Genomic DNA, 41,606 nt, shown 5'->3' with positions numbered 1-41,606 from the left:
CCCGCTCCCACAGGAACCGTGCAGTTCTCAGGCTGTGCACTCTCCCTGTGGGAGCGGGTTCACCCGCGAAAGGGCCGGTACAGGCTTAGGAAGGATTCACAGGCAGCGTAAAGCGAATCCGGCACCCGCCCAGCTCCGACACCAGCGCCTGCAACTCCCCTCCATGGGCCTGCACCACCGAGCTGCAGATTGCCAAACCCATCCCCATGCCGCCGATCTTGGTGGTATGAAACGCATCGAACACCCGCTCACGCTCATCCGCAGCTATCCCCGGCCCGTTGTCGTCCACGCAGACCTCCACATCATCCCCGACCACCGCCAACGCAATCCGCAGCACCCCATCGCTGCGATACCCCGCCAGCGCCTCCAGGCCATTGGTAATCAGGTTGAACACCAACTGCTGCAACTGCACCGGGTCGGCCATCACGCTCACCCCTGCCTGCAACCGCGTCTGCACGTCCACCGTGCCCTTGGCGGCATCGGCCGAGGTCAGGCGCACCACTTCGCGGATCAGTTCGTCCAGCTTCACCGCCTTGAGTTGCATTGGCGACTGCTTGGCCAGTGAGCGCAGCGCACGCACGATGTTGGCGGCCCGTTCGCTGTCGTTGCGGATGTCTTCCAGGCCAGCAATCGCCTCTTCCAGGTCGGGCTTGGCTCGCTTCAGCCAGCGCAGGCTGGCAGCGGCGTTGGAAGCTATGCCCAGCAGCGGCTGGCTGATCTCATGGGCGATGGACGCGGACAGCTCGTTCATCACCTGCAGGTGCGCTGTGCGCGCCAACTCCGCGCGGGAGCGGCGCAACTCGGCTTCCATCTGGGCGCGAGTCTGGTTGTCTTCGGCCAGGCGTGTGTAGAACTTGGCGGTTTGCAGCGACACTGCCGCCTGCGAGGCGAGGATTTCCAGCATGGCCAGGCGCTGGCTGCCGAACAGGTTCGGTACCAGGCGGTTTTCCAGGTACACCAGGCCGATCAGCACGCCCTGGATCACCAGCGGCAGGCATAGCACCGAACGGGCTTTGCGCGCCTGCAACTGCTGGCGGAAGGCCTCGGGGCAATCGCTCTGGGCATCGTTGAGCACCAGGGGCTTCTTGGTGCGCATGGTGGCGTTGATGATCGACAGCGGTGCCTGGGTCATGAACTTCTGGCAGTCGTCCATGCTCACGTGCAGCCCGGCGTCGTCAATGTAGGCGAGGGCCGCCATCTGAAATTCGGCACCGCTGACGATCAGCAGCGCACCGTGATCGGCGCCGGAGTGCTGCGTCAGTTGGCCCATCAGGGTTTCGATCAGGCCTTCGAGCAGCACTTCCTCGGAGAGCGCCCGTGCTGCCTCGATGCCGGCTTCCAGGTCGAGCTTGGCCTGGTTGGTGGCGCGGTGGCTTTCCTGGATCGGCTGAGTGCGCAGGAATGGATGCAAAGCCTCCAGTTGGTGCACCTTGCCGGTCGCACCCCAGATATGGAAACAGTCGCGGGCGATGCGCAGGTGCAGGTTGGCGCCAGAGATCAGGCCGCTGGGGATACATACCTCGGCCAGCTGTTCGTGGGCCAGCGCCTGCTCGTGGATGAAACCGGCGGCGGTGGCGGCGATCTGTGCCTGGTCGAAGCAGCGGATGGCGGCCAGGCCGTCGCCTTCGAGCTTGGCGATCACGCCTTCGATCAGCAACAGCTTGTTGCGGAAGGTGGCCGGGTTGAAGCCGGCCCAGCGGCCGAAGCGCTCGCGCAGGGCCCGTAGCTCGCGCAGTTTGTCGGCAGGGCTGCCAATGGCCTCGGGGCTGCCCAGGGCCAGGCCGCGGAACAGGTGATAATCAGCCAGGTTGATGTGCGCTGGTACCGCCCAGGTGTTGTCGCCGGCCAGTGCAAGGTTGCGCATGGCCTGCGGGATATCGCCCAGGTAGAAGTCGCCCATGCCGGCCATCAGGTACTGGAAGAATCGCGTGGTAGGCGATTTCGAGGCTGTGGCCGAGGCCGGGGAGGGCGTGCCGCTCAATTTGGCGATGAACGCTTGCTGGGCCTGCAGGATCTGCTCGATGTCGCGGTAACCGTGGCGACGCACGGTGGCCAGGCCTTGCGCCAGTTCCTCCACCACGTCCGGCAGGTAGCGGCCCATGAACAGCGAATCGGAAACCAGGTGGTTGCAGGCATAGCAGCTCATCGCCAAGTCACCGCTCACGCGCCCTGAGTCAACCGCATCCAGCGCGGTGCGGCGGGCGAACTCCATGGGCGAGGTCCAGGCGCTGACCTGGTCCAGGGCCAGCAGCGCGCTGGTCAAGTCAGCGTCGAAACCGTGCCGCTCTATCAGTTTGAGCGCAGCCAGGCAGCAAGCATGGCCATCATGGTAGGCGCCGAAGCGCTCGGCAATCATCACCCCGTACCAGGCCATGCCATAGGTGCTGCCCGGCGCGACGCCGTGCAGCAGTGACAGCTCCATGAGCTTGGCCAGGTGCAGGAAGCAGATGTCGTCCTTCACGAAAAACGATGACGACAGGGTGGCCAGCAGGCTGATGGCAACTGTCACTTCCTCCGAATCGGTGCGCTGCAGCGACTCCAGGCAGTGCCGGCCTTTCTGTTCGACCAAGGCCTGTACATGGGCATGACTGGCCTCGACCTGTTGCCAGTCGACACCTCGCACCGTGCTCATACCCAGCAGGTCCAGGCCGGATATGGCGCTGTCGATGGCCGCCTGATAGTCGCCGCGCAAGGTGCACAGCAGCGCCTGCAGGCGGCATACCCGCGCCTGGTCCAACGCCGAGCGAGCGCGCTGGCGGCATTCAGTGATGCGGGCCTCGGCCGCGATCATTCGCGACAGTTGCATGTCGCATTCGGTGGCCATGCAGGCGATGGCAAAGCCATGCGTGGCGCGGCTTTCCAGCGTTGCGCAGTGGTGCAGCAACTGCTCGGCCGTGTGCAGGTAGTCAGCTGTCTGTTCGAAAGCGCCGTTGTCGCGTGCGCGTGCTGCGGCTTCGCGTAAAAGCTGCAGGAACGCTTCGCAGTCATCCGCTGCAAACCCGCATGGGCTGGCGCGTTGAAGCTGGTTGGCAAGCTCGAACAGTGCCTCGTGCAGGCGCCCCGGCCAGGCCTTGCGCATGGCCAAGGCGATATGTGCATGCAACTTGGCACGCTCGCGCGCGGGCGTGAGAGCGTACGCGGCTTCCATCACCCGCTCGTGGGCGAAGCCCAGGCCGTTCTGGCCCGATTGCAGGAAACCCGCGCCAATCAAGGCTTTCAACGGTTCGCCGGGCACTTGAGAGAGCACCTGCTGAAGCAGGCGTTCATCGCAGCGGCTGCCCGCCGCGCTAGCCACCCGCAGCAGGTTGCGCTGCGGCTCTGGCAGGCGCGCCAGGCGGTGGATCATCAGGTCGGCGACATTGTCGGAATAGCGGTGGCGGGCCACGGCCTTCAGGCACCATGACCAGCGCATGGCCTGGGTATCGAAGGTGAACAGCTGGTCCTCGACCAGGGCCCGGAGAATCTGATTGATGAAGAACGGGTTGCCCGCCGTCTTTTCGTGCACCAGTTCGGCTACCGGCAATGCGTCCTCGACGCCGACGTGGTAGCGCTCGCCGATCAGCTCGGCCACCGCGCCCACCGGCAGGGGCCGCAGGTTCAGTGTGGTGCTGCGCACCGCTGCGGGCAGGGCAAGGGGGGGACTGCTGACTGGGGCATCATTGCGCCGGGCAAAGATCAGCAACAGATTGCCGGGCGCGTGAGCCAGCAGTTGCGCCAGCAGTTGCTGGCTGGCGTCGTCGACCCACTGCAGGTCATCGAAGAACAGCACCAGCGGCTGGCCGGGGCGGCTGAACACCTGCAGGAACTCGACGATCGCCCGCAGCTCCTTCTGCAGCGCCAGGCGCGTGGGCTTGGCCGGCAACTCGGGCAGGGGGCCGAGGACCAGTTGCAAGTCTGGCGCCAGCTTGCCCAGCAGCCGGCCGTGGCCTTTGATGCGGCGCAGCATCTCGCGGCGCAGGGTGTCGAGGTCCTGGCTGTTCTTGGCCAGCAACTGGGTGGTCAGCGCGCCGAGAATCTCGACCCAGGGCGCGTAGGGCACGGCCTGGGCAACGCCATTGCATTTGCCGGTGGCCCAGTAACCCTGGGCGTTGGCCTTGAGTGCTGCCTCGACCAGGCTCGACTTGCCCATGCCGGTAGCCCCAGTGATGAACAGGGCTTGTGGCTTGCTGTCTCGGCGCAGGGCCTTGAGCAGCAGGGCGATGGCCTTCTGCTCGGCGCAGCGGCCATACAGGCGTGCGCGGTCGGGCGTGACCGGGTCGGCACAGCCTGGCTCGAAGGCCTCCATGGATTTGCTGGCGGCCCATTGCCGTTGGCAATGGGCCAGGTCAACCGCCAGGGCGCGGGCACTCTGGTAGCGGGCATCCGGCTCTTTGGCCAAGGCCTTGGCCAGGATCCGGCTGAGAGGTTGCGGCACATTGCTGTCCACTTCGCAGGCCGCTCGTGGCTGCACGCCCGCATGCAGCTGGCGCCAGTGCTGGGTGTCGCGTCCGGCTAGCGGCAGTTCGCCCAGCAGTAGCTGGTAGAGGATCGCACCCAGCGCATAGATGTCGGTGCGTCGGTCGCTGCTGCTGCCGTGCGGGCAGACCTGTTCTGGCGCCAGGTACGCCCAGTTGCCGAGCGCGGTGCCCTGTTCGCTGATCAGCTGCGCCGGGTCGGCGTGAAAGCAGCCCAGCCGCACTCGTTGGTTGGTGTGCAGGCACACATGTTCTGGCTGCAGCGCGCCGTGTAGCACATTGCGTTCGTGGGCCTGGGCCAAGGCAGTGGCCGCGTTTACCGCAATCTCGAGAAACGGCGTCAGGGCTGCTGGGCCTTCTGCGATAAGGTCGGCGATGGAGCGGCCGGCCGGGTACACCAGTAGCGGGCCTTCGGCCGAACGCACGAACGCCGAGGGGATCACCGCCCACTCCGGGTCGAGTTGCAGGCGGTAGTCACGTTCCAGGCGCTGGCAGGCGGCGGGGGCCTCGCGCGGGGCGCGTACGGCGATCCAGGCCTGGCGGGTGGCAGGGTCGCGCAGGCGGAAGTAGCTGAGCTCACCTTCCTGGCCCAGCGCGCTGATGTCGCACCGGTTCAGCCAGCCCTCGTCGATGGACTGGTCGTAATCGATGGGCCTGTTGGCAAGGCGTTCATCGAGCATAAGGCACCCCTGCTAGCAACATCCTGACGCGCGAGTATACGCAGCGGGCCCAGCATGGATGCGGCCTGCAGCCTGCTTGGCAGGAACGGGCACGCTGTTGTCCGTTATCGTCCCCTGGGGGCTGGCGGGCTTTTGTATAGTCCTCAGGCCAACCTATCCCTCGGGATAATTGTCTGAAGGCGTACGCTGGCCTAGGCTGCCCGGGGCTGGGAGACGCCCATGCCCGCGCGAGGAAGCCATGATCCGAATAGGTAATGCCCAGGTGTCGCTGGAGCGGCGCGAAGCCTTTGTTGATGGCAAGCCGATCCTGTTGGGCGGGCGTGCCTTCGAGGTGCTGGCGACGCTGATCAAGGCCAAGGGCCGGGTGGTCGGCAAGGACGAGCTGTTCAGTCAGGTGTGGGCCGGCACGGTGGTCGAGGACAACAACCTGCAGGTGCAGGTGTCCTTGCTGCGCAAGGCCTTCGGCGACCGTGGCCTGATCCAGACCGTGCCGCGCCGGGGCTATCGCCTGGCTGCCGAGATCAGCCTCGAGGTGCCTGGCGAGGCGTTGGGCAAATCACCGTTGTGCGCCGTGGCCGACACTGTCGAGTTGTTCGATGAGCACTTGAACGTGCCGGTGCTGGTGGTGGATGACGACCCGTCGGTGCGCACGGCCTTGGGCCGTCTGCTGCGCTCGCAGGACATTCCGCATCATTTGTTCGCCAGTGCCGAGGCGTTGTTCGAGGCCCGCCTGGAAACCCCCTGTGCCTGCCTGTTGCTGGATATGCATCTGCCCGATACCAGTGGCCTGGAGGTACAAGACGCGCTGCGCCGGCTGGCGCTGCCCTGGCCGATCGTATTCATGACCGGCTTCGGCACCATCCCGATGACCGTCCAGGCCATGCGTGCCGGGGCCGTGGAGTTCCTGACCAAACCGTTCGACGAAGACCAGTTGCTGACACTGCTGCAAGCGGTGCGCACGCGTGCCGTGGCGGAAGGGCGCAGATGGCACCATGCGCGGCAGGTCGAGGAAAAGTACCAGCGCCTGACCCAACGCGAACGGCAGGTGTTCTCGCTGGTGGTTGGCGGCCTGTCGCACAAGCAGATCGCCAAGCAGATCGGCACCAGCGAAGTGACGACCAAGGTGCACAAGAAGAACATCATGAACAAGATGCAGTCCCGCTCGCTGCTGGAGCTGGTGGCCATGCACAACGTCATCGGGGCGCGGCGTGAGGGTCTGGGCGGCGCATGAGCAGAGCGGTGTGCATCGTCGACGACGATGCGTCGGTGCGCAAAAGCCTGGCCAACCTGCTGCGTTCGGCAGGCTTCGAGACCTTGTCGTTTGCTGCAGGGGACCTGTTCCTGGCCTCGGCACTGGCGCGACAGGCGGGGTGCGTGCTGCTCGACCTGAGGATGCCCGGGATGAGCGGGCTGGCGGTGCAGCGCGAACTGGCCCGGCTGGGGTGGCGTTTGCCGGTGATTTGCATGTCGGCGCATTTGGATGAAGGAACGGTGCGGGCGGCGATGGCGCTTGGGGCGCTGGTCTGCCTGGGCAAGCCATTTTCCGAAGAGGTGCTGCTGAAGGTGGTTGAGGATGCTTTGGTGGGCAGCCAGTGAGGTATTCCTGTCCCGGCCCCTTCGCGGGCTTGCCCGCTCCTACAGGGACTGCACAGGCTTTGGGCCGATGTATTCGGTGTGAGAGCTGGCTTGCCGGCGATAGGCTGCAAAGCAGCCCCGGCAATCTAACTGCTCCCCGGCCGGTACTGCAGGGACTCGGCCAGATGCGCCCGGCCAATTGCCTGGCTACCTTCCAGATCCGCCAACGTCCGCGCCACCTTCAGCAACCGGTGTGCTGCGCGCAACGATAGGGTCAGCCGTTCACATGCCCCCTCCAGCCAGGCCTGGTCCGCCGCTGCCAACCCACAGTGGCGGCGCAACCCCTCAAGGTCGAGAAAAGCATTCGCACACCCTTGCCGCCGCTGTTGCAGTTCACGTGCCTCGGCTACCTTGGCTGCCACATCGGCACTGGTCTCGCCGCAGGGCTGGTTGTTCAGCGTGGTGCTCTCCCGGGCAACCGTCAGGTGCAGGTCTATACGGTCCAGCAATGGCCCGGACAGCTTGTTGCGATACCGCGCGATCTGCTCGGTACTGCAGCGGCAGCGGCCAGTGGGGTCGCCCAGGTAGCCGCAGGGGCAGGGGTTCATTGCCGCCACCAGCTGGAAACGTGCGGGGAAACGCACCTTGTCGCGGGCCCGGGCAATCACGATCTCGCCCGACTCCAGAGGCTCGCGCAACACTTCCAGCACGCGCCGCTCGAACTCCGGTAGTTCATCCAGAAACAACACGCCATGGTGGGCCAAGGTGATTTCGCCCGGTTGTGGCCGGCTGCTGCCGCCGACCAGTGCCGGGCCGGAGGCGGAGTGGTGTGGATGGCGAAAAGGCCGCTGCGGCCAGCTACTCAGAGGCGTGTGGCCGCTGACCGACTGGATCGCCGCCACTTCCAGTGCCTCGTGCTCGTCCAGCGGTGGCAGCAGCCCCGGCAGGCGGCTGGCGAGCAAGGTCTTGCCGGTACCGGGAGGCCCGGTGAACAACAGGTTGTGCGCCCCGGCCGCCGCCAGCAACAGGGCGCGCTTGGCCGCCAGTTGGCCCTGCACCTCGCTCAGGTCCGGATACGGGCGTTGCTGCAGGATCAGGCCGTTGGCGGCATACGGCGGCAACGGCACCTGGCCGTTCAGGTGGGCGACCAGTTCCAGCAGGTGCCCCACCGCATACACCACCAGCCCGCCTGCCAGGCTGGCTTCTTCGGCATTCTCCCGTGGCACCACCAGCGCCCGGCCTGCTTCGCGTGCCGCCAGTGCCGCGGGCAGCACGCCCTGCACCGGGCGCAATTTGCCAGACAGCGCCAGTTCGCCCAGGCATTCGACCTCGGCAAGGGTAGCTGCGGGCACCTGGCCATCGGCGGCGAGGATGCCCAGAGCAATGGCCAAGTCATAGCGCCCGCCATCCTTGGGTAGGTCGGCGGGGGCGAGGTTCTGGGTGATGCGCCGCTGCGGGTAGTTCAAACCGGAGTTGACGATGGCGCTGCGCACTCGGTCCTTGCTCTCTTTGACCGTGGTTTCCGGCAGGCCGACCAGAGTGAGATGGGGCAAACCGTTGGCCAGGTGGGTTTCGACGCTGACCGCCGGTGCCTGCACGCCCACCTGGGCGCGGCTGTGGACGAGGGCTAGGGACATGGACGCTCCGTTGTCGCTGAACAGGGCCGCTTCCTGCGGCTTTGCAAGCATAGCGACGGCGGCCCGGGTCGGCGCAAGAAGTGTGCGTCCTAGTTTTTCAGGCAGGGGTTGCCCATTGCATTCTTACCCCGTTGGGTTCGTGCCTGCTGCACGCCCGAAGAACTCAGGCGCGGACATAAACCCAGGCGGTCAGGCCCGAAGCGAGGGTGACGGCCACGCGCTTGTAGTCGGCGACTTCATAGCGGTCCGCTGCCGCCAGCTCTTCTTCGCTGATCTGGAAGACCATGCCGGCCACGCTGTCGTCGGCCTGGTTGCTGGGGGTAACGATAGGGTGATGGGACTTGCCGCTGGCTGCCAGCACGGCCGGGTCGGTGATCTCGACCCAGTCCTGGCGGTAGCCCAGCATGCGGTCGGCCTGCCCGCTCAGTTCGCGGCCGAAGTTGGCCAGTTGCACGGCCTTGTCCTGCAGGGTGCCGTAGGAAAACAACAATACCGAGTAAGCGCTGGAGGGATGCATTCACTCATCCTGTTGGGTCGGATCAAGCCGGGCTTCCAGCTCGGCTACTTGTTTTTCCAATGCCTCGAGGCGTGCGCGGGTGCGCGCCAGCACAACCATCTGGCTATCGAATTCTTCGCGGCTGACCAGGTCCAGCTTGCTGAAGGCACCTTGCATCAGCAGCTTGAACTGGCTTTCCAGTTCGGCACGGGGCTGGGCTGTATCGCTGCTGAACAGGCGCGAGGCCTGGTCGCTCAGGGCATCTAGAAGGGCTTTGGGCGCGAGCATGGGGCTGTCCACTGATACTGGGAAATTGCCGGCAGTGTAGCACGGGCGAACCTGGCTCTTGATTGCTCAAGGCCGCGCCCAAAATAGTCATTCGCCCTCGCAACGCAGTTGCACGTTTTTCGAGCAATGCGCCACATCGGAGCGCACCGAAATTGTGCATGTTTCCCATGCTGGCGACTGGCCAATCCCGACTGATTCACATAACTCACTGTTTTCTGGCGCTTTGACGGAACTGGCAAGGTTTCTGCAAAGACCAGTGCGAGCCATGCACTGATGCAGTTCCTTGTGACCAGGCAGTGCGCACGCGGAGCCGGATGCCGACGACGCGTTACAAAGCCAACCGCTGCGCTTAGACTTGAGACGGGTTTGTTTTCCTGGGGCAAGTCCACCAAATCGGGAGAGAGTTTCATGAAGCTAGTCACAGCCATCATCAAGCCGTTCAAGCTGGACGACGTGCGCGAGTCGCTGTCGGAAATCGGCGTGCAGGGCATCACCGTCACCGAAGTCAAAGGCTTCGGTCGGCAGAAGGGCCACACCGAGCTGTATCGCGGTGCTGAATACGTGGTCGATTTCCTGCCCAAGGTGAAGATCGATGTCGCCATCGATGACAAGGACCTTGATCGGGTAATCGAAGCCATCACCAAGGCAGCCAACACCGGCAAGATCGGTGACGGCAAGATTTTCGTGGTGAATCTGGAGCAGGCGATCCGTATCCGTACCGGCGAAACCGATACCGACGCGATCTAAGCAGCAACAAAGCCTCACCAAACCCAACGCCCCAGGAGAAAACAACATGACTCTGCGTAAGATCGCAGGGCTAGGAGCCCTATTGTCCCTCGTAATGCCCGGGCTTGCCCTGGCCGAGGAAGCTGCCCCAGCGCTGAACTCCGGCGACACCGCCTGGATGCTGACCGCAACGGCGCTGGTGCTGTTCATGACCATTCCCGGCCTGGCCCTGTTCTATGGCGGCATGGTGCGTTCCAAGAACGTACTGTCAGTGATGATGCAGTGCTTTGCGATCACTGGCCTGATGAGCATTCTCTGGGTCGTCTACGGCTACAGCATGGCCTTCGATACCACTGGTATGGAAAAGGGCGTGCTCAACTTCAATTCTTTCGTTGGCGGGTTCTCCAAGGCGTTCCTCACCGGTGTCACGCCCTCGAACCTGACCTCGGCTGCCGCGCTGTTCCCTGAAGCGGTATTCATCACCTTCCAGATGACATTCGCCATCATCACCCCGGCGTTGATCGTCGGTGCCTTCGCCGAGCGCATGAAGTTCTCCGCGATGCTGGTGTTCATGGGCATCTGGTTCACCCTGGTCTACGCACCGATCGCGCACATGGTCTGGAGCGGTGACGGTGCACTGATGTGGGACTGGGGCGTGCTGGACTTCGCCGGCGGCACCGTGGTGCACATCAACGCCGGTATCGCTGGCCTGGTCTGCTGCCTGGTGCTGGGCAAGCGCAAGGGCTACCCGACCACCCCGATGGCCCCGCACAACCTGGGCTACACCCTGATGGGCGCGGCCATGCTGTGGATCGGCTGGTTCGGCTTCAACGCAGGCTCTGCCGCTGCCGCCAACGGCACCGCCGGCATGGCCATGCTGGTGACCCAGATCGCCACCGCCGCCGCGGCCCTGGGCTGGATGTTCGCCGAGTGGATCGGCCACGGTAAACCGAGCGCCCTGGGCATCGCTTCGGGTGTGGTCGCCGGCCTGGTCGCCATCACCCCGGCTGCCGGTACCGTAGGGCCCATGGGCGCCCTGGTGATCGGCCTGGTTTCGGGTGTGGTCTGCTACTTCTGCGCCACCAGCCTCAAGCGCAAGCTGGGCTATGACGACTCGCTGGATGCGTTCGGCGTACACGGCATCGGCGGTATCATCGGCGCCATCCTCACCGGTGTGTTCGCAGCCCCGGCGCTGGGCGGCTTCGGTACCGTCACCGACATCGGCATGCAGGTCTGGATCCAGGCCAAGGGCGTGATCTTCACCGTGGTCTACACCGCCATCGTCACCTACGTGATCCTCAAGGTGCTGGATTTGGTGATGGGCCTGCGGGTCAGCGAAGAAGAAGAGTCGGTCGGCCTCGACCTGGCTCAGCACAACGAGCGCGGCTACAACCTGTAACTGCGACGCGGTAAAAACTTGCCCGGCTTGCCGGGCATTTTTTTGCCAGATTTTTAGCATTTCCCGCACGGCAAACGGTTTATTCGACACGTTCGCGACGTAGGCGGAAATCTTACAAAACGCAGAGCATTCATGGTGCTTTGCTTTTTCTGCTGGCGCGCTAGAATGCGCGCCGAAGGGTGTTTGACGAGTAGTCCACACGCTTCGCCAGCCTTTGCTAGGCTTGCCAATAGCGTGTGGCCAGCAGGGGCTAAAGGATTTGTCAGGTCCTGCCAGGAGCAGGGCCTGCTGGGTGCCGCCTCCCATCAGGAGCGCCGACCCTAGGGCAGTGGCCTAACCCACGGCCAGTTGAATTTTCACTGGTGGCTGCCGGTCTACGGCTGCACTGGTCTATAACTAACCTGCTTTTCGCAAGTCATGAGGTAGAACATGAGCGACGACGATCTGGAAAATGATGACCTCGAAGTAGGCGACGAAGACGAGGGCGATGAAGGCCTCGAAGCGGCAGCTGATGACGGCGCCGAAGACGCTGGCGATGACGACAGCAGCCCGGCACCCGCTGCCAAGGGCAAATCCAAGGCCGCAGTCTCGGTAGACGAAATGCCGAGCATGGAAGCCAAGCAGAAGGAGCGTGACGCCCTGGCCAAGGCCATGGAAGAGTTCCTCGCTCGCGGCGGCAAGGTTCAGGAAGTCGAGGCCAACGTGGTCGCCGACCCGCCCAAGAAGCCGGACAACAAGTACGGCAGCCGCCCTATCTGAGTGGCTGATCTAAAAAAGCCCGCCGTCGCTGCGGGCTTTTTTGTGTCTGCGGGTTATGGGTTGCCTGTGCCGGCCTCTTCGCGGGTGAACCCGCTTCCACAGGGACGGCGCAGGACCTGAGGGCAGTGGTGAACCTGTGGGAGCGGGTTTACCCGCGAATGGGCCGGCCCCTGTCAGCGCCAGCGTGCGAGGATGTCGGGCAACTGCGACAGGCGCTGGATCTCGGCATCCGGCGCCTGCTCGCCTACCCAAGGCTTGCCCTGCGGGTTGAACCACACCGCGCGCAGCCCGGCACGCTGGGCGCCGGCGATGTCATCGCCCGGGTGGTCACCGATGTGCACCGCCGCGCTGGCCTCTACGTCGCCGCGGCGCAGGGCTTCGAGGAACGGCGCCGGGTCCGGCTTGCCGATGCCGAGGTCCTCGGCACACAGGGCAAAGCGGAAATAGTCCGCCAGCCCCAGCCGGCTCACGTCGGCATTGCCGTTGGTGACCACGCCCAAGGTGTAGTGATGGCGCAGGATCTCCAGCACCGGCTGAACCTCCGGGAAAATCTCCACCTGGTGGCGGGCATGCAGGAATACTTCGAAACCTTCGTTGGCCAGCTCCTGCGCATGCTTTTCGCTGTAGCCGACTTCTTCCAGGGCATGGAACAGCACGCGTCGGCGCAGGGCGCTGATGCGGTGCTTCAGGCCGGGTTCGGCTTGCACCAGGCGCTCGCGGATGGCGAACAGGTGCTCCACCGGCACGCCGCCAAGGATTGGGGCGTTGGCTTCGAGCCAGTCGCGCAACACGACTTCCGCGCTGGCAATTACCGGCGCGGTATCCCACAGGGTGTCGTCGAGGTCGAAGGTGATCAGCTTGATGCTCATGAGTCTGTGCCTTTGCTGCGTTTGGCCCGAGGGTGGGCGCTGTCGTACACCGCGGCCAGATGCTGGAAGTCCAGGTGGGTATAGATCTGCGTGGTGCCGATGTCGGCGTGGCCGAGCATCTCCTGCACCGCGCGCAGGTCCTGGGACGACTCCAGCACGTGGCTGGCGAAGGAGTGGCGAAGCATGTGTGGGTGCAGGTGCTGGCCCAGCTCGCGCTCACCAGCCGCCTTCACCCGTTGCTGGACGGCGCGTGTGCTGATGCGGTTGCCCTGACGGGTGATGAACACTGCACGGTCGCGTGGGTTGCCGATGCCGCGCAGGCGGTACCAGGCCTGCAAGGCTTCGCGGGCCTTGCGGCCGACCGGCAGCACGCGGGCCTTGCCGCCCTTGCCCAGCACCTGCACCAGGCCGGCGGCGAGGTCGAGGTGATCGAGGTCGAGGTTGGTCAGTTCGGACAGGCGCAGGCCCGACGAATAGAACAGTTCAAGGATAGCCTGGTCGCGACGGGCGATGAAGTCATCGTCGACACCGCCATCGAGCAGTTGCAGGGCGCGGTCGGTGTCCAGCACCTTTGGCAGCCGGCGTTCGCCCTTGGGCGCGCTCAGACCGCTGGCCGGGTCGTGCTGACACAGGCCTTCACGGTTGAGGTAGCGGTACAGGCCACGCACCGCCGACAGCAGCCGGGCCAGGCTGCGCGAGGACTGGCCGTGATGGTGCTGGCGGGCGATCAGCTGGCGCAGCTGCTGAATTTGCAGCGCCTGCCAACCGGCAATGCCGTGCTCCTTGCAGTATGCAACCACCTTGTCCAGGTCGCGACGGTAGCCCAGCAGGGTGTGCTCGGACACCTGGCGCTCGTTGCGCAGGTGTGCGCAATAAGCCTCCAGCTGGTGTTCCATCAGCGTACCGGGCGCAGAGTCTGGGTAACGCGTGGGACAACGCGGCCAAGTACCTCGGCAATGTAGCCAAGGAACAGGGTACCGACGCTGCTCTTGTAGTGTTGCGGGTCGCGGCTGCCGATCGCCAGCACCCCGTGCAGGCCCTGGTATTCCAGGGCAGCCACGGCGCTGGAGCCTACCTCCCGGCGCTGTTCTTCACCGAACAGGAAGGCCAGCTCGTGCTCGCGCAAGTTGCCGCTGACCGTCTTGCCGCCGCCCAGCAGGGCCCCGATGGCCTGCTGCGCTTCGGCGTTGCTCACCCAGCGCCCGACCGGCGCGACATTTTCGCCGAACAGGATCAGGCTGACGAAGGGCACCTGGAATTCCTGGCGCAGGCTGTCTTCGACTGCCATCACCACTTCTTCCAGGCTGCCGGCGTCGAGCAGGTCGAGGATCAGCCGGCGGGTCTTGTCGAACAGCCGGTCGTTGTCGCGGGCCACGTCCATCAGTTGCGACAGGCGGTGGCGCATCTCGATGTTGCGGTCGCGCAGCAGCTTGAGCTGGCGCTCCACCAGCGACACGCTGTCGCCCCGCTGGTGCGGGATGCGCTGTTCGATCAGCAGCTCGTCGTGTTCGGCGAAGAAGGTGGGATGGGCGCGCAGGTAGGCGACCACCGCTTCGGCATCGAGCTCGGCGGACTGCTTGGGTACAACCTGGGGCTGATCGGTCATGGCGGTTACTCGCTTAGAGACGAACCTGTCCTTCGTAGACGCGTACGGCCGGGCCGGTCATCAGCACGGGCTTGCCGGGGCCGGACCATTCGATGTGCAGGCGGCCTCCAGGCAGGTCGAGGGACACTGGGGAGTCCATCCAGCCCTGGCTGATCGCCGCCACGGCGGCGGCGCAGGCACCGGTGCCGCAGGCCTGGGTTTCGCCCGCACCACGCTCCCATACACGCAGGTTGGCGCGGTGGCGGTCGATGACCTGGAGGAAGCCGGCATTTACCCGCTGCGGGAAGCGTGGGTGGTTCTCGATCTTCGGGCCCAGCTGGTGCACAGGGGCGGTACGCACGTCGTCGACACGCAGTACGGCATGCGGGTTACCCATGGACAGGGCGGCAATCGAATGCACCTGGCCGTCGACTTCCAGTGGGTAGCTCAGCGCCTGCTCGTCGGCGACGAAGGGGATTTCGGCAGGGTTGAAGCGCGGCGGGCCCATGTCGACACTGACCTGGCCGTCGTTCTGCACGTCCAGTTCGATGATGCCGCTCTTGGTTTCCACGCGGATCCGCTTTTTTGCGGTCAGGCGCTTGTCCAGCACGAAGCGGGCGAAGCAGCGCGCACCGTTGCCGCACTGCTCGACCTCGGAACCGTCGGCATTGAAGATGCGGTAGCGGAAATCCACTTCCGGGTTGTTCGGCGCCTCGACGATCAGCAACTGGTCGAAGCCGATGCCGGTGTGGCGGTCACCCCATTGCTTGGCGTGCTTGGGCTGAATGTGCGCGTGCTGGCTGACCAGGTCGAGGACCATGAAGTCGTTGCCCAGCCCATGCATCTTGGTAAAACGCAGCAGCATGGGCTTACTCCGGCAGCAGGCTTTCGCCAGCGTACAATTCGGCGATGGTCTCGCGGCGGCGTACTTCGAAGGCCTGGTCGCCGTCGACCAGGATTTCAGCGCAACGGCCACGGGTGTTGTAGTTGGAGCTCATGACAAAACCATAGGCGCCCGCGGACTGTACGGCCAGCAGGTCACCTTCTGCCAGGTTCAGCACGCGGTCCTTGCCGAGGAAGTCGCCAGTCTCGCAGATCGGGCCGACCAGGTCGTAGGCACGGCCTTCGCCTGTGCGTGGCTTGACCGGGCTGACGCCCATCCAGGCCTGGTACAGGGCCGGGCGGATCAGGTCGTTCATCGCCGCATCGATGATGGCGAAGTCCTTGTGCTCGGTGTGCTTGAGGTATTCCACGCGGGTAAGCAGGACGCCGGCGTTGGCCACGATGTAGCGGCCCGGCTCGAACACCAGGGCGAGGTCGCGGTCGCCGACGCGCTCGCGGATGGCCTTGATGTACTCGGCCACCAGCGGTGGCTCCTCATCGCGGTAACGCACGCCGACACCGCCACCCAGGTCCAGGTGGCGCAGGTGGATGCCACACTCGGCCAGGCGGTCGACCAACACCAGCAGGCGGTCGAGGGCATCGAGGAAAGGCTCGACGGTGGTCAGTTGCGAACCGATGTGGCAGTCGACACCGACCACTTCCAGGTTCGGCAGCTGCGCGGCGCGCACGTAGATGGCCTCGGCATCGGCGATGGCGATGCCGAACTTGTTCTCTTTCAGGCCGGTGGAGATGTACGGGTGAGTGCCAGCGTCGACATCTGGGTTGACCCGCAGCGAGACCGGGGCAACCTTGCCCATCTCGGCGGCCACCACTTGCAGGCGCTCCAGTTCGTCGGTGGATTCGACGTTGAAGCAGTGCACACCGACTTCCAGGGCACGGCGCATGTCGTCGCGGGTCTTGCCGACGCCGGAGAACACCACGCGGTCGGCACGGCCGCCTGCGGCCAGCACGCGCTCCAGCTCACCGCCAGAGACGATGTCGAAGCCTGAGCCCAGGCGCGCCAGCACGTTCAGCACGCCGAGGTTGGAGTTGGCCTTGACCGCGAAGCACACCAGGTGCTCGGTGCCTTGCAGGGCGTCGGCGTAGCTACGGTACTGGGCCTCGATGTGGGCGCGCGAGTACACGTAGGTCGGGGTGCCGTAGCGTTCGGCGATGGCCGCCAGGCCCACGCCTTCCGCGAACAGCTCGCCGTCGCGGTAGTTGAAAGCGTTCATCTGGTTTCCTTACTGCGCTGGCGACTGCTCGGGCTCGAGCTCGGGCTCTGGCTGCTGCTCTTGTACCGGGGCCGGCTTGGCTTTTGGCTGGTGCTGGTGCGACTTGTGCGCTTTGCCGTTATCGCCGTCTTCTGGCAGATACAGCGGGCCTTTCTGGCCGCAGGCCGAAACGAGACAGGCAACAGCGACCAGCGCCGCGAGGGAGGAAATCAGGCGCTTCATGGGTGAAATCCTTAGAAATATGCAGTATTGCGCCCGAGTATACCGAGCGACCGGCGGCTTGCCTATGCAAGGGCCGGCCCGCCGGGCGGGCTATTCTTACCGCGTGCAAGGGCCCTTTCGCGGCTTGTAGGAGCAGCCTTGTGCTGCAGAGGCCGTTACTGCTGAAGAATATCCGTTGCCTTACTGGCCTCTTCGCAGCACAAGGCTGCTCCTACCGGGTACTGCATTCGCCTCAGGCCGTGCGCAATCCTTGTAGGAGCGGCTTTAGCCGCGAAGGGGCAAGTGAAGGTAGCGGCTAAACCTTTGCATTCGGCGGCAAGCGCCCGTATCTTGCCGGGCTTGCCTGTAACGCAGCCAATTTCGAGGTTCCTGCAATGAGTTTGAGTGAAGCGCGTTTCCATGATCTGGTCGACGCGACCCAACAGGCCCTGGAGGACCTGTTCGACGAGAGCGGCCTGGACCTGGACATGGAGAACTCCGCCGGCGTCCTCACCGTCAAGTTCGAAGGCGGCGCCCAGTTGATCTTCAGCCGCCAGGAGCCGCTGCGCCAGCTGTGGCTGGCCGACCGCTCCGGCGGTTTCCACTTCGACTACGACGAAGACAGCGGCAAGTGGGTGTGCGAAAAGAGCGAGGAATTGCTGGGCGAAATGCTCGAGCGCATCGTCTGGGAACGGGCCGGCGAGAAGCTGGACTTCGACGAGATCTGACATGAGCAGTACGCCGGCCCGTCCGCCCAAACCGCTCTACAGCAACGTCAGCCCCGCAGTGCCATCGCCCTGCATCAGCATTTGCCGGCTGGACGAACAGCGTGTCTGCACGGGTTGCCACCGGCATGTCGAGCACATCCGCGAATGGCGTTCGGCCGATGACGAACGGCGTCGGCAGATTTGCCGCGAGGCTCAGGTCCTGCGCGACCAGGCTAAGGCACACTGATCGAAGGGGCTTGAGTATTTACCCGGCTGTGGTAACGTCGGGTTCTGCGTCGGTGACGCCAAAGCCATCACAAACCCCGCCCTTGGGCGGGGTTTTGCTTTATCTGCATGATGAAAATCGCCTGTTCAAAGGAGTCTGACTGGATCATGAGTACCAAGCCTTCCCTCATCCTCACCCGATTGGACGTACAACGTCTGGAGCGTCTGATCGACAGCCTCGACGAGAGTACGCCGGGTGTGCTCGCCCTGCAGGACGAGCTTGACCGCGCCGAGCAGGTGGTCGGTCACGAGGAAGTTCCGGCTGGCGTGGTGACCATGAACTCGCGCGTGCACTGCCGTGAAGAAGCCAGCGGCAAGGACTACCACCTGACCCTGGTGTATCCGAAGGATGCCGGGCAGGAAGGCAACGTCTCGATCCTGGCGCCGATTGGTTGCGCCTTGCTGGGGTTGTCGGTGGGCGAGCAGATCGACTGGCCGGCCCCGGGGGGCAAGACCCTCAAGCTGAAGCTGCTGGAAGTGGAATATCAACCGGAAGCGGCGGGCGATTTCGATCTGTAAGGGCCAGGGGCCGCTTTGCGGCCCATTCGCAGCACAAGGCTGCTCCTACAAGAGAGCTCATTTCAACCTGTAGGAGCAGCCTTGTGCTGCGAATTCAGGATCCCACCGCCAAGACTTGCTCCAACCCCTCGTTCAAGGCCTGCTCCAGCTCCCGCTTGTAGCGCAGGTACAGCTGCGTCGACCCCAGCTGGTCATCCAGCAACTCGGACAAATCCAGGTCAGTGATGTAGCAGCGGTACTGCCCTGAGCCACGTCGCTGCCCGATGATCTGCCGGGCCACCACCGCATACAGCTGTTCACCATGCTCCAGTTCGGAAAACTCCTGCTGGTCGCAATACAGCGTCACGTGCGCCGCGCCCGCCACCCCGGCTTGGATGATCGCCTGCACTTCATAGTAGGGCTGGTCGCTACCCTCGACGGGAGCCTGGCGCGGCTCGATGCTGCGCGCCTTGCCTGGCCCGGAGGGCAACAGTTGCGCGTAGTGGATGTCCAGTGAGGCCGCTCGCTGGGTCTCCAGCGGCAGCCGGGCATCACGGCGCATCACCACCGAGCGCAGAAAACGCTGCAGCGGCAACAGCAGGTGGGCTTCATTGTGCAGCGGCAGGCGTTGCTGCCACAGGGCGTTGTATTCATCCAGCACGTAAAGCTCGGCCCAGCCCCCCTGCAGGCGGTAGAACACCTGGATGCAGGCCGGCCGGCCCTGCTCCAGCACCAGGTGCAGGTCGTGGTCCTGCAGGGCGTTGGCATCCAGGTACAGCGGGCTGTAAGCGCTACGCTCTTCGCCCAGATGCTCCAGTAGTGCCTCGTGCTCGGCCAGGGTGGTGAGGTTGACATGCCCGGCCAGCAGCTCCAGCACATGGGTGTGCTGGGCCACCTGCAGCAGGTAGCGGTGGTTCAGGCCCTGATCCAGCAGCAGCTGCACTGTGTCGAAGATTTCCTCAACGCGTTGGCCGATGGCCTGGGCGCGGCTCTGGCAGAAGCAGCGCACCCGCACCCTCGGTCTGTGGCCGCGCAGCACGGGGCTGTTGAGGAAGTCGCGCAGGCAGCGCACCAGCGCGTGCTCGCCGTCATAGCGCTGGACCAGTACCTCGTTCCAGCTGTTGAGCGTGACTTGGTCCAGAGTCAGGACAAGGTTTTCGCGCACGCCTGCATAGCTCAGCGAGTCGGTACGCTCGGTGGTCATCAGAATGTTCAGGTCGCGGTGGTGGCGCAGCGGGTCGATGGCTACGTTGACCAGCAGTAGCACCTCTTCGGCAACGCTGGGTTGCAGCAGGCGCACCTCGCTGACGGTCGGCAAGGGCAGGGGAATGCTCTGCTGCAGGCAGCCGACCAGGTTGAACAGCTCGAATTCGCTGAGGTCGCTGACGCCTGGGTGTAGCGCCAGGCGCGTGCTGCTGTCGATCACCCCGTTGCGGTGGGCCCAGGTCAGCAGTTCGAGCAGCTCGCGGCAACGCTTGAGCGGGCTGAAGTGGTCCACCTCATGGGGGCTCAGGTTGCCGGTGTATAGCTCCCAGTGGTAGCTGCCGGGCTCCCTGCGGTTAGGCGCCTGGACCAGGGTCAGGGTGTCCTCGGCCAGGTCTGGGGCGATGCCGGGGTTGATCACTTCGACCTTGCCGGCGCGGCGCTCGAAGGCCGCATAAAGGCGTCGGCCCAGCACATTCAGATCGCGCTGGTCGGCGCGGCTGCTGGCGTTCTGGGTGCGGGCGAATTCGCTGAGGAAGCGATAGCTGTGGTTCAGTTCGGCCACCAGTTCACGGCGCTCGACGGCAACCTGCTGCACTTTCCATTGGTTGCGACTGTCCAGCAGGGCCAACTGGCGCTCGTCCCAGCCCCACTCGTCGGCCAGGCGCTGCAACAGCCGGCGCTGCCAGCCATTGGCCCGGGCCGGGTCGCTGAGTTTCTTGTTCACCTTCAGGTACAGGCTGCGCCGCACCAGCTCCAGGCGCGTGTGTTCGCCACGCTGCAGCAGGTAATGCTCGATGCGCCGGTACACCATCACGTAGGGGTCCAGCTCGTCGAGGTCGAGCTGGTTGGCGAACACTGCTTGCTTGTAGTCCAGGCTCAGGCAGCGTACGGCGGGGTGTTCGCTGGCATAGGCCTCGGTCAACAGCAGCTTGAGCAGCGACTTGTAGGGCGAGTCGATGCCTTTGAACAGTTGCCACAAGCCAGCGCCGACGAACTCGCCGGGCGGAATGTGCGCCAGGTTGCCGAGGTCGAGGGCGTCCTGGCTGCGAATGAAACGTTTGGACAGCAGTGTCTGGGTATAGGCGTGGTAATCGTGCTCCTGGTAGACCGGCACCAGCCACCACAGTGGTGTGCGCCCGGCCAGCCAGATAGTAGTGCGGTAGAACTCGTCCAGCAGCAGGTAGTGCTGGGTGGTACCGCAATCGTCGGAACCGAGCTGGCCCTCGCGTTGGCCCTGGGCGAAACCTTGCGTGTCGATCAGGAAGAAGTGTGCCTCGGCACCCAGGCTTTCCGCCCATGCCTCCAGCAACTGGCATTTGCGGCGCAGTTCACCCAGCAGCTCGTCGGCCAGGCCGGGCGCATGGCACACCCACAGGTCCATGTCGCTTTGCTCGGCTTGCGCCAGCGAGCCCAGGCTGCCCATCAGGAACAGGCCGTGGATGGGCTGTGGCGGGTTGCCATGGCGGGCCTTGTAGGTGAAGGAGCGGGCAAGGCGCTGGGCCTCGACTACCAGGTCGGCGCTTGGCTCGTAGCCCGATACGCCTGCGGGGGTGCTGCCGGAGACATATCCCGGCAGTAACGGATGGTTCACATGAAACAGCAGCGGCAGCAGCGTCAGCACCTGTTGCTGGCGCGTCGACAGGCCCTCCAGGGCCCGCTGCAGCCGGCCCTGGTTGAGCCGCAGGAAGCGCGCACGCAATGTCGCCAGGACCTTGCGGTCGATGCCTTCGTCCAGGTCGGGGCGGATTTCGTGGGGGTGGTTCATTGCGCACTCGGGCAGGCCAGCGGAGCTGTGGCGAGTGTAGCCTGAGTAGCGGGGTCGGATAAGCGGCAATTGAAATATTGACGCCATTTTTCCAGCGGGCTTGGGTGGCGCTGCAGCTTTCGTTGCGCTTGAGGCATGATGGCGGCCTCAAGCTGATTGCGAGGTTTTCCGATGCGTGTGTGGATCGATGCCGACGCCTGCCCCAAGGCGGCCAAGGATCTGATCGTCAAGTTCGCCCTCAAGCGCAAGTTCGAGGTAGTGATGGTGGCGGGCCAGGCTGTGGCCAAGCCGGCGTTCGCGATCGTGCGCCTGATCGTGGTGCCCAGCGGCATGGACGCGGCCGACGATTACCTGGTGGAGCACGCCGTGCCTGGCGAGCTGGTGATCTGCAGTGATGTGCCGTTGGCCGATCGCCTGGTGAAAAAGGGCGTGGCGGCACTGGACCCGCGCGGGCGAGAGTTCGACGAGCGCAACATGGGGGATCGGCTGGCGGCACGCAACCTGTTCACCGAGCTGCGCGAGCAGGGCCAGGTGGGGGGAGGGCAGGCGCCTTATGGCGAGCGCGAGAAACAGGCATTTGCCAATGCGCTGGACCGGATCATTGCCCGGTTGTCCAAACCCTGAAGCGACCCGGCTGGCGGTATGGACACGACGTGTGGGAGCGGCCTTGTGTCGCGAAAGGGCCGCGAAGCGGCCCCAGGATTTCAGCTTCGCCGCATAAATTGCCGGGGCCGCGCTGCGGCCCCAGGATTTCAGCTTCGCCGCATAAATTGCCGGGGCCGCGCTGCGGCCCTTTCGCGACACAAGGCCGCTCCCACGGGGCCCGCGTCAGATTCTGAATCTTGCACCCGTTACTCGTGCGTCAGCTCCAGCACCCGATCCACCAGCTTGTAGATCCCGCCAGCCGCTTCACTGATCGACTTGGCCTCCATGTACGCCGGGGTGGTCACCAGCTTGCGCTGGGTGTCCTCGACAATATCGTGGACATCGCACTCTTCATGAGTGCCACCCATCTTCGTCACGGCCGCCGCAGTGCCAGCTTCGGTACCGATGGTGCAGACCACGCCAGGGCCATAGATCTTCGCTGCCAGCGCCGGCGAGATGCAGATCAGGCCAACCGGCTTGCAGGCATCGGCAAAGGCTTCGGCCAGGGCCAGCACATCTGGGTGGACGCTGCAGTTGGCGCCTTCCACGGCAAAGTTGGACAGGTTCTTCGCCGCCCCGAAACCGCCTGGCACGATCAATGCGTCGAAGTCTTCGGCCTTGGCTTCGCGGATGTCCTTGACCTCACCGCGGGCAATGCGCGCCGACTCCACCAGTACATTGCGCGATTCGGGCATTTCCTCGCCAGTCAGGTGGTTGATCACGTGCATCTGCGCAATGTTCGGCGCGAAGCACTGCACCTGCGCACCACGCTGGTCGAGGCGCAGCAGGGTGATCACGCTTTCGTGGATTTCGGCGCCGTCATAAACGCCGCAGCCGGAAAGAATCACCGCTACTTTTTTTGTCATGCTTTTTACTCCAGTGTCGAGGCGCTAAATGTCCTCTAGTTTGGCAGATGTAGCCATAGGGATTCCTGCAAGCGCGGCCTAATCTTGGCGAACAACGCCTGAGGTCGTACCCATGGACCTGATCCTGCTGGCCGTGCCGTTCTTCTTCGTGCTGATCGCCGTCGAACTGCTGGCCGACCGTGTGCGCGGCCAGCGCAACTTCACCCTGGCCGACTCGATCAACAGCCTCAGCACCGGTGCGCTGTCGACCAGTACCGGGTTGCTGACCAAAGGGGTGGGGCTGGTGACCTATGCCCTGGTGTTCGAGCACATGGCGTTGCTGCGCCTGCCGCCGCAGGCCTGGTGGGTGTGGCTGCTGGCTTTTGTGTTGTACGACTTCTGCTACTACTGGCTGCATCGTCTGGGCCACGAGCGCAACGTGCTGTGGGCTGCGCACTCGGTGCATCACCAGAGCGAGGAATACAACCTCACCACGGCGCTGCGGCAGACCAGCAGCGGGTTCATCTTCTCGTGGCTGTTCTACCTGCCGCTGGCGATGCTCGGTGTGCCGCCGCTGGTTTTCATCACGGTGGCGTCGCTCAACCTGCTGTACCAGTTCTGGGTGCATACCCGGCATATTCCCAAGCTGGGCTGGCTCGAGTGGGTGTTGATCACGCCATCCAACCATCGCGTCCACCATGCGCAAAATCCTGCTTACTTGGATCGCAATTACGGCGGCGTGTTCATTCTCTGGGATCGTCTGTTCGGCACCTTCAAAGAGGAAGACCCGGCCGAGCCGGTGGTGTTCGGGGTGACCACGCCGCTGGCCAGCTGGAACCCGCTGTGGGCAAACCTGCAGTTCTATGCTCAGCTCTGGCACGACGCCCGACGTGCCGACAGCCCGTGGGACAAACTGCGAATCTGGTTCATGCCCACCGGCTGGCGGCCGGCCGATGTGGCCGCACACTACCCGCAGGCCAAGCAGGACCTGGCGTTGTTTCGCAAGTTCGCGGTTGCCCTGGGCCGTGCGCAGCAGGCCTATGTGGCGGCGCAATTCGTGGGTTACGTGGCGCTGGGCAGCTATCTGATGGAGGTGGCCGATCGCGTGCCAACTGCCGCCCTGGTGCTCGGCTGGGCGCTGATGGCGTTTGGCTTGTTCGTGCTTGGCGCGCTGCTGGAGAACCGACCATGGGCCGTGCGCCTGGAGCTGTTACGGCTGCTGGCGAATGCGCCGGCGCTGTACCTGGCAGGCGCACTGGGCCTAGCGGTGGTCGTGCCGCTGGCCTGGTTGCTGCTCGTTGTTTACAGCTTGCTCAGCCTCTGGGGGCTGGGCCTTGCCCGCCGCCTTGCGCTCCGCGCGCAACGTGCGGAAGCGCCGACGCAGCCACAGCAGGCCGCCCAACGCCAACAGGCCACCGAGCACCCATAGCTCGTAGCGCTTCACGTTGCCCAGCAGGCCTTCGAGAATGGCGCCGAAGTGATACGCGGCCGCGCCCAGTGCCACTGCCCAGATGGCCGCGCCAAGACCATTCAGCAGCAGATAGCGGCGTGGCGGGTAGCCGGACAGGCCAATGGCCACCGGCATGACCGTGCGCAGGCCATAGACGAAGCGGAAACTCAGTACCCAGATGTCGGGGTGGCGACGGATGTGGTCCAGCGCCCGGTCACCCATCGCCTGCCAGCGCGGTTTGCGTGCCAGTATCCTGCGCCCGTGGCGTCGGCCCATGAAGTACCACAGCTGGTCGCCGGCATAGCTGCCGAAAAAAGCCACCAGGCACACCAGGTTGATGTCCATGTAACCGCGGAACGCAAGGAATCCCGCAAGCACCAGGATGGTCTCGCCTTCGAAGAAGGTGCCTAGAAAAAGGGCGAAGTAGCCGAAATCCTGCAGGAATTGTTGAAGCATTTTCTGAGGTGCTGGCGAAATGAACGCGAAGCCTACCCCTTCGCGCGCGTTCGTGAAAGTGTCCAAATGTGTCTCGACATGAACAATTCCTGCTCGGAGAATGCCAGAAGCCATGCGCCATGGCTTGCCCTGACATGTAACACAGGCGTCATAATGGGCGCTTATCTTGCCGCTCAATAGATGATAGGGCGTTAACGTCCTCAGGAACGCCAGATGAATAATGAAGTGCTAACCCCTGTCGCGATCAAGGATGCTCAGGAACTCCCCGAAGAGATGGTGCAGACCCCGCCAGACCTGCCGCCGGCGCCCCTGCCTGCCGTGGAACCGGTGGCAGAGACTGCGGCTCCGGCACCCGCGCCGGCCCCGGCGATCATCATCCCGGGCCTGGACGACAGCAGCCTGTACATTCATCGCGAACTCTCCCAGTTGCAGTTCAATATCCGCGTGCTGGAGCAGGCGCTGGACGAGAGCTACCCGCTGCTAGAGCGCCTCAAGTTCCTGTTGATCTTCTCCAGCAACCTCGACGAGTTCTTCGAGATCCGAGTCGCCGGCCTGAAGAAGCAGATCAACTTTGCTCGTGAACAGGCCGGTGCCGATGGCCTGCAGCCGCACCAGGCGCTGGCGCGTATCAGCGACCTGGTGCACAGTGAAGTGGAGCGCCAGTACGCAATCCTCAACGATGTGCTGCTGCCCGAGCTGGAGAAGCACCATATCCGCTTCATCCGCCGGCGTCACTGGACCCCCAAGCTCAAGACCTGGGTGCGCCGCTACTTCCGCGACGAAATCGCCCCGATCATCACCCCGATCGGCCTCGACCCTACTCACCCGTTCCCGCTGCTGGTGAACAAGAGCCTCAACTTCATCGTCGAGCTCGAGGGTGTCGACGCCTTCGGTCGCGATTCGGGCCTGGCGATCATTCCGGCCCCGCGCCTGCTGCCGCGGGTCATCCGCGTGCCGGAAGAGGTGGGTGGCCCTGGCGCCAACTATGTGTTCCTGTCGTCAATGATCCACGCGCACGCCGACGACCTGTTCCAGGGCATGAAGGTGAAGGGCTGCTACCAGTTCCGCCTGACCCGTAACGCCGACCTGGCGCTGGACTCCGAAGAGGTCGATGACCTGGCCCGCGCCCTGCGCGGCGAGCTGTTCTCGCGCCGCTACGGTGACGCAGTGCGCCTGGAGGTCGCCGACACCTGCCCGAAACACTTGTCGGACTACCTGCTCAAGCAGTTCAGCCTCAGCGAAAGCGAGCTGTACCAGGTCAACGGCCCGGTCAACCTTACCCGCCTGTTCAGCATCACCGGCCTGGACAGCCACCCTGAGCTGCAGTACACGCCGTTCACCCCGGCGATCCCCAAGCTGCTGCAGAACGCCGACAATATCTTCAGCGTGATCGGCAAGCAGGACATCCTGCTGATGCACCCGTTCGAGTCCTTCACCCCGGTGATCGACCTGCTGCGGCAGGCCGCCAAGGACCCGCACGTGCTTGCCGTGCGCCAGACCCTGTACCGTTCCGGGGCCAACTCGGAAATCGTCGACGCGCTGGTGGACGCAGCGCGTAACGGCAAGGAGGTCACCGCGGTGATCGAGTTGCGGGCGCGCTTCGACGAAGAGTCCAACCTGCAGATGGCCAGCCGCCTGCAAGCGGCCGGTGCGGTGGTGATCTACGGCGTGGTCGGCTTCAAGACCCACGCTAAGATGATGCTGATCCTGCGCCGCGAGCAGGGCGAGATCGTGCGTTATGCGCACCTGGGCACTGGTAACTACCACGCAGGCAACGCCCGCCTGTACACCGACTACAGCCTGCTGACCTCCGACGACGCCCTCACCGAGGACGTCGGCAAGCTGTTCAGCCAGCTGATCGGCATGGGCAAGACCCTGCGCATGAAGAAGCTGCTGCACGCGCCGTTCACCCTGAAGAAGGGCATGCTCGACATGATCGCGCGGGAAACCCAGTTCGCCCTCGAAGGCAAGCCGGCGCATATCATCGCCAAGTTCAACTCGCTGACCGACGCCAAGGTCATCAAGGCGTTGTACAAGGCCAGCCAGTCGGGCGTGAAGATCGACCTGGTGGTGCGTGGCATGTGCTGCCTGCGCCCAGGCATTCCGGGGGTTTCGCACAACATTCAGGTGCGCTCGATCATCGGCCGCTTCCTCGAGCACACGCGGGTGTTCTACTTCCTCAATGGCGGCGAAGAGCAGATCTACCTGTCCAGTGCCGACTGGATGGAGCGCAACCTCGACAAGCGTGTCGAGACCTGCTTCCCGGTGGAAGGCAAGAAGCTGTTGCTGCGGGTGAAGAAGGAGCTGGAAGGCTACCTGACCGACAACACCCACGCCTGGACCCTGCAGCCGGACGGGCGCTACGTGCGCAGCACGCCAACCGGCAACCAGAACCCGCGCAGTGCCCAGGCGACCCTGCTGGAGCGCCTGAGCAACCCGGTCCTCAACGTACGCTGAGGACGAAGCCGACCCGGGCAAGCCACTCCGCCTCGTTGGCGAAGTCGGCCTGGGTCAGTTGGTTCTGTTCCAGCCAGCCCTCGGGGAAGGCCACGTCGAGGCTGCTGTCGGCAGCCTTGAGCTCGACCTTCGGCATCTGCTGGTTGCCACGGATGTGGTGGAACAGGATGGCGAAGCGCAGCAGCACGCACAGGCGCAGCAGCTTGACCCCTTCCTCACCTAGTTCGGCGATCTTGTCCTTGGGGATGTTGCGGCGGTGGCCGCGCACCAGCAAGGCCATCATCTGCTGGTCCTCGCGGGAGAAACCCGACAGGTCGGAGTGCTCGATCAGGTAGGCGCCGTGTTTATGGTAGTGGTAGTGAGCGATATCCAGGCCGATTTCGTGCACTTTTGCCGCCCAGCCCAGCAGATCGCGCCAGTTCCCGTCTTTGAGATCCCACGCGTCGGCCACTTGGTCGAAGGCGTGCAACGCCTTGCGTTCGACGCGCGCGGCCTGGCCCTGGTCCACGTGGTAGCGCTCCATCAGCGAGTTCAGGGTGCGTTCGCGCACGTCTTCGTGGTGGTGGCGGCCCAGCAGGTCGAACAGCACACCTTCGCGCAGGGCACCGTCGCAGTGGTCCATGCGCTGCAGTTCCAGGGCATCGAAGATCGCTTCGAGAATCGCCAGGCCCGCCGGGAAGATGGTGCGGCGGTCCGGCTTGACGCCTTCGAAGTCGATCTTGTCGACCTCGCCCAGCTTGAACAGCTTGCGCTTGACCCAGGCCAGCCCCTCGGCGTTGACCTCGCCATTGCCCAGGCCACCTGCCTTGATGGCTGCGCCGATGGCACGAATGGTACCGGACGAGCCGATGGCCTCGTCCCAGGTCAGGCGGTGCAGGGCATTCTCGATGCTCATCAGCTCCAGGCGCGCGGCGGTGTAAGCCTGGGCGTAGCGGGCCGGGGTGATCTTACCGTCGCGGAAGTAGCGCTGGGTGAAGCTGACGCAGCCCATCTGCAGGCTTTCGCGCAGCAGCGGCTCGAAGCGCTGGCCGATGATGAACTCGGTACTGCCGCCGCCGATATCGGCCACCAGGCGTTTGCCGGGGGTATCGGCCAGGGTGTGCGACACGCCCAGGTAGATCAGGCGCGCTTCTTCACGGCCAGAGATTACCTCGACCGGGTGGCCAAGGATGGCTTCGGCGCGCTGGATGAATTCGTTGCGGTTGCGCGCTTCGCGCAAGGCGTTGGTACCGACGATACGCACCGAGCCTGCCGGCATGCCGTTGATCAGTTGGGAAAAGCGCTTGAGGCAATCCAGGCCTCGTTCCATTGCCTCTTCGCTGAGCTTGCGTTCTTCGTCGATGCCGGCGGCCAGTTGAACCTTCTCGCCGAGCCGCTCGAGAATGCGGATTTCGGTATGGTGGGCCTTGGCCACGACCATGTGAAAGCTGTTGGAGCCAAGGTCGATGGCGGCGATCAGGGACAGGTTCTTCGCGATGGTATGCGGCATGATCTGGTTGTTCTCGGTCGTTAACCCGGCAATCGTGCCACGATAGCAGGCTGTCGCCAACGCGTGGTACACAGCCGTTGAGCTGGCCTTGATGCAAGGCAATGTGCCATTCGATGCTATGACGTTTGCATGACAGTTTCGATTCGTGGCGTCTTGCACAACTATAGTTACACTCAATCGTCCGTGGCTTCCTGTCGGGCGTGGGTACGGCTATCATGGGCCACGTTTTTTTGCTTACGACCCTGGAGATATCCATGAGCAGCGATCTGATCAAACATGTCACCGACGCCTCCTTCGAAGCCGATGTCCTTAAGGCCGAAGGCGCCGTACTGGTCGACTACTGGGCTGAATGGTGCGGTCCATGCAAGATGATCGCTCCGGTACTGGACGACATCGCCTCCACCTACGAGGGCAAACTGACCGTCGCCAAGCTGAACATCGACGAGAACCAGGAAACCCCGGCCAAGCACGGCGTGCGTGGTATCCCGACGCTGATGCTGTTCAAGAACGGCAACGTCGAAGCCACCAAGGTCGGCGCCCTGTCCAAATCGCAGCTGGCCGCGTTCCTCGACGCCCACCTGTGATGTGAAAAAGCCCCGCAGATGCGGGGCTTTTCTTTTTCAGAGCACTAGACGCAGAAAAAAGCAAGTGTTACATTCGGCCTCGCACTGCTTCTCCAGTGCCCTCTACACGCCGTCGCCGAAGCATCCCTAATTCGAATCAGTACGCGATCCTGTCGCCATCTAGCGGCGCGGCCTCATTAAGCCAGAAGCTTAATTCTCCCTTCTTACATGATTACGTCACTCCCCTTATGAACCTGACTGAACTCAAGCAAAAGCCGATTACCGATCTTTTGGAAATGGCCGAACAGATGGGCATCGAAAACATGGCCCGTTCGCGCAAACAGGACGTGATTTTCGCCCTGCTGAAGAAGCACGCGAAAAGCGGCGAAGAGATCTCTGGTGACGGCGTGCTGGAGATTCTCCAGGATGGTTTCGGTTTCCTGCGTTCGGCTGATGCGTCCTACCTGGCCGGCCCTGACGACATCTACGTCTCGCCCAGCCAGATCCGCCGTTTCAACCTGCGTACCGGTGACACCATCGTCGGCAAGATTCGTCCGCCGAAGGAAGGGGAGCGTTACTTCGCCCTGCTGAAGGTCGACACCATCAACTTCGACCGCCCGGAAAACGCGAAGAACAAGATCCTGTTCGAAAACCTGACGCCGCTGTTCCCGAACAAGCGCCTGAAGATGGAAGCCGGTAACGGCTCCACCGAAGACCTGACCGGCCGCGTCATCGACCTGTGCGCTCCGATCGGCAAAGGCCAGCGTGGCCTGATCGTTGCTCCGCCGAAAGCGGGCAAGACGATCATGCTGCAGAACATCGCGGCCAACATCACCCGTAACAATCCCGAGTGCCACCTGATCGTCCTGCTGATCGACGAGCGCCCGGAAGAAGTGACCGAAATGCAGCGCACCGTGCGTGGCGAAGTGGTTGCCTCCACCTTCGACGAGCCGCCAACCCGCCACGTGCAGGTTGCCGAAATGGTGATCGAGAAGGCCAAGCGCCTGGTCGAGCACAAGAAGGACGTGGTCATCCTGCTGGACTCCATCACCCGTCTGGCACGTGCCTACAACACCGTCATCCCGAGCTCCGGCAAGGTGCTGACCGGTGGTGTCGACGCCCACGCCCTGGAGAAGCCGAAGCGCTTCTTCGGTGCCGCGCGTAACATCGAGGAAGGCGGTTCGCTGACCATCATCGCCACCGCGCTGGTCGAAACCGGCTCGAAGATGGACGAAGTGATCTACGAAGAGTTCAAGGGCACTGGCAACATGGAGCTGCCGCTGGACCGCCGCATCGCCGAGAAGCGTGTGTTCCCGGCTATCAACATCAACCGCTCCGGTACCCGCCGCGAAGAGCTGCTGACCGCCGACGACGAACTGCAGCGCATGTGGATCCTGCGCAAGCTGCTGCACCCGATGGACGAAATCGCCGCCATCGAGTTCCTGGTCGACAAGCTCAAGCAGACCAAGACCAACGACGAGTTCTTCCTGTCGATGAAGCGCAAGTAAGCGTTTCAGGCCGGAATTGATTGGGGCTGCTTCGCAGCCCATCGCCAGCAAGCCAGCTCCCACAGGTACTGTACGGCTCTTGAAGCTTGTGCGGACTCTGTGGGAGCTGGCTTGCCGGCGATGGGGCGCGAAGCGGCCCCAAGTCATTTTTGGCCATTGGGTACTGAACGGCGCTACACTCTGCACCCCCGACCGATACGGCCAACACGAGGCTCCTGCATGCAGTATCGCGACTTGCGCGACTTCATCCGTGGCCTGGAACAGCGCGGCGAGCTCAAGCGCATCCAGGTTCCGATCTCCCCCGTCCTGGAAATGACCGAGGTCTGCGACCGCACCCTGCGTGCCAAGGGCCCTGCATTGCTGTTCGAAAAGCCCACCGGCTTCGACATCCCGGTGCTGGGCAACCTGTTCGGCACCCCGGAGCGCGTGGCCATGGGCATGGGGGCCGAGTCGGTCGATGAGCTGCGGGAAATCGGCAAGCTGCTGGCATTCCTCAAGGAGCCCGAACCGCCGAAGGGCCTGAAGGATGCCTGGTCCAAGCTGCCGATCTTCAAGAAAGTCGTGTCGATGGCGCCGAAAGTGGTCAAGGACGCGGTGTGTCAGGAAGTGGTGGTCGAGGGGGACGATGTCGACCTCGGCGCCCTGCCGATCCAGCACTGCTGGCCGGGCGACGTGGCGCCGCTGATCACCTGGGGCCTCACCGTCACCCGCGGCCCGAACAAGGACCGCCAGAACCTGGGCATCTACCGCCAGCAGGTGATCGGCCGCAACAAGGTCATCATGCGCTGGCTCAGCCACCGTGGCGGCGCCCTGGACTACCGCGAATGGTGCGAGAAGAACCCTGGCCAACCGTTCCCGGTCGCCGTGGCCCTGGGCGCTGACCCGGCCACCATCCTCGGCGCCGTGACCCCGGTGCCGGACACCCTCTCCGAGTACGCCTTCGCCGGCCTGCTGCGCGGCAACCGCACCGAACTGGTCAAGTGCCGGGGCAGCAACCTGCAGGTACCGGCTACCGCCGAAATCATCCTGGAAGGCGTGATCCACCCGGGCGAAATGGCCCCGGAAGGCCCGTATGGCGACCACACCGGCTACTACAACGAAGTGGACAGCTTCCCGGTGTTCACCGTCGAGCGCATCACCCATCGGCAGAAACCGATCTACCACAGCACCTACACCGGCCGCCCGCCAGATGAGCCGGCGATCCTCGGCGTGGCGCTGAACGAAGTGTTCGTGCCGATCCTGCAGAAGCAGTTCCCGGAAATCGTCGATTTCTACCTGCCGCCGGAAGGCTGCTCGTACCGCATGGCGGTGGTGACCATGAAGAAGCAGTACCCGGGCCACGCCAAGCGCGTGATGCTGGGTGTGTGGTCGTTCCTGCGACAGTTCATGTACACCAAATTCGTTATTGTCACCGATGACGATATCAATGCCCGCGACTGGAACGATGTGATCTGGGCCATCACCACACGCATGGACCCCAAGCGTGATACGGTGATGATCGACAACACCCCGATCGACTACCTGGACTTCGCGTCGCCGGTATCAGGGCTGGGGTCGAAGATGGGCCTGGACGCCACGCACAAGTGGCCGGGCGAGACTACACGCGAATGGGGACGGGTCATCGTCAAGGACGAAGCCGTCACCCGCCGTATCGATGAGCTGTGGGATCAGTTGGGAATAGATTGATGCAGGTAACGTTGCAGCCGTCCGGGGCGGTGCTGGCGCTCGAACCCGGGGAACGGATCCTGGATGGAGCGCGGCGGCTGGGCTATGACTGCCCGAACAGCTGCCGCAATGGCAATTGCCATGTCTGCGCCGCGTTGTTGGTCGAAGGCCGGGTACGCCAGGACGGTGAAGTCCGCGACCATGGCGAGCTGTTCACCTGCATTGCCGAACCGCTGGAGGACTGCGTGTTGCTCTGGGATGGTGTGCTCGCCCTGGGCGAGTTGCCGGTGCGCAAACTGGCGTGCAGTGTCAGTGAGTGCGTCGAGGTCGGTGGCGACGTCTGGCGCGTGCGGTTGCGCGCGCCGGCGGGCAGGCCGCCGCGCTACCACGCGGGGCAGTACCTGATGATCGAGCGCGAAGGCGGCAAGCAGGCGGCGTTTTCGCTGGCTTCCGCACCCCATGCCGGGCGCGAACTGGAGCTGCATGTGCTGGCGCGCGAGCCCAGTGCGCTGCAACTTATCGAGCAACTCAAGCGCGACGGCCTGGCGCGCATCGAAATGCCGTTCGGCGACACCCACCTGGCCGAGTTGCCTGACGGGCCGCTGGTGCTGATCGCTGCTGGCACCGGCATGGGCCAGATGCACAGCCTGGTCGAGCATTGCCGGGCTCAGGGTTTCAAGCACCCGGTGCACCTGTACTGGGGCGTGCGTCGGCCCGAAGACTTCTACCAGATCGAGCACTGGGACGAATGGCAGCGCCTGCCCAACCTGTTCCTTCACCAGGTGGTCAGCGACCTGTGCGGTTGGGAAGGCCGTTGCGGCATGCTGCATGAGGCGGTCTGCGAAGACATCGCCGACCTCAACAGCGTGCATGTATATGCCAGCGGCTCGCCGAACATGATCTATGCCACTCTCGACGCCTTGGTCGAAGCCGGCATGGATGCGCACCGCATGCGCGCCGATGTGTTTGCCTACGCACCACGCGGCTAATAACCGAAGTTTGAAAGTATGGGTATAAGGCGGTAATTGTTACCGCCTTGGCTAATAACTTTCACAGTTGCCGAAACAGTACTTTCCAGTCGTCGGGAGCGCGGATGAAACTCTGGCGCGAGGGCTTGAGTATTCCCGCACTTCTGTCCTATGGTTACTGCAAGCGCCCTTGGTACAGAGGCTTGGGGCGCATCGTAATCGAATCTCGCTACATCCGTAGTTTACAGGGATAATGGCGGCAGCTTATGTCGGCACTTGAAAGTATGTCCTGGGAAGTTTCATATCCACCGACACTCGACTTCGGTCAGCAACATACTCGCGAACAGTTGTTCAATTCCATGAAGACAACCATGTCTCGCCATCAGGGTGGGCCGGTTTGGCTGTTCGCCTATGGCTCGTTGATCTGGCGACCGGAGTGCAACTCGGTGGAACGCCAACGCGCGCGTGTACATGGTTACCACCGCGGCTTGTACCTGTGGTCGCACGAACACCGTGGCACCCCGGAAACCCCCGGGCTGGTGTTTGGCCTGGACCGCGGTGGCTCCTGCAGTGGTTTTGCCTATCGGTTGGATGACAGCAGCCTGGACGAGTCGCTGATGGCCCTGTGGCAGCGCGAGATGCCGTACCCGGCGTACCGGCCGCACTGGCTCAGTTGTCGGTTGGGTGATGGCAGCAAGGTGCAGGCCCTGGGCTTCGTGCTGGAGCGGCATTTGCCGTGCTATGCCGGGAACCTGCCGGACACCCTGCTCAGCCAGATACTGGCCAGTGCCAAGGGGCGCTATGGCACCACGCGTGATTATGTCGAACAGACCTTGAACGCCCTGCGCAGCCACCAGATGCCCGATCGCAACCTGGAGGCACGGTTCAGGCGCTGCCATAACCTGCGGGAGGTTTGATTACCTGTGCCGGCCTCTTCGCGGGTGAACCCGCGAAAAGGCCGGAACTGTCTTACCTGGCCAGCACCACCAACTTACCCACAGCCTGCCGCTGCCCCAACTTTTCAATGGCAGCCCCGGCTTCAGCCAGTGGATAAGTCTGCGATACCAGCGGCTTCAACTTGCCTTCGGCATGCCATGCAAACAGCTGCCGGAAGTTGGCCGCATTGTCCTCCGGCTGACGCTGGGCAAACGCTCCCCAGAATACCCCCAGTACCGCGGCACCTTTGAGGAGCACCAGGTTGGCCGCCAGCTGCGGGATGGTCCCGCTGGCAAAGCCCACCACCAGCAACCGGCCATTCCAGGCCAGCCCGCGCACTGCCTGTTCGAACAATTCGCCACCCACCGGGTCGTAGATCACGTCCACGCCCTGGCCACCGGTCAGGCGCTTGATCTCGTCACGCAGGCTGGCCTGGCTGTAGTCGATCAGTTCATCCGCCCCGGCTGCCTTGGCCACGGCCAGTTTTTCCGCACTGCTGGCGGCCGCGATCACTCGCGCGCCCATGGCCTTGCCGATCTCCACCGCCGCCAGGCCGACCCCGCCGGACGCGCCCAGCACCAGCAGTGTCTCGCCCGCCTGCAACTGGCCGCGCTGACGCAGGGCGTGCATGGAGGTGCCGTAGGTCATGCCGAATGCTGCAGCGGTGGTGAAGTCCATGCTCGCCGGGATCGGCAGCACGTTGTAGAACGGCACAGCCACCTGCTCGGCAAACGCTCCCCAGCCGGTCAGTGCCATGACCCGGTCGCCGACCTTGAACGCGCCGGCCTTTTCTCCGACGGCGGCCACCACGCCCGCCGCCTCGCCGCCGGGGGAGAACGGCAACGGTGGCTGGAACTGGTACTTGCCTTCGATGATCAGGGTGTCGGGGAAGTTGACTCCGGCGGCCTGCACATCCAGCAGGATCTCGTTTTTCTTCGGCACCGGGCTGGTCACCTCTTCCAGCACCAGATCGCGCGCCGGGCCAAGGGTTTTGCACAACACAGCTTTCATCGGGGCTATTCCTTTGCGGGTCGTGGCCGATAAGTGTAGGAGGGCCGCCTGCCCGGTCAACGAGCATGGCCTGCCCTGATGTGCAGGCATAAGTGCGGCATGAGCCCGGGCTTGGGTTTGAGCGGTGTGCTGGGTAAGCTGGCGCCAACTGTATTGAGGAGCGAATTCGTGAAAGCGTGGATCTTGATGGTGCTGGCGCTGCTGCTGCCGGCTGCGGCCATGGCCGAGGAAGCCAAGGAAGGGGCGCCAAAAGTCGCCTACATCAGCCTGAGCCCGCCCTTTGTCGGCAACTATGCCCTCGACGGCAGCCCGCGGCTGCGCGTGTACAAGGCCGACGTGGCCCTGCGCGTGACCGGCGACGAAGCCGCGAAGGCGGTGAAGCACCACGAGCCGCTGATCCGCAATCAGCTGGTGGCGCTGTTCACCCAACAGTCGGTGGACAGCATGAGCAACGTCGAGGCCAAGGAGCATCTTCGCCAGGAAGCGCTGAAACAGGTGCAGCAGGTAATGGAAGCCGAAGAGGGCAAGCCGATCGTCGAAGACCTGCTGTTCAACAACCTGATCGTGCAGTGACCTGAAGCACTGTGAGGTCGATTGCTGGTGAGCTGGATTGAAGTCAGGCTTACCACGGTTGTAGGACCTTTCCGTCTTTCCTGTAAGCCCGCCAGTTTTCGGTTTCTGAAGCCAAGGCCAAGCTAAATTGTGCCTTGTCTTCAGTTGCTTGAGAGTGTTGGCAATGCCTTTGAAGTACCAGCCGAAAGAGGCGACTGTACTGATGTGCGACTTTTCAGGCTTTCAAGTGCCTGAAATGATCAAGGTGCGCCCGGTTGTCGTTCTTCGCAAGCACAGTCAAAACCGTCATTTGGTGACGATAATCCCGCTGAGCACCACCGCTCCGGATCACATGACAAGGCATCACGTTGTGCTGCCGAGTTATCTCCCTGGCCCGGCCCTGACATGCTGGGCGAAGTGCGACATGATCTACACGGTAGCTACCTCCAGACTGGACAGATGCCGGGTCAGGTCGCGGCAGGGCGGTGGTCGGGAATACATCACCTTTACAATGCGGCCAGAGCATTTCGCCGCCGTGAGGGCTGCTGTTGGCTTTACGCTGGGTTTCACACATCCAGCAATAGTGCAGTCTGTTGGCAATGTAACGCTCGATACGTGATAATGGGCCTGTTCCCGTAAGGGGCTTGCAAGACTCTGCGGATCCTGGTTCAACCAGCAATTACAGAGCCGGGCAGGTGTATGGCGATGACAAGCCGACCTGTCTGTGAGTAGGGCGCCGAAAGGCGCCCTTTGTCTTTGTTGCTAGATCCCAATTTGGATCAGGACGCCAGGCTTCGGCGAAACCGCGCCAGCGCCACGCCGAAGAACACCAGCCCGATCACAGCCAGCGCCAGGATGTCCGGCCACACTACCGTCCACCCGGCATCACGGAACAGGATTGCGGCGCCAAGGCTGACAAAGTGCGTCGACGGCGACCCCTGCATCACCCACTGCAGCCACTGCGGCATGCTGTCCAGCGGTGTGCTGCCGCCGGACAGCAACAGCATCGGGATGATCACCGGGATTGCCAGCAGGCCGAATTGTGGCGTCGAGCGCGCCAGAGTGGCGAGGAAGATGCCCAGTGCGGTACTGGCGAACAGGTACAGCGCGGTCACGGCCAGGAACAGGCCCATCGAACCGGAGAGCGGCACGCCAAGCGCGCCCTTGACCACTACCACCAGCGAAATCCAGGTGCAGGTCACCACCACCAGCGCGTTGCTGGCGATTTTCGCCAGCATGATTTCCAGCGCGGTCAGCGGCAGCACCAGCAGGTGGTCGAGGGTGCCGTGCTCGCGCTCGCGCAGCAACGCTGTCCCGGTGAGGATGATCGCCAGGATGGTGATGTTGTTGATGATCTGGATCACCGCCAGGAACCAGCCACCCTCCAGGTTGGGGTTGAACAGGGCCTTGGCGTTGATTACCACCGGGCTCTGTGTGTTGCTGCGCTGGCTGTAGTCGAGCAACTCGCGTTCGAAGATGCGGCCGATGTAGCCGGCCCCCATGAACGCTTGACTCATGGCCGTGGCGTCGACATTGATCTGCAGTTCCGGCGAGCGTCCGGCCAGCAGGTCGCTCTGGAAATTCATCGGCACGTTGATTACGAAGGTGTACTGGCCGCTGTCCATGGCCTGGTCCAGGCGCCCCGGGGCCAGCGGTACGGCGGGCTGGAACTCGGGCGGTTGCAGGGCTTCGCCGAGCTTGCGCGACAGCAGACTGTGGTCTTCGTCCACTACTGCGACGCTGGCGTTGTGCACGCCGATCACCGAGCCGGCTGCGGGCATGTAGATAGCCACGCTGAAGGCATACAGCAGGAACAACAGCAGCACGCTGTCGTGGCGCAGGCTGGTAAGCTCTTTCAGGCCAAGGCGCAGGGTATGGTTCAGGCGTGACATCTCAGGCCTCCTGCTTCTTCAGCATGGCCAGGCTCAGGCCGGTGAACACGGTAAAGAAGCTGAGCAGGATCAGGCACTGCGGCCACAGTTCGCGCAGGCCCAGCGCCTTGGTGAAGGTGCCGACCGCGATATCGAGGAAGTAGCCCGCCGGGAACAGCTGGCCCATCACCGCCGCCGCGCCGTCCAGCGACGAGCGTGGCACGATCAGCCCGGAGAACTGGATGGTCGGCAGGCTGGTGATGATCATGGTGCCCAGGATGGCGGCGATCTGGGTGCGGGTGAAGGCCGAGATCAGCAGGCCAAGGCTGGTGGTCGCCAGCAGATAGGCGACGCCGCCACAGGCCAGGGCCAGCACGCTGCCCTTGAGCGGCACGGCGAACAGCCAGCGGTTCATCGCCACCAGCAGCGCCAGGTTGACCAGGCTCACGGCCAGATAGGGCATCTGCTTGCCGAGCAGGAATTCCAGGCGGGTGAGGGGTGTGGCGTAGAAGTTGGTGATGGAGCCGAGCTCTTTCTCGCGGACGATACCCAGCGCGGTGAGCATGGCCGGGATGAAGGCCAAAATCAGCGCCATTACTCCTGGACCGATGGCGTTCACGCTGACCACATCCTGGTTGTAGCGAAAACGGGTTTCCAGGCGCACCAGGTCCTGGCGCTGCTGCGGCTGTGGGCTGGCCTTGGCCAGTTGGTCGAGGTTGGCCTGGTGCACGGCTTCAACGTAGTTGCGGCTGGTTTCCGCGCGGAACGGCATGCCGCCATCGAGCCAGGCAGCCACGACCGGTTGACGCCCGGCGTACAGGTCGCGGCCAAAGCCGGGCGGAATTTCCAGCGCCAGTTTGATTTCAGAGCGCTGCAGGCGCTGGTGCATTTCGCGGGTATCGCGGATGGGCGCCTGTTCGGCGAAATAGCGTGAACCACGGAAGGCTTCGAGGTAGGCCCGGCTTTGCGGGCTCTGGTCCTGGTCGTGTACGGCGAAGGCGAGGTTTTCCACATCCAGCGAAATGCCATAGCCAAAGATCACCATCATGAACACCGCCCCCAGCAGGGCGAAGGCCAGGCGTACCTTGTCGCGCAGCAGCTCCTTGCCCTCACGGCCGGCCACCGCCAGCAGGCGACGCAGGCTGAAACCCTGGCGCAGCGCTGGCGCAGGTGTGGTGGCCTGCTCCAGCACGGCGTTGTCGGTAGCTTGTAGCGCCAGTTCCTGGGCCTGTTCCAGGCAGCGTACGAACGCGTCCTCCAGGGTGTTGCCCTGGTACTGGCGTTGCAGGGCACCCGGCGTGTCGCAGGCCAGTACCCGGCCTGCATGCATCAGCGAGATACGGTCGCAGCGCTGGGCTTCGTTCATGAAGTGGGTGGACAGGAAAATGGTCACGCCCTGCTCGCGTGACAGCTCCACCAGCAGGCGCCAGAAGTCGTCACGGGCAGCCGGGTCGACGCCGGAGGTGGGTTCGTCGAGGATCAGCACTTCCGGGCGGTGCAGTACTGCCACTGCCAGTGACAGGCGCTGGCGCAGCCCGAGGGGCAGGGCGCCGGATGGCTGGTCGGCGATGGCACCCAGGTCGAAGCGCTCGATCAGTTCGTCGATACGCTGGCCGCTCTCGACCTTTGGCAGGTCGAACAGGCGCGCATGCAGGTTCAGGTTCTGCCGGGTGCTGAGCTCGCCATACAGCGAAAAACTCTGCGACATGAAACCGACCCGCTTGCGCGTGGCCAGGTCGCTGGCATCCACCGGGCGGCCGAGCAGGCTGGCGCTGCCTTCGCTGGCCGGCATCAGGCCGGTGAGCACTTTCATGGTGGTGGTCTTGCCACAGCCGTTGGAGCCGAGGAAGCCGAAGATCTCCCCGCGGCCAATGGCGAAGCTGACCTTGTTCACGGCAGTGAAATCGCCAAAGCGCAGGGTCAGGTCGTTGGCCTCGATGGCGACCGAGGTGTCAGTGGCCGGGCGTGGTGGAATGATGAGCAGAGGGTGTTGTGCCTTGCCCGCGCCCTGGTAGTGGGTGAAGGCGTCGTCCAGCTTGCCGCTGGGGGTGACTGCGGCCAGTTCACGGCTGGGGCCGGCCGCCAGCAGGCGACCGCCATCGAGCATCAGGCAATGTTCAAACTGTTCGGCCTCCTCCATGTAGGCAGTGGCCACCAGCAGGGTCAGTTGCGGGCGCTGTGCGCGCACCTGTTCGACCAGCTCCCAGAAGCGCCGCCGTGACAGTGGGTCGACACCTGTGGTCGGCTCGTCGAGGATCAGCAGGTCCGGCTCGTGGATCAGTGCGCAGCACAGGCCCAGCTTCTGTTTCATGCCGCCCGACAGCTTGCCCGCCGGGCGCTCGGCAAAGCGCTGCAGGTCGGTAGCCTGCAGCAGGTTGGCCATGCGCTGTTCGCATTCACGGCGGCCGAGGCCGAACAGGGTGGCGAAAAAGCGGATGTTCTCGCTGATCGACAGCTCCGGATACAGGTTGTTGCCCAGCCCCTGCGGCATGAACGCCACTTTCGGGTACAGCGCCGCGCGATGGCGCCGCTGGCGGATCGAGCCACCCAGCACCTGCAGTTCGCCCTGTTGCAGGCGCTTGACGCCGGCGATCAGCCCCAGCAGGGTCGATTTGCCAGCCCCGTCAGGGCCGATCAGCGCGCAGCGGGTGCCCGCCGGCAGGCTGAACCCTAGGGGGTGCAGGGCCACCAGGTCGCCGTAGCGATGGCTGATACCCTCGGCCAGCAGTGCCGCGGCGTTCATTGCAGGTTGGCCGGCCAGTCCACATCAACCGTGCGTACATAGCCGGCGCCTGGCATACCCGGCTTGGCCTGCGGCACGGCGCCCGGGTCGGTCAGGCGCAACTTGACCCGGAACACCAGCTTTTGCCGCTCGTCGCGGGTTTCCACCTGCTTGGGGGTGAACTGGGCCTTGGCCGCGACAAAGGCCACCTTCGCCGGCAGCGCCCGCTCGGGCAGGGCGTCGAGCACGATCCGCGCCTGGTCGCCGACGGTCAGGCGGCCGCTGGTGGAGGCGGGCAGGTAGAGGTTCATGTACTGGTCGCTGGGGTCGATCAGCATCAGTACGCGGCCGCCGGCACCCAGCACTTCACCGGGCTCGGCCAGGCGCAGCTGGATGATGCCGTCGATCGGTGCGCGCAGGCTGCTGTCGTCGATTTCGCTGGTGAGCTGCGCCACCTGGGCCTCGGCGGCACCGATGGCGGCCTTGATCGCCGCCAGTTGGGCGCGGGCGGCGACCACGGCGGCGTTGGCCGTGTCGAAGCGCGCCTGCTGTTGGTCGAGCAACTGCTGGCTGGCGTACTTGCGCTGGAAGATCTCGCGCACGCGCTTGAGCTCCTGGCTGGCCAGCAGCAGTTCACTCTGGCGCAGCTGCACGCTGGCCTGGGCGGCGGCGTAGTTCTCCCGGGCGCGCAGCACTTCGGCTTCGGCCTGGCTGCGCTGGGCTTCCATGGTACGGGTGTCGATGCGCGCCAGCAGCTGGCCGCGTTTTACCTTGTCACCTTCTTCGACCAGCACTTCGGCCAGGCGACCAGGGATTTTGCTGGCGATCTGCACCTCGGTGGCTTCCAGGCGGCCGTTGCCCATGCTCAGGCCTTCGGGCAACTGGTCGTGGAGCGACTTCCAGTACCCCAGCCCGCCGGCTGTTGCGAGCAGGGCGATCAGCGCGGTGGCGAAGATCCTGGGGGCGTATCGGTTCATCGGTCTGCATCCTTGCGGTCATGCACACTGCATCATGGTCTGCGGCCACGCGCGGCGTGTTGATATCAGTCAAATCCATGACTGGGTCTGCTTCGCAGCCCATCGCCGGCAAGCCAGCTCCCACAGGGGCAGCGCATGGCTTGAGGTCTATGCGGTCGGGGTGGGAGCAACTGTCTTGCTCAATTTCTAAAAGCTGGCGTGATCCCTGTGGGAGCGGGCTTGCCCGCGAACACGGGCGAAGCCC

35 protein-coding genes and 1 pseudogene are annotated in these 41,606 nt (G+C 64.0%); 18 read left to right on the top strand and 18 right to left on the bottom strand.

Going from position 1 to position 41,606, the window contains the following annotated elements:
- Positions 1-85 precede the first annotated feature (85 nt).
- Positions 86-5,134, bottom strand: coding sequence for a trifunctional serine/threonine-protein kinase/ATP-binding protein/sensor histidine kinase (locus ACK1U9_RS22505; RefSeq protein ID WP_449110197.1), 5,049 nt, complete (start codon positions 5,132-5,134; stop codon positions 86-88).
- A 238-nt stretch (positions 5,135-5,372) separates the two neighbouring features.
- On the opposite strand from ACK1U9_RS22505, the gene ACK1U9_RS22500 reads away from it, so the two are divergent.
- Positions 5,373-6,365 carry a response regulator gene (locus ACK1U9_RS22500; protein WP_196174215.1) on the top strand — a complete coding sequence of 331 codons (993 nt, stop codon included), beginning with the start codon at positions 5,373-5,375 and terminating at the stop codon, positions 6,363-6,365.
- Positions 6,362-6,730, top strand: a complete 369-nt coding sequence (locus ACK1U9_RS22495) for a response regulator transcription factor (RefSeq protein ID WP_153670629.1) — start codon at positions 6,362-6,364, stop codon at positions 6,728-6,730. Before ACK1U9_RS22500 ends, ACK1U9_RS22495 begins: the two co-directional genes overlap by 4 nt.
- A 125-nt stretch (positions 6,731-6,855) precedes the next feature.
- On the opposite strand, the gene ACK1U9_RS22490 is transcribed toward ACK1U9_RS22495, so the two are convergent.
- The 3 genes from ACK1U9_RS22490 to ACK1U9_RS22480 all read right to left on the bottom strand — a co-directional run bounded on the left by ACK1U9_RS22490 (position 6,856) and on the right by ACK1U9_RS22480 (position 9,130).
- Entirely contained in the window at positions 6,856-8,346 is a 1,491-nt protein-coding gene (locus tag ACK1U9_RS22490) for a YifB family Mg chelatase-like AAA ATPase (RefSeq protein ID WP_046613733.1), read from the bottom strand.
- A 163-nt stretch (positions 8,347-8,509) separates the two neighbouring features.
- Positions 8,510-8,863, bottom strand: a complete 354-nt coding sequence (locus ACK1U9_RS22485; RefSeq protein ID WP_108481295.1) for a gamma-glutamylcyclotransferase family protein — start codon at positions 8,861-8,863, stop codon at positions 8,510-8,512.
- Positions 8,864-9,130 (bottom strand): accessory factor UbiK family protein, encoded by a 267-nt coding sequence (locus ACK1U9_RS22480; protein ID WP_085602249.1) that lies wholly within the window; start codon positions 9,128-9,130, stop codon positions 8,864-8,866.
- Positions 9,131-9,538: 408 nt separating this feature from the next.
- On the opposite strand from ACK1U9_RS22480, the gene glnK reads away from it, so the two are divergent.
- The 3 genes from glnK (at position 9,539) to sutA (ending at position 12,014) form a co-directional block, all read left to right on the top strand.
- Positions 9,539-9,877 carry a P-II family nitrogen regulator gene (gene glnK / locus ACK1U9_RS22475; RefSeq protein WP_002555808.1) on the top strand — a complete coding sequence of 113 codons (339 nt, stop codon included), beginning with the start codon at positions 9,539-9,541 and terminating at the stop codon, positions 9,875-9,877.
- 46 nt (positions 9,878-9,923) lie between these two features.
- Positions 9,924-11,255 carry an ammonium transporter gene (locus tag ACK1U9_RS22470; RefSeq protein WP_046613654.1) on the top strand — a complete coding sequence of 444 codons (1,332 nt, stop codon included), beginning with the start codon at positions 9,924-9,926 and terminating at the stop codon, positions 11,253-11,255.
- 429 nt (positions 11,256-11,684) lie between these two features.
- On the top strand, positions 11,685-12,014 hold the full coding sequence (gene sutA, locus ACK1U9_RS22465) for a transcriptional regulator SutA (protein WP_013974748.1): 330 nt from the start codon (positions 11,685-11,687) through the stop codon (positions 12,012-12,014).
- A 173-nt stretch (positions 12,015-12,187) separates the two neighbouring features.
- On the opposite strand, the gene ACK1U9_RS22460 is transcribed toward sutA, so the two are convergent.
- The 6 genes from ACK1U9_RS22460 to lptM are packed head-to-tail and all read right to left on the bottom strand — an operon-like array spanning position 12,188 to position 16,807.
- On the bottom strand, positions 12,188-12,883 hold the full coding sequence (locus ACK1U9_RS22460; RefSeq protein ID WP_108481294.1) for an HAD family hydrolase: 696 nt from the start codon (positions 12,881-12,883) through the stop codon (positions 12,188-12,190).
- Positions 12,880-13,779 (bottom strand): tyrosine recombinase XerC, encoded by a 900-nt coding sequence (xerC, locus tag ACK1U9_RS22455; protein WP_108481293.1) that lies wholly within the window; start codon positions 13,777-13,779, stop codon positions 12,880-12,882. Before xerC ends, ACK1U9_RS22460 begins: the two co-directional genes overlap by 4 nt.
- Positions 13,779-14,489 carry a DUF484 family protein gene (locus ACK1U9_RS22450; RefSeq protein WP_085602252.1) on the bottom strand — a complete coding sequence of 237 codons (711 nt, stop codon included), beginning with the start codon at positions 14,487-14,489 and terminating at the stop codon, positions 13,779-13,781. Before ACK1U9_RS22450 ends, xerC begins: the two co-directional genes overlap by 1 nt.
- 13 nt (positions 14,490-14,502) lie before the next feature.
- Positions 14,503-15,333: a diaminopimelate epimerase gene (gene dapF / locus ACK1U9_RS22445; protein ID WP_085602253.1), complete on the bottom strand. Its 831-nt coding sequence runs from the start codon at positions 15,331-15,333 to the stop codon at positions 14,503-14,505.
- Positions 15,334-15,337: 4 nt separating this feature from the next.
- On the bottom strand, positions 15,338-16,585 hold the full coding sequence (gene lysA, locus ACK1U9_RS22440; protein ID WP_046613649.1) for a diaminopimelate decarboxylase: 1,248 nt from the start codon (positions 16,583-16,585) through the stop codon (positions 15,338-15,340).
- A 9-nt stretch (positions 16,586-16,594) separates the two neighbouring features.
- Complete coding sequence (lptM, locus tag ACK1U9_RS22435; protein ID WP_052970498.1) at positions 16,595-16,807, bottom strand: LPS translocon maturation chaperone LptM; 213 nt, start codon at positions 16,805-16,807, stop codon at positions 16,595-16,597.
- Positions 16,808-17,181: 374 nt separating this feature from the next.
- On the opposite strand from lptM, the gene cyaY reads away from it, so the two are divergent.
- From cyaY to rnk, 3 genes are all read left to right on the top strand, one after another.
- Complete coding sequence (gene cyaY / locus ACK1U9_RS22430; RefSeq protein ID WP_004575827.1) at positions 17,182-17,514, top strand: iron donor protein CyaY; 333 nt, start codon at positions 17,182-17,184, stop codon at positions 17,512-17,514.
- Position 17,515: 1 nt separating this feature from the next.
- On the top strand, positions 17,516-17,740 hold the full coding sequence (locus tag ACK1U9_RS22425) for a DUF1289 domain-containing protein (protein WP_046613648.1): 225 nt from the start codon (positions 17,516-17,518) through the stop codon (positions 17,738-17,740).
- Between the two features lie 146 nt (positions 17,741-17,886).
- A complete protein-coding gene (gene rnk / locus ACK1U9_RS22420; protein ID WP_108481292.1) occupies positions 17,887-18,297 on the top strand; it encodes a nucleoside diphosphate kinase regulator in 411 nt (136 codons plus the stop codon).
- A gap of 94 nt (positions 18,298-18,391) precedes the next feature.
- Here the strand turns inward: rnk and ACK1U9_RS22415 are convergent, their stop codons facing one another.
- A complete protein-coding gene (locus ACK1U9_RS22415; protein WP_449110196.1) occupies positions 18,392-21,247 on the bottom strand; it encodes a class I adenylate cyclase in 2,856 nt (951 codons plus the stop codon).
- 171 nt (positions 21,248-21,418) lie between these two features.
- Between ACK1U9_RS22415 and ACK1U9_RS22410 the strand changes: the two genes are divergently transcribed.
- Positions 21,419-21,871: a YaiI/YqxD family protein gene (locus ACK1U9_RS22410; RefSeq protein ID WP_013974739.1), complete on the top strand. Its 453-nt coding sequence runs from the start codon at positions 21,419-21,421 to the stop codon at positions 21,869-21,871.
- 227 nt (positions 21,872-22,098) lie between these two features.
- Here ACK1U9_RS22410 and elbB read toward each other — a convergent pair whose 3' ends face one another.
- Positions 22,099-22,758, bottom strand: a complete 660-nt coding sequence (elbB, locus tag ACK1U9_RS22405) for an isoprenoid biosynthesis glyoxalase ElbB (RefSeq protein WP_449110195.1) — start codon at positions 22,756-22,758, stop codon at positions 22,099-22,101.
- A gap of 112 nt (positions 22,759-22,870) precedes the next feature.
- On the opposite strand from elbB, the pseudogene ACK1U9_RS22400 reads away from it, so the two are divergent.
- Positions 22,871-23,497 (top strand): annotated as a pseudogene (locus ACK1U9_RS22400) (sterol desaturase family protein); the annotation flags it as partial.
- Positions 23,498-23,998: 501 nt separating this feature from the next.
- On the opposite strand, the gene ACK1U9_RS22395 reads toward ACK1U9_RS22400, so the two are convergent.
- A complete protein-coding gene (locus tag ACK1U9_RS22395; RefSeq protein WP_181381645.1) occupies positions 23,999-24,643 on the bottom strand; it encodes a DedA family protein in 645 nt (214 codons plus the stop codon).
- 213 nt (positions 24,644-24,856) lie between these two features.
- Here ACK1U9_RS22395 and ppk1 point away from each other — a divergent pair, with 213 nt between their 5' ends.
- Positions 24,857-27,100 (top strand): polyphosphate kinase 1, encoded by a 2,244-nt coding sequence (gene ppk1, locus ACK1U9_RS22390; RefSeq protein WP_046613641.1) that lies wholly within the window; start codon positions 24,857-24,859, stop codon positions 27,098-27,100.
- Here ppk1 and ppx read toward each other — a convergent pair.
- The gene (ppx, locus tag ACK1U9_RS22385; RefSeq protein WP_046613640.1) at positions 27,087-28,589 is read right to left on the bottom strand and encodes an exopolyphosphatase; all 1,503 of its coding nucleotides are present in this window, start codon (positions 28,587-28,589) and stop codon (positions 27,087-27,089) included. The two genes, ppk1 and ppx, sit on opposite strands and share 14 nt — an antisense overlap.
- A gap of 254 nt (positions 28,590-28,843) precedes the next feature.
- Between ppx and trxA the strand changes: the two genes are divergently transcribed.
- The 5 genes from trxA (at position 28,844) to ACK1U9_RS22360 (ending at position 34,210) form a co-directional block, all read left to right on the top strand.
- Complete coding sequence (trxA, locus tag ACK1U9_RS22380) at positions 28,844-29,173, top strand: thioredoxin TrxA (protein ID WP_003253660.1); 330 nt, start codon at positions 28,844-28,846, stop codon at positions 29,171-29,173.
- Positions 29,174-29,400: 227 nt separating this feature from the next.
- Positions 29,401-30,660 carry a transcription termination factor Rho gene (gene rho, locus ACK1U9_RS22375; RefSeq protein WP_003253661.1) on the top strand — a complete coding sequence of 420 codons (1,260 nt, stop codon included), beginning with the start codon at positions 29,401-29,403 and terminating at the stop codon, positions 30,658-30,660.
- Between the two features lie 219 nt (positions 30,661-30,879).
- Positions 30,880-32,346: a 4-hydroxy-3-polyprenylbenzoate decarboxylase gene (gene ubiD / locus ACK1U9_RS22370; protein ID WP_025341062.1), complete on the top strand. Its 1,467-nt coding sequence runs from the start codon at positions 30,880-30,882 to the stop codon at positions 32,344-32,346.
- A complete protein-coding gene (locus ACK1U9_RS22365; protein ID WP_013974732.1) occupies positions 32,346-33,314 on the top strand; it encodes a CDP-6-deoxy-delta-3,4-glucoseen reductase in 969 nt (322 codons plus the stop codon). The genes ubiD and ACK1U9_RS22365 overlap by 1 nt, the downstream gene beginning before the upstream one ends.
- A 245-nt stretch (positions 33,315-33,559) precedes the next feature.
- Positions 33,560-34,210 (top strand): gamma-glutamylcyclotransferase, encoded by a 651-nt coding sequence (locus ACK1U9_RS22360; protein ID WP_085602257.1) that lies wholly within the window; start codon positions 33,560-33,562, stop codon positions 34,208-34,210.
- A gap of 52 nt (positions 34,211-34,262) precedes the next feature.
- On the opposite strand, the gene ACK1U9_RS22355 is transcribed toward ACK1U9_RS22360, so the two are convergent.
- On the bottom strand, positions 34,263-35,240 hold the full coding sequence (locus ACK1U9_RS22355; protein ID WP_046613637.1) for an NADPH:quinone oxidoreductase family protein: 978 nt from the start codon (positions 35,238-35,240) through the stop codon (positions 34,263-34,265).
- A gap of 168 nt (positions 35,241-35,408) precedes the next feature.
- Here ACK1U9_RS22355 and ACK1U9_RS22350 point away from each other — a divergent pair, with 168 nt between their 5' ends.
- Together ACK1U9_RS22350 and ACK1U9_RS22345 are read left to right on the top strand one after the other, a co-directional pair.
- Positions 35,409-35,813, top strand: coding sequence for a flagellar basal body-associated protein FliL (locus ACK1U9_RS22350; RefSeq protein ID WP_025341058.1), 405 nt, complete (start codon positions 35,409-35,411; stop codon positions 35,811-35,813).
- A gap of 163 nt (positions 35,814-35,976) precedes the next feature.
- A complete protein-coding gene (locus tag ACK1U9_RS22345; protein WP_308811248.1) occupies positions 35,977-36,411 on the top strand; it encodes a type II toxin-antitoxin system PemK/MazF family toxin in 435 nt (144 codons plus the stop codon).
- A gap of 160 nt (positions 36,412-36,571) precedes the next feature.
- Here the strand turns inward: ACK1U9_RS22345 and ACK1U9_RS22340 are convergent, their stop codons facing one another.
- Genes ACK1U9_RS22340 through ACK1U9_RS22330 form a run of 3 tightly spaced genes read right to left on the bottom strand, consistent with a single transcriptional unit; the run spans position 36,572 to position 41,362 of the window.
- Entirely contained in the window at positions 36,572-37,684 is a 1,113-nt protein-coding gene (locus tag ACK1U9_RS22340; RefSeq protein WP_449110194.1) for an ABC transporter permease, read from the bottom strand.
- Position 37,685: 1 nt separating this feature from the next.
- Complete coding sequence (rbbA, locus tag ACK1U9_RS22335) at positions 37,686-40,406, bottom strand: ribosome-associated ATPase/putative transporter RbbA (protein ID WP_153671417.1); 2,721 nt, start codon at positions 40,404-40,406, stop codon at positions 37,686-37,688.
- Positions 40,403-41,362, bottom strand: coding sequence for an HlyD family efflux transporter periplasmic adaptor subunit (locus tag ACK1U9_RS22330; protein WP_153671416.1), 960 nt, complete (start codon positions 41,360-41,362; stop codon positions 40,403-40,405). Before ACK1U9_RS22330 ends, rbbA begins: the two co-directional genes overlap by 4 nt.
- Positions 41,363-41,606 lie beyond the last annotated feature (244 nt).

The organism is Pseudomonas sp. XP1, from assembly GCF_053557675.1.
Note: the sequence above shows the minus strand (reverse complement) of the source record. Positions and strands in the feature narration are given on the sequence as shown.

Excerpts from the sequence above, each read along its gene's own strand:
- ACK1U9_RS22415 (WP_449110196.1), bottom strand. The coding sequence starts at position 21,247 with ATGAACCACCCCCACGAAATCCGCCCCGACCTGGACGAAGGCATCGAC.
- trxA (WP_003253660.1), top strand. The coding sequence starts at position 28,844 with ATGAGCAGCGATCTGATCAAACATGTCACCGACGCCTCCTTCGAAGCC.
- dapF (WP_085602253.1), bottom strand. The coding sequence starts at position 15,333 with ATGCTGCTGCGTTTTACCAAGATGCATGGGCTGGGCAACGACTTCATG.
- rbbA (WP_153671417.1), bottom strand. The coding sequence starts at position 40,406 with ATGAACGCCGCGGCACTGCTGGCCGAGGGTATCAGCCATCGCTACGGC.
- ACK1U9_RS22365 (WP_013974732.1), top strand. The coding sequence starts at position 32,346 with ATGCAGGTAACGTTGCAGCCGTCCGGGGCGGTGCTGGCGCTCGAACCC.
- ACK1U9_RS22485 (WP_108481295.1), bottom strand. The coding sequence starts at position 8,863 with ATGCATCCCTCCAGCGCTTACTCGGTATTGTTGTTTTCCTACGGCACC.
- ppx (WP_046613640.1), bottom strand. The coding sequence starts at position 28,589 with ATGCCGCATACCATCGCGAAGAACCTGTCCCTGATCGCCGCCATCGAC.
- ACK1U9_RS22490 (WP_046613733.1), bottom strand. The coding sequence starts at position 8,346 with ATGTCCCTAGCCCTCGTCCACAGCCGCGCCCAGGTGGGCGTGCAGGCA.
- ACK1U9_RS22480 (WP_085602249.1), bottom strand. The coding sequence starts at position 9,130 with ATGCTCGCGCCCAAAGCCCTTCTAGATGCCCTGAGCGACCAGGCCTCG.
- ACK1U9_RS22330 (WP_153671416.1), bottom strand. The coding sequence starts at position 41,362 with ATGAACCGATACGCCCCCAGGATCTTCGCCACCGCGCTGATCGCCCTG.
- lysA (WP_046613649.1), bottom strand. The coding sequence starts at position 16,585 with ATGAACGCTTTCAACTACCGCGACGGCGAGCTGTTCGCGGAAGGCGTG.
- ACK1U9_RS22345 (WP_308811248.1), top strand. The coding sequence starts at position 35,977 with ATGCCTTTGAAGTACCAGCCGAAAGAGGCGACTGTACTGATGTGCGAC.
- rnk (WP_108481292.1), top strand. The coding sequence starts at position 17,887 with ATGAGTACCAAGCCTTCCCTCATCCTCACCCGATTGGACGTACAACGT.
- ACK1U9_RS22395 (WP_181381645.1), bottom strand. The coding sequence starts at position 24,643 with ATGCTTCAACAATTCCTGCAGGATTTCGGCTACTTCGCCCTTTTTCTA.
- ubiD (WP_025341062.1), top strand. The coding sequence starts at position 30,880 with ATGCAGTATCGCGACTTGCGCGACTTCATCCGTGGCCTGGAACAGCGC.
- elbB (WP_449110195.1), bottom strand. The coding sequence starts at position 22,758 with ATGACAAAAAAAGTAGCGGTGATTCTTTCCGGCTGCGGCGTTTATGAC.
- ACK1U9_RS22340 (WP_449110194.1), bottom strand. The coding sequence starts at position 37,684 with ATGTCACGCCTGAACCATACCCTGCGCCTTGGCCTGAAAGAGCTTACC.
- ppk1 (WP_046613641.1), top strand. The coding sequence starts at position 24,857 with ATGAATAATGAAGTGCTAACCCCTGTCGCGATCAAGGATGCTCAGGAA.
- ACK1U9_RS22500 (WP_196174215.1), top strand. The coding sequence starts at position 5,373 with ATGATCCGAATAGGTAATGCCCAGGTGTCGCTGGAGCGGCGCGAAGCC.
- glnK (WP_002555808.1), top strand. The coding sequence starts at position 9,539 with ATGAAGCTAGTCACAGCCATCATCAAGCCGTTCAAGCTGGACGACGTG.
- cyaY (WP_004575827.1), top strand. The coding sequence starts at position 17,182 with ATGAGTTTGAGTGAAGCGCGTTTCCATGATCTGGTCGACGCGACCCAA.
- ACK1U9_RS22505 (WP_449110197.1), bottom strand. The coding sequence starts at position 5,134 with ATGCTCGATGAACGCCTTGCCAACAGGCCCATCGATTACGACCAGTCC.
- ACK1U9_RS22495 (WP_153670629.1), top strand. The coding sequence starts at position 6,362 with ATGAGCAGAGCGGTGTGCATCGTCGACGACGATGCGTCGGTGCGCAAA.
- ACK1U9_RS22460 (WP_108481294.1), bottom strand. The coding sequence starts at position 12,883 with ATGAGCATCAAGCTGATCACCTTCGACCTCGACGACACCCTGTGGGAT.
- xerC (WP_108481293.1), bottom strand. The coding sequence starts at position 13,779 with ATGGAACACCAGCTGGAGGCTTATTGCGCACACCTGCGCAACGAGCGC.
- ACK1U9_RS22425 (WP_046613648.1), top strand. The coding sequence starts at position 17,516 with ATGAGCAGTACGCCGGCCCGTCCGCCCAAACCGCTCTACAGCAACGTC.
- ACK1U9_RS22360 (WP_085602257.1), top strand. The coding sequence starts at position 33,560 with ATGTCGGCACTTGAAAGTATGTCCTGGGAAGTTTCATATCCACCGACA.
- lptM (WP_052970498.1), bottom strand. The coding sequence starts at position 16,807 with ATGAAGCGCCTGATTTCCTCCCTCGCGGCGCTGGTCGCTGTTGCCTGT.
- ACK1U9_RS22410 (WP_013974739.1), top strand. The coding sequence starts at position 21,419 with ATGCGTGTGTGGATCGATGCCGACGCCTGCCCCAAGGCGGCCAAGGAT.
- rho (WP_003253661.1), top strand. The coding sequence starts at position 29,401 with ATGAACCTGACTGAACTCAAGCAAAAGCCGATTACCGATCTTTTGGAA.
- ACK1U9_RS22470 (WP_046613654.1), top strand. The coding sequence starts at position 9,924 with ATGACTCTGCGTAAGATCGCAGGGCTAGGAGCCCTATTGTCCCTCGTA.
- ACK1U9_RS22450 (WP_085602252.1), bottom strand. The coding sequence starts at position 14,489 with ATGACCGATCAGCCCCAGGTTGTACCCAAGCAGTCCGCCGAGCTCGAT.
- ACK1U9_RS22355 (WP_046613637.1), bottom strand. The coding sequence starts at position 35,240 with ATGAAAGCTGTGTTGTGCAAAACCCTTGGCCCGGCGCGCGATCTGGTG.
- sutA (WP_013974748.1), top strand. The coding sequence starts at position 11,685 with ATGAGCGACGACGATCTGGAAAATGATGACCTCGAAGTAGGCGACGAA.